Source organism: Maribacter sp. (assembly GCF_039974175.1).
Taxonomy (GTDB): domain Bacteria; phylum Bacteroidota; class Bacteroidia; order Flavobacteriales; family Flavobacteriaceae; genus Maribacter_C.
Window position 1 is genome coordinate 461,372 of the sequence record NZ_JBDWJN010000010.1, and the last position, 57,671, is coordinate 519,042.

The window sequence follows — 57,671 nt, forward strand, 5'->3', positions numbered from 1 at the left end:
CATGTTTTTTTCTTCCATTATATTCACAGCGATATATTGTTATTCCATCTTTTCGATGTTCCACTAAAGTTTGTTTACCTTCTCCGTCATAGTGTGTCCATTTGTCAAACTTTGGAAGATATCTGATTTCGGTCGCTTCGCGCCAAGGTTTACCCGTGTGATAAAGTACTTTTCCAGCTAATTTTTCATTATTTTTCTTATTTCTGAAATAAATATATTGAGTTCTTACCAGTCCTTTATCAAATTCGAATTCGAATGCGATTTGACCATTTTTCTTTCTGCTTTGAAGAATTCCAGTAAAAAGTTCTCCAGTACTTTTTACAAAGGCCATGTCACCAACAGTATTTACTTTCTCAACGCCTAAAGTATCTTGCGCAATTAACCCCCAAGTTCCTGATAATGTTAAAAAGAATAATAAAATAAAAGGGTTCTTCATAATTAATGCCAACGGTTCGGCTATGGCAAGTAGGGCAGGCAAGGAAACTTTTCGTTTCCGTCTGGTCTGCTAGCCAGAGCTTTTTGTTTTGTGATTATCTTTCTTTTTTAATTGCCAAATCCAAAAGATTTGGCGGACTTGGCATACAAGCTCAAGCCATTAAATTTAGCACTTTATGCCCTATTTGTTATAGGTATTGTTGTAGTGCGTTTATTCTTAAAATCTTAATTCTCACGTTTGATAACCATTTCATATACGAGAGTTATGAATTGATCTTTGTCTATTCCACCAACATCTTCACTTATTTTGCTTTTTGTAAAAGCAATAGTTTGTACCAAGTCTTTATCTTTATTTACTGATTCCTCAACATTTGTTAAGATAGAATGAAGTAGTTTGCTAAAAATTATCAATTCCTTTTTAGTGCTAACAGGACCATGTCCTGGAATGAATTTTGAAGTTTCCTTTGAGTTTGATATTAAAAAGTCAATAGTTTCAATCAAGGCATAAATATCGCCGCCTCCATCTGGGTCAATTACAGGTATTCCGTATGTGACAAATACATCACCAGTGTAATAAATATCGGCTTGCTTAAAATGAACGATAACATCACCATCAGTATGAGCATTTGGATAATATTTCAGTTCAATTACCTCCTCTCCATCATAGTATTCAATTTTGTCTATAAAAGTCAAATTAGGCAACACTTCCGCTGGGTAAGGTTTCTGAACAACGCTTCCAAATCCTCTTAATACTTGTCTTTGCGTCATTCTTTGTCGTGCGTTGGCATGAGCAATGATGGGGACACCCTCTTTTCTGAAAAGTACATTGCCGTTTGAATGGTCAAAATGAAAGTGGGTATTGACTATTAGCCCTATAGGCTTATCAGTTATAGAATTGATAATGTCCTTTATTCTAGGCACTAATGCTGACCATTGATTGTCGACCAGATATACATCATTTTCACCAACAAAAACTCCAATATTTCCTGCGACACCTTCACCTGAAATCACATAGTAGTTTTCAGAAATGGTATCCAAATTCAACTTTATATTACCAATTTCTTTGGCAAGGTTAGGTATATAGTTTTCATCTTCCTTTTGAGTTGATGAACTTTGCTGAGCAAGGATTTCAAATGAAACAACACTCAATATGATTAATAAAATGACTTTTTTCATATGCTAATGATTTTTCTTAATGCACTACAACGGTTGGGCTATGATTAGTTGCGGAAATGTCCGAAGGACGTTTCCAGCGCTTGTGTGAAGTTAATAATAATTGCGAAAGATTTTCCGTGAGGAAAATTAGGAGCAATTAATTATAGGTTTTGTTGGCAAAGCGTTTTTTTAATTTTTACGATCGAGTAAAAGCCTGCGTTCTGCTTGCGTTTTGCGTGTGTCGGAGTAAGAAAGTCTTGCGTACTGCTCCGAACCCCTCCGAATCGCGCTAAAATCCATTTGCGTTTGAGTGAGAAGTCCATGCTTCGCAAGAGTTTTGAATCGCAGAACTTTGGATTAAGGACAAACTTAAATAGTTAGACAAAATGTTTGCCAACGGCTGGGCTAAGCGTAGTACGGAGGCAAGGAAACTTTTCGTTTCCGTCTGCGCACGAAGCTAAAGCTTATTGTTTTTCTTTTTCTTTTTTTGTTCTAAAGCTAAATCCATAAGATTTAGCGACTTCATAAATATTTACAGACCTTTCGGTTTTGCCAGAACCTCCGCATTGCGTTTAGGTTGTGTTAGCGGTAGTGTTTTTTTACTCCCAGTACAATCGTCCATTTAACGGAACCATTGTTATAGTCCCAATTTCATGGTCCATCTCGACTTTTTGATGCTTAACTATTGTGTCCGTCGTAACGATATCATCGTATTCTATTGGAATGTTTTCTACCAGTCCAAATAATAGATCGTCGCCGCCTTCACAACTCGTTACGATGTGAATTTTGGAAGGGACAAATTCTAATTCATAGCTCAATGACCCCTCGTCGTCATAATATTTCCAGATTCCACTTTTATAGTGGTAATACTGATTACAAGGTCCAGCAAAACAACATTGAATATAACTTCCGATTTTGTAATTCCCTTCGCGTTTAAGAATTCCATTTGAGTTATACTCTTTCCAATGTCCAGCTTTTAAGTTGCTTAACTCTTTTCCGTCCAAAGCTATTTTACCAATACCGGTTAAAATCTCTTTGTCATTACATTTTGTTACTAAAGTGTCTTTGTCCGGAAGTCCATCGGAAATGTCTCCATACCTCCCGTAGTTATCAGAATTCTCACTAGTCCATTGCCCATAAGTATTATTTACTATGGCTAGGAAAAAGAAAAGTATAATTTTTCTGTTTAGGTGCATTTTAGTAGCATTATCGCTAACGGTTCGGCTATGATTAGTTGTGGAAATGTCCGAAGGACGTTTCCCGCGTTGGTGTGAAGTTACTAATTATTGCGAAAGATTTTCCGTGAGGAAAATCCGGAGCAATTAATTATAGGTTTTGTTAGCGTGTGTGGCGTTGCCCTTACCTGGGCTGGTCGCTTACATACTTTTTCATTCGCAAACCCTTTTTGCCGGTTATTCCACCACGGAGTGGTAAGTCTGCTTATCCCTTGCGAACCCCTCCGAAGAGATTAGAAATCTTTTTACCCGTCCGAGTGAGATTCTATTTGCGTACCCCTCCGTCCAGAGGCAAAAAAGAAAAAGCCCCAAACCAAAATCTATTTTTAAAAAATCAAAGCCAAAATAGGGGAGAACCGACCAAAGGAATAACAATCGATAAATTCCAAAAAAGCCCGAATAAATATATTGGAACGGCATTTACGCTAACGGTTTGGCTATGGTTTCGTTGCGGAATTGTCCGCAAGGACCATTCCGCTAGAACCAAGCGATGGTAGAAAGGTAGGAATTTTCTGTGGAAAATTCCGCCACAATGAATTATAGCCGTTGTTGTATGCTTATTTTAATTAGGTTCACTATTAAGCATGTCAGAATAAGCCTCAAGCATTTTAATCGCTAAATTCCATTTATCTTCAAGCTCTAAAAGCCATTCTATTTGATGCGAACCTTGTAATTGAATTTTACTAATAACCCACAGTAAATATCCAAGCGTAATTGGAATGTCGGAATCACCTAATTCAAACGCATAAACAGTATTAATTGGAGCGTATTTTGGATGCTTTTCATTTTCCTCTAATATTCGTGTTCTTAGTTTTTCGCTTTTATTAAGTAAATTATATTCATTGACCTTTTCAATTTCTTTCCTATGTTTCTCAGCAACTTGTTTAGCTTCTTCTAAATCAGCCTTTAGTTTTGTTAATACGTCTGATTTTTCTTGAATGACAGATTTACTATCTCCTAAACTTCTGAGCAACACGTCTAATTTTTCCGAATATTCAGATTCTTTAGAAAAGTCCCCATAAAATTTACCTTTTAAGAAGCCAGGAAGTTCTATATCTTCAATTATTAATGGAAGCACTAACACTTTCTTTTCTTCAATTTCTCTATTAGACGCAATCTCAACTTCCTTCTGAACCCATGGGCTATCAATTGAGGCTTTCGATAAGACAACTGCAACATAATCAACTAAATCCAGACCTTCTCGAATCTTTCCAATTAAAGAATCGCCTATGTTGATTTCAGCTTCATCTATCCAAACCGTATGTCCAAACCTTCTTAAGTCAGAAGCAAGTTTTCTAACAAATGGTTTGTCAGTATTCGTATGACTTAAGAATATTTTACTCATAAATCAAAATTTATTCGTCCGCTGATGTCCTCAATATTCTTTCTGTGATTTTCTTTATCAGTTTTTTCTTGTTCAAGACGTTGCCTCTTGATTGAATTAATCTTTTCAATCTGTTCATTCGCAACTTCAACAGCAAGTTTTAAGGTATCCTTGTGATATTTTTCTACTTCTTCAATGGAAGTTCCGTCTAAAATTAACTTATTGCCATAAGCAGAGGCAATACCCGGTCTATGCATTGTCGAAAAACTAGGAGGGTGATTCCAAGCATTTACAAACAATTCTTTCCATTCATAACTAGGTGTTCGATTAAGTTCAAAAGGTATTTTATATAAAGCACTTCCCCGAGTTCCATCATTTTTTGGTTGTGTAATCTCATCAATTACAATTCCTTTTATTTTAATAGGTTCTTCTTCCGAAATTACCTTGGTGTTGAATGTTTGATTTACTTTTCGTTTTGAAGTTGATATTTTTCCAAGTTCAGGTGCAACTTCCCTGTCGTTTACAAGAGTCGTTGTTAAATCAGAATAATTATTGTTATAGTGTCTCCCATTTGATAGGTCAACATAATATTTACCCTGAAGCCAAGAAGGTATTGATGTCTCCTTTGTTCCGGACTTTAGTATTGGAATAAATTTTCTATGATTCGAAGTTTGAAGAACTTCTGCTGTCATTATATCTCCTTCATAACCAACTCCACCAATTCTATTCTCTGATTTAGCTTTGTAATTTGGAGTGCAAATGATTAAGACATAGTCATTTTCACGAACTGATTTCTCCATAAAGTGAGGCATTTGGTCACCGGGCAGAACTTCCCATTGGTCAAGTTTTGCATCAATTCCATCGCTCCTTAATTCAGTCGCAAGTTTTTTTACCCAATCCTTGGTTTCGTCACTTTCCCAAGCGTAGGAGATAAATGTTTTTGGATTATTCATTCAGTTCATTTTTCAAATTGCATACAACGTCTCGTATATGAAAAGTAGCGCTGAAAATAAGCGATAATTTTCAGATTAAACACAAGCCGAATTTTTAAATTTTACTATTATTTTTGGGGAATCGTCAAATTTAAAAATTTGGCGACTTTCCAAAAATGCCCGAACCTTAGTGTTAGCAAAGACTCGCGCTATTTTTTATATACGTTGTTACCCACCGTTTTTATCCGTTTAGTAATTCCGTTTCCAATAGTGATAAAGATTGTTCGATTCCGTCATCAACTATTTTTCCTCGTATTTTGACTTTATTCAATTCCTGAATTTTCTGCTCGTCAGATTTGTTTGTAAAATATATAATTATATCTCGATTTTGTCCCTTATAATCAACTTTTGCTAATAAATATGTATGTCCACCATCAGCACCAGTCGATTGAGTTTTGAAGTCAGTTAATTCAGTTTCAAAATCTTCTGTTTTTTCAAATAAACTCCAATAATTTTCAAATGTATCTCTACTAATTTCTGAAGTCTCAAAATGACTTTTAAAATCATCTAATAACAAATTGTTATCAGTCCAATAACCGTAATTTTTTTTAAACGGCATTTTTACAATTATTCGTCCACTTTTATCCATTCCGATTTCACGTTCTGGAATTCCAGTTTCGTTGTCCAACTCAACAACCCATTTTTCAACAAGGTCAATTTTATTTTCAAAGTCAGGATTAGCTTTTGGAATTATTGCGCTTAAAATTCCGACTAACGCTTTTTTTAAATTCCGTTTTGCTATTCCGTCAGCTTGAACTTTTTGCTCGCTTTTCGGTATTTTAAATTGTATGTACGATGTTTTTTTCAAATGGTGGGTAACGGCTGGGCTAAGGTTCGTTGCTGTGATTCGTCCGAAGGACAATCCAGCCGAACCTAAAGATAGCTTTTTGCGTGTGATTTCCGTTTAGGAAATCCGCAAGCAATGAACTTTAGGTATTGTTGTAACACGTTTTTATTCCGCTTTTCTTACGAATTGATATTTCATTCCATTGCTAAATGAAATACTTAAGGTGTCATTAATCAACATTTGCCGAATCTTTTTCTCATTTTTTATATCAACTTTTCGTCCGAAGGTTCTCATTGGTAGCGAGTCCCAATTCGGTAAATCAGGCAATTCCATATGTTTCAGTTCTCCAAGTTTGGAAGAATGGATTTTTACTTTTAAAGCCTGTAAATCCAAATTGGATTTTTTTTCAGTCATTATTTTGGCAACCAATGCTTTTTTCTTCTCTCCAATAAATGAATAATAAAAAAAGCAATCAATTAGAATATCGTTATCCTCGTCCAAGGATAGTTTTTCAAATCTATGTTCCTTTCCCTTTGATTTTTGTCCGGTATATTCATAATCGTAAATATGATGCGGTGGACACCCCATCAAAGTCAAACATGCCAAAAACAGGAAAAATATCTTTGTTTTGTTTTTCATTTCAATAATTGGCAAAATGTGTTACAACGGTTGAGCTATGAACAGTACGGGAGCAAACTAGCGTTTGCTTTCCGCCACGCCCGTAGCGAAATCTTTTGGTTTTGTTTTTTCTTTTTTTGTCCAAAGCGAAATCCCAAAGATTTCGCGACCTCATAAAAATACGCAAACCTTTCGTTTAAGCCCTAAGCCCGTATTGTTTATAAGTTTTGTTGTGTAACGTTTTTTATTCATCACAGATGATTGATAAGAGCTGATAATTACCATGCTTCAGAGTCTTAAATAAGTTTCGTTTTGTATTACCAGCCATATAAACCTTATTGTTCCCTATAATATTAATCTTGCGCTCTGGTAATTTATATACTAGCTCTGTCTCCATTAGAGCTGATGATAAACCAAAACCCCAAACTACTTTTTCAATTCTAACTACGACTTGAATTATGGAATCCGACGGAAAACCGAGAGCATTTTTATATTTTAACTTGGCATTAGATTCCATGTTAAGCTCTTCAATGGATTCTCTGAATGCCTTCTTATAATCGAGTTTAGCTTTACCGAAGCTGATGTAGTCTCCTTTCCATTCTATTTTTGCAAATTTACTTTCTTCGTCGAACACGAAATGAATGGTCTTGTTACAGTTTAATTGAGATGCCATTTTGTTAATTTTCTTATGGGATGCACAACTAAGAAACAAGTAAAAAATTGAAGATAAGAGAAGGTATTTAAAGAAACGGTTGACAGAGTTTTGTGTCATATTTTTTGATTATCCTAAAAAATAAGAATTTGGTTTTTTATGAAATGTTTCACAACGGTTGAGCTATGAACAGTACGAGAGCAAACTAGCGTTTGCTTTCCGCCACGCACATAGCGAAATCTTTTTGTTTTGTTTTTTCTTTTTTTCTGTTAAAGCGAAATCTCAAAGATTTCGTGACCTCATAAAAATACGCAAACCTTGGCGTTTAAAACCTAAGCCCGTGTTGTTTATAGGTTGTGTTGTAAGCAGTTTTTATTTTATTTTCAAGGAATCAATTTGTCGCTGAAAAAAGGTTTCAGTCTGATAATATGCTTTAGTTTTTCTTCCGACTAACATTTTTTTTGCCATTTCCTCTGCCCTGATTATTCCATATTCCGAAAAACTTTTGGCGTAGGGCATATTACCAATCAGTAGGTTTATATCTTTTAAAAGTCTAGCTAACTCTATTTGGTTGTAGATATGGTATTTACCCAAAATTTTATATCTATCGGTCCTTTCTAAATCGTTAGGTTTTATTTTGTCAAAAGGGCTTGGAAAATTTTCGAAGTCAGCATAAAATTTATGTCCATATTTTTCAAAAGCTGTCCAAATTGAATTAATAGATTCGATGTTCCTTTCTTCTTTATTGCTAAAATTCCAATGATAGTCTCCCTCTCCTTTTGGAGAAAGTCTTTGGCGAATAATACAACCCGCATAAGTCATTTTCTCAAAGTCAGGGTAAAAATCAAAATGTATTGCTGTTTCACAACAAACGGAACCTCCCATCCAACTCCCTTGAATTCCAAAAAGATTGACGATATGATTATCATCTATTTTTTTAAAACTAAATCCAGAACCTTTCCACCCTAATTCTCTAATTTTTGGGGAGAAGTGCTTTGTTACAAGTTTTCTAAATTCGGATGCGTTCATTGATTGGTTAAATTGCTTACAACGGTTGAGCTATGAACAGTACGGGGGCAAACCAGCGTTTGCTTTCCGCCACGCACATAGCGAAATCTTTTGGTTTTCTTTTTTTCTTTGTCCCGCTAAAAAGCAAAATCCCAAAGATTTTGCGGACTTCATAAAAATACGCAAACCTTTGGTAAAGCCCGAAGCCCGTATTGTTTATAGGTTTTGTTGTGTGCAGTTTTATTTAATTGCGTTGATACTCTTAAGAATTTCTTCAATAATAGGTTTTGTATACTTTTCTCCAAGATTCACTTCTGGTCCATCTTCTTCGCGTCGATATTCTCCCGCATCAAAAGCCTCGTAACAATCCATGGAAAGTTTTGAAAAACCTTCACTTTCAAAATGGAGAGGATTTAACTGCCAATAAAAATATAGATTGTTCATAATGCAAGTTCCATCTGCGAAATCGATGTCCCCATTCCAATATTTTAAAGCGGTTTCAATTGATATTTTTTCTATTAGTTCAGTTGGGAACTTTCTTGGTTTGTTCAGAATATCTGCGACAACATTTCCGTCTAATTGTTTTTCAGATAATTGGTCTAAAATATTGTCGGTATTTAAGTCCGATTTGGTCATTTAATTTTATTCAATAGGCCTATCGTATCTGCCTTGTATAAATCGAAATCCACTTCAGTTTCAGTTTTGGCTAAAAATTCAACTGTTCTTTTATTTAGTCCGAAATAAGGAGTTGAAGATTCTGGATTTATATCAATGTCAACAACAAACTGTATTCTTGTGGTTAAACCATATTTTTCTTTCAGTCCGTTTATAATCTCCGCTTTGGGTTCAAATATTTTAATGAGTTTTTCAAGGTAAGTTTCCAAATCAATTTCATTTCCAGCATCAATTCGGTATTTCCATGCAGATGATTTTGGAACGGGTTTGTTTTTTATCATAACGGAAGTTGGCTCAATATTTAATTCCTCCGTTATTATTTCAGTATCGAAATATTCGGCATCAAAAGAGAAATACAAATAATTACTGCATTCACTTCCACTATATGTTAGTTTTTTGTAGCTCATTTCTCAAATTGCACACAACGGTCTCGGCTATGAGTAGTTGCGTGGTTTAGCACTAAACTTTGCAAGTACATACCAAACTGAAAATCCGCTAGGATTTTCAGAAGTAGGCGAGAACAAGCAATTACTTATAGCCATTGTTGGCAACTGTATTTTAATTAAACGAATTTCAAATTATACTTTCCGCAAATAGCTGTGACCTTTTCCATGTCAGGTGGTCCTGCAGGTAATTCCGCTAATTCCTTAAACATACCTTCTAAACCAGCGGGAAAAATACTTAACATGGCTCGGGCTTTTTCTTCTCCGATAACTTTCCATGAATGTGGAACTCCTTTAGGGCAGAAAATCAAGTCACCCGCCTGTAAGGTCGTGGTTTTATCACCAACATTCATTTCTACTTGGCCAGACAATACTTGAAAAACTTCATCCTCATTTTCATGAACATGAGGCGGAATTCCGACTCCTGGCTCATTATTCTGCTCAATTAAGGTGTACTGTCCGTTAGTGTCAGCACCAGTCAATTTGATGTTTTGATTATCTCCCAAAACATTCAATTTGTTTCCCTCGTTCTCTTTAACAATTTTGGGTTTTTGTAATTCTGTAACTTCTGATTTTAAAGGTTCGTTGATAACCTCCTTCTTTGATTCGGATTTACAAGCATTAATCATTGGAATAATTGACAATGCTCCAATTCCGATTGCTGATTTTTTTAAGAAATCTTTACGTTCCATATTATTAAGTTTTGATTGGTTAGTCTATATTGTTGCCAACAATTGTATAAACGTACCTAGTTACGTTTATTTCTTTTTTACAAATACTAATCTAGGGGATTTTTAATGGTTTCAAAAGTATTTGTGGCGACATGGGTGTATATTTCGGTTGTCTTGCTCGACCCATGCCCAAGCAACACCTGTATTTGTCTTAAATCGGTACCAGCCTCCAATAAGTGAGTGGCAAAACTATGTCGTAATACATGAGGGGTTACCTGTGTTCGTATTCGCGCTTTTTCAGAAGCGGCCTTCACGATTTTTAAAACACTTGCTGCACTATATTTCATTCCTTTCTTGCCTTCAAATAAAAATAGTTCAGGTTCATATTTGATATAGTACTTCCTTAAATCTTTAAGGGCAGTTTTGGATAATAAAGTTAGCCTATCCTTATTCCCTTTTGAACCTTCGACCCGAACCAGCATTCGTTTGCTGTCGATGTCCTTTATTCTTAAATTCAATAGTTCACTTCTCCTTAAACCTGAACCATATAACAATTGAACAATACATCTATGTTTGAGATTGTTGGTGTTTTCAATTATATCAACGACTTCCTCCTTTGAAATCACCTTAGGTAATTTTGACTCTTTCCTTGGCCTTTCAATCTCATAAAAACGGTTAGGCATTCCCAAGACCACCTCATAATAGAACTTTATGGCATTGATTGCTTGATTTATATATGAATTTGATACCTTTTTCTGTACAAGGCTTTGTAGAAATCGCCGTATATCACTCTCATCTATGGCATGTAAATCCTTGTTTTTATGAAAATTGATAAACATTTCAAAGAAAGACACATAGGTCTTCACGGTACTGTTGGCATAGCGTTTTAATTCGAGCTTCAATAGAAATTCTTCCGGACAAAGCCTATAATCTGGAATTGGTTTTCTTTTCCTGAACCACGCTACATCAACGGTTTCGTTTTTGGTGTTTACTGGTTTGTTGGTTAGAAAACGATTGTAGTTTATCCAAACCACACCCTTGAAAGTATTGAAAACAATTCCAAGATTATCTTTTGTATTAGGTATGTAGGCCATATTGTATCGTTTGCTCCATTTAGGATTTGGAAGCCCCTTGACCAAATTCTGGATTAGTTTATCCGGTGAAAATTTTATACCTATCATCTTTTGATTCTTAATCATAAGATGATATAGCGTTATGGATTTCATTGAATTCATAGAGCAAGTTTAGTTATGTTTTAAATATTAAGCGGTATATTAAGTCTATAATATGCGTTTGTAAATGAGTAATTCCAAGACATGTCCCGTTTGTGACGCTCCTGTAAAGGGTAGATCTGATAAGAAGTTCTGTTCTAAGAAGTGTAAATCCATAGACCAGTATGAACATCGGCAAAAAACCGAAGGGTTCTATATTAAGGTTGATAAACAATTGAAAATAAACCGCAAGATTTTAAAAGGGTATAATAAATCGGGTTACTCGGTAATTCGAAAGAATGAACTAATCGATCAAGGTTTTAACCCGAAGTTTTTCACACATTATTGGAAAAACAAAAAAGGAGATGTTTATCTATTTGTTTATGAGTACGGATTTCTGAGTAGGAAGGATGAGGAAAAAGAAAAATATGTATTGGTTACCTGGCAAGATTATATGGCCAAATAGCTTCAATAACTTTACATCTGTCGTAGTTGAGAATTAAAAAGGGCTTCAAAAATTGAAGCCCTTAATGTACCTGTAGCGAGAGAGGGACTTGAACCCTCGGCCTCCGGGTTATGAATCCGACGCTCTAACCAGCTGAGCTACCTCGCCATACACTGTATCAACAAACCAAAAAAAGACCTTGCTTTAAGAAAAGCAATGATAGGTCGAAGACCTTTTCCTTTTCATGCCAAGAACACCGATGGTGTTTTTTAGCGGCTGCAAATATAAAGTTTAATTATTTCTTCATCAACTTTAGTTTGCCAAAAATATTCTTATCGATTGATTTCTTTTATCATTTATAAATATATATATTGCCAATACATACCTAACTAGAATGAGTAAAAAAATAAAATTTGAAATTGAGTTTGTGATACAGTCCTCACCACAAATGCTATATCAGTATTTGGCAACGCCATCGGGACTTTCCGAGTGGTTTGCCGATAACGTGAATTCAAGGGGAGAGAAGTTTAGTTTCATTTGGGATGGTGCAGAAGAAGATGCGAAGTTGCTCAAAAGAAAGAGCGACGAATTCGTAAAATTCGCTTGGGAAGAAAGTGATGATGATACCTACTTTGAAATGAAAATTATAGTTGACGAAATCACAAAAGATGTTTCGCTTTTCATAACCGATTTTGCCGAGGAAGATGAATTGGAAGAATCTAAAATGTTATGGACGAATCAAGTCTCTGATTTAAAACAAGTACTAGGGTCTACCTAAGAAAATATCTAGAACAAATAATAAGTATCTTTGGCCTTGATTTTTTCAAGGCCTTTTTTATAAGAAACGCACGAGCTTATGTCAGTACCTACACAACCAGTATTTAGCTCTCCAAATTTATGTTCTGCCTCAGGCTTTCAATGGCTGTATTTTGCAAGCTTGCGTGAGCAAACAAAAGCCTCATTTTTTGATCAAACCGTATAACCCAATATGATTACAAGTGTAAATTTTAATGGGAAACTGCTTCCCCAAAGTGAAAACTTTCTTAACCACGAGAATCGTGGTCTGCGTTATGGCGATGCCCTATTCGAAGCCATACGTGTTTCTGGTGATAAAATTTTCTTTTGGGAAGCGCATTACCTCAGGCTGATGGCTTCTATGCGCATTCTACGAATGGAGATTCCGATGGAGTTCACCATGGAATTTCTTGAAAAAGAAATTCTTAAGACCATAGCATCAAATGGCCTGAAAAATTCCAGCGCTAGAATTCGCTTGACTGTTTTTCGAAATAATGGAGGCTTATACCTTCCGGAAACCAACGAAATATCGTATTGTATCGAAGCCAAGGTGTTGCCTTCTCCGTTTTATGTCTTAGAGGAAGCAACCTACGAGGTAGAATTGTTTAAAGATTTCTATGTCAATGCCGATATGTTGTCTACCTTAAAAACCAATAACAAAATCATCAATGTCGTTGGAAGTGTTTTTGCTAGAGAGAATGATTATGATAACTGCATCTTGTTAAATCAAAACAAACAAGTGGTAGAGTTTTTAAACGGGAATATTTTTATGGTGAACGGTACTACCATTACCACCCCGCCTTTACAAGATGGTTGTCTCAATGGAATATTGCGAAAACAGCTCATTGAACTGCTCGCAAAGCTCCCCAACTACGAATTGAAAGAAATTTCCATTTCTCCCTTTGACCTTCAAAAAGCAGATGAACTTCTTTTAACGAATAGCATTCTAGGAATTCGCGCTGTTACAAAGTATAGAAAAAAAGAATTTACCAATGTTGTAGCGAAAGATTTGATAGGAAAGCTAAATGCCGCCGCAAGATTGGGGTAAAAGAGGAGGGGAGTTGTAATGCGTTTATGAATTTGACCGCTGTAACTAGTTCAAACCGGGATTTTCAGGAGCATTGGACCAAATTAAATAGTCGCCACCCAATTCGAGCATTTTCTCTTTCCAAAAGGCATCGGAAGATTTTTGGATGATTTCACTGGCGTACTCATTCTTAACTACAATCCAAGATTTTGATAAGAGTTCTTCATCCAATTGTAGCGAAGCCCAACCCGAATAGCCTAAAAAGAATCGTATATCTTCTTCGGAGATCGATTTCTCGTTGATAAGACTTATGGTTTTATCAAAATCGCCACCCCAATAAATACCGTTTGAAATTTCGACACTGTTGTCGATTAGATGCGGTACTTTGTGAATGAAATATAGGTTGTCTTGTTCAACAGGCCCACCGTTGTAGACCTGAAACGGCAAATGAATTTCGGTGACCAGGTCGCTGATATTATAATCAAGCGGTTTATTTAAAATAAAGCCAACCGAACCTTCCTCATTATGTTCGGCCAAAAGAACGACCGACCTATTGAAAGACACATCACCAGTTAAGGTAGGTTCAGCAATAAGCAGTTTTCCTTTTTTGGGCTTTAAATCAACCATTATTCTACAAAGTAGTTTAATCTAAAATAGGGTATTTCCTTCAAAAACCAAAAGCAAGACAACAAAAAAGCATCCGCCAACTGACGGATGCTTTTTAAGTATTGTGTTCGTATGAACTAGTTTACAGCTTTACCTAAATCAGCACCTGCTTTAAACTTAACTACATTTTTAGCCGCAATTTGGATAGTTTTTCCAGTTGATGGGTTTCTACCTTCTCTTGCATTTCTTCTAGATACAGACCAAGATCCGAAACCTACTAAAGATACACGTCCGCCCTTTTTCAAAGATCCTTCAACGTTTCCTAAGAAAGACTCTAAAGACTTTTTAGCTGCTGCTTTTGTGATGCCAGCATCAGCTGCCATAGCATCGATTAATTCTGTTTTGTTCATAATGTGATTAAATTAATTGTTGTTAAAATAATTTTAAACCTGTAACAAATTTATACGGATTTGCGTTGAACGCAAGTAAAATGGGGCGAAATACCCGTTTTTGTTGATAACTCAGGGTGTTTGTTGATAAAGTGGGGTATTTTTAGACGTTTCGCGCAGCCCAATGGTTATCGGTCTTTACACGACATAGGCCGATTTTAGCAATTTTAATCCGTTTAGTACTTCAGCGGTTTTCATCTTTCGCTTTCCAGGGAGTTGAATTTCTAGCAACTTTATATATCCGCCGTCTACCGCAACTTTGAGTTCAGTTTTATCAAAAAGAAGCGTACCTATACTAAGGTTATGCTTTTCGGCTGCTAAAGAGGCTTGATAGATTTTTAGAAAAATAATAGTGTCTCCATTCTTTAAGGTAGTCCAAGCGGCGGGATACGGACTCAGACCTCTAATATGATTGTAAATCGTATTTATAGGTTGCTTCCAATCAATCTCACAGGTTTCTTTGAATATTTTATAAGCCGACCTTATATGTTTAGCTTCCTTTTGCTTTTGGGTTGCTACAATGCCCTTTTCAATTTGTTGTACTGTAGCCAGTACCAAATCGGCTCCCACCAGCATCAGCTTATCATGTAAGCTGCCCGCAGTATCGTCTGCGGCAATGGCTACTTTTTCTTGAAGGATGATTTCGCCAGTATCAATTTTGTCATCAATAAAAAAGGTAGTAACTCCCGTAACGCTTTCACCATTCATAATAGCCCAATTGATTGGCGCCGCTCCGCGATAGTCAGGAAGGAGGGAAGCATGTAAATTGAAGGTGCCATATTTCGGCATTTGCCAAACCGCTCGAGGTAGCATACGAAAGGCTACGACGATCTGAAGGTTTGCCTGTAGTGCTTCAAGCGCTGATAGAAAGTCTTCGTTTTTTAAATTGGTAGGCTGCAATAGCGTCAACCCCTTTTCTATGGCATACTTCTTTACAGCAGATTCTTGAAGCTTTCGCCCTCTTCCTGCAGGCCTATCGGGTGCAGTAATTACCCCTACTACCTCATAAGCATGCGCCACCAAAGCGTCTAAGGTAGCAACGGCAAAATCTGGAGTACCCATAAAAACAATTCGTAATTTTTCTGATTTACCCAAGTTCGTATTGATTTTTTGTATTGATTCGTATATGGCCATCTTCAAGTAGTTGCTGTATGGCTACTATTATTGTACCCTCTTCGTAAGCCATCAGTTCGATTATTTTTCTCGAACTAAGCGGCCCTTCCCTTAAAAGTAGCCGTATTTTTTCAGAAATAGCCCTAAGTATAGCTTCGTTGGTAACCCCATTACCTGTGCAGATATCACAAATTCCACAGTCTTCAGTAACTTTTTCACCAAAATACTTTAGCAGTAGCCTGCTTCTGCACTGCGTATCATTATGTATATAAGCTAGCATTTGCTCCAAATTATCGGCCTTAATGCGATGGCGTTCCTTTACCTTATTGGCAAATACGTTTATGGTGATGTCATCTTCTCTAGGAACCAGAAAAGTAATATCTAAATCGCTGTGTTGCGCTGTATATGCTATGATTTCATTTTTGTGCAACTGCTCTAATACTTTGATCACTTCAGCTTCAGTTGCATTTGCTTTTTGAGCTATCAGCTTCACATTGATTTTTGTTTCAAAATCAAAAATGCCCCCGTAGGTACGCAATATGGTTTGCGCTATAGCAACCATACCCTGGTTCTTTTCAAAATAATTAAAAAGAGCATCTTTTGAGGTTAAGAATTGTACGGTTGACTTCTTTGAAAACGCTTCGTTCAGTGCTATAACTGAATTCTGATCTAGTATACGCATGGTATTATAGGTCAATAGCTGATTCAAACCATAGGTAGCACAAAACGAATTAAAATTCAATTTGAACTTGTCATCCTTTCCTTCGCCGTATGCAATTTGAAAAAAGTTGTTCAGCTTATTATAGACCAATTTTAAAAAATTGGCATCTGGCAGTACACTTAAAAACTGTTTTCGAACCAATGCTACATCCGTTGGGTTGGTAATAAGAACCGCCTGTGCGGCATTTCCATCCCTTCCGGCCCTACCTGCTTCTTGAAAGTAGTTTTCAATAGAATCTGGAATTTGATAGTGTACTACCAATTGAACGTCAGGCTTGTCAATACCCATTCCGAAGGCATTGGTAGCGACCATCACCTGAATTTCGTTTTTTAACCAATGCTGTAGCTTCTTTTCTTTTTCTTGTTTTGAAATACCGCCGTGATAGTAAACAGCCGTGCTACCGTTGGCGTTGAGATACTGTGCGACTTCTTGTGACAATCTTCGTGTTCGAACATAAACAATGGCGCTTTTATCAAGCCGTGAACAAAGTAGTTTTAGCCGATATCTTTTATCATCTTCTCGAAACAATTTGAAAGCGATGTTTTTTCTAGAGAAGGAATCTTTTACTACCAAAGGTTCGATAAACTTCAAATTGTCGATAATATCGGTGGCAACTTGTTTTGTGGCGGTGGCCGTAAGGGCGATCATGGGCGTTTCGGGTAACAAACCTCTTAATTTTGAGCATTCAAGATATGCCGGCCTGAAATCGTGGCCCCAGTGCGAAATACAATGGGCTTCATCAATGGCGATAAGATTCACGTTCATTTTCTGTATGCGCTCTTGTACCATATCTTGTTGCAAGCGTTCTGGCGAGAGGTATAAAAATTTGTAACCACCGTACATACAATTATCAAGAAGATTGTTGACTTCATCAAAAGGTATTCCCCCTGTGAGGGCAAGGGCCTTAATACCCTTTTCCTTTAGGTTGTCTACTTGATTTTGTATCAATGCAATCAATGGAGAAACAACAACGCAAATTCCATCTTTTGCCAATGCAGGAACTTGAAAACAAACCGATTTTCCACCTCCTGTAGGCAAGAGCGCAAGTACATCTTGCTGCTGTAAAATAGCGGAAATTATTTTTTCCTGTGAGCCTCTAAAATTTGAAAAACCCCAGAACTGCCGTAAGATTTCCTTTGGGCTTTTGCTCACTTCGTCTTTTTTACGCTATCTAATATAAAATCAACTCGATTCAAAATAGTATCCTTAGGAACGCTTTGAACATCATATCCTAAACTGGTATACGAATGCTCAAGGCATGCGTGGACGCGTAGTGATTCTTCAAAACTTTCAAAACGTTCGTTGTCGACCACATGTATTTCTTTCCAAGGAGGCATTAAGAATATAAAGTCGTATCGGTTGGTATTTGAGGCCTCCCTAAACGATAAGTCATAAGTCTGATTGAAGCAATCCATATAGGCCAAAACATCTGGAATTCCTCTATCAAAAAATACAAACTCTTCTTGTGATTTCAAGCTAGACTCGAATTGTGCAATACGAGCATCGAGAATCATTTGATTGAAGGCCATAGGGTCGGAAACAGAAACAATAGGATTGGTTTCAAAAACAAGGTCATTTTCCTCTGCTTTTTTAGCTAAGGTCATGGCGCGAATCACTTCTTCCAAACAATGATATCCCTTCTGCCTTAACGCTTCTATTACGGCTGTTTTTCCTGTGCTCGGACCTCCAGTGATTACTATTCTTTTGGTATTCAAATGTGCTATTTATAGCTGCAAAAGTACGCAAACCATTAGTATTAGAAAATACAGTGCGAACGACTATCTTTGCATAAAACAGGAGGCATGGAAAGTAAAAAATCAGAAGAGTTCTATAAAAAATTAAAAGTTCAGTTGGCAGATACCTCTTCTTGGCCATCGAATTACTTGTACAAGTTTATCGTACCTACCGATGAAAGTAAAATTAAGCAGATTCAAGATATCTTCGATAATACAGGAGCTGTCATTGAATCGAAGCAATCTAAAAAAGGCACCTATACGAGCATTTCGGTGACCGTAAATCTACATAGCCCAGATGCCGTTATCGCAAAATATAAGGAGGTCGGTAAGGTTGAAGGTGTAATATCTTTATAATGTGGTATAATTTTGCTAATTTGCACACGTTATAACAACACTTCCTTTTTTCTTTTTAAGCAAAAACATTTCAATTTGAATTTAGTAGAAAACCTAGAATACAATACTGAGCGCGAAAAGCTCATTATACCCGAATATGGTCGTCATTTTCAAAAGATGGTAGACCATGCCGTATCTATTGCAGATAGGGAAGAACGCAACAAGATTGCTAAATCTATCATTGATGTAATGGGCAATTTACAGCCTCATTTGCGCGATGTGCCTGATTTTCAACATAAACTTTGGGACCAGCTCTTTATCATGTCTGATTTTAAATTGGATGTAGATTCTCCATTTCCAATTACTTCTAAGGAAGTTTTAGAGCAACGCCCAGAACCCTTGGAATATCCTCAGAATCACCCAAAATATCGTTTTTACGGAAACAATATCAAACGTATGATCGATGTAGCGGTAAAATGGGATAAAGGAGATATGCGCGACGGCTTAGAGTACGCCATTGCCAATCATATGAAAAAATGTTATTTGAATTGGAATAAGGATACTGTTGATGACAAGGCAATATTCAAGCATTTGTATGAGTTATCTGATGGTCAAATCAACTTAACCGATGAGACTATTTTAACAGATAGCGGTCAATTCTTGAAAAACAGGGTTGCAAAATCAGTGCGCAGTTCTAACAAGAAAAACCAAAGAAGCAATAACAATCGCGGAAAGAAGCGATACTAATATTCTCCATCTTACATGGGAACATTTAAAATTGAAGGCGGTCACCGACTCTCAGGTGAAATTACGCCCCAAGGTGCAAAAAATGAAGCGCTGCAGATTTTATGCGCTGTACTACTGACACCTGAAGAAGTTACGATAACCAACATTCCTGATATCATTGACATCAACAAATTGATTGCCTTATTGAAGGATCTGGGTGTTAAGGTAGCTAAAACAGGAAAAGGTTCGTATACCTTTAAGGCCGATGATATCAATCTTGACTATCTGCAATCAGATGATTTTAAGCGAGATGGTAGAGGGTTAAGAGGTTCTATCATGCTGGTCGGACCTTTGTTGGCAAGGTTTGGAAAAGGATACATTCCGAAGCCGGGAGGTGATAAAATTGGAAGACGACGCTTAGATACGCATTTTGAAGGTTTTATCAATTTGGGAGCCAAGTTCAGATACAATAAAGAGGAATACTTTTACGGAGTGGAAGCCGATAAATTGAAAGGCACCTATATGTTGCTAGACGAAGCCTCGGTTACCGGAACGGCCAATATCGTGATGGCAGCCGTACTTGCAGAAGGTGAAACGACCATCTATAATGCCGCTTGCGAACCCTATTTGCAACAATTATGTAAGATGTTGAACCGTATGGGGGCCAAGATCTCTGGGGTTGGTTCTAATATGTTGATTATAGAAGGCGTAGCTGCTTTAGGAGGAACCGAGCATAGAATGCTTCCTGATATGATCGAAATCGGAAGTTGGATCGGTCTGGCCGCAATGACCCGAAGTGAATTAACCATCAAGGATGTAAGTTGGGATGACTTAGGTCAAATACCAACGGTGTTTCAAAAACTCGGAATTCGATTAGAACGCAGAGGTGATGATATCTATATTCCAGCCCACAAAGATGGTTACGAAATACAAAACTATATCGACGGCTCTATTATGACCATTGCCGATGCTCCTTGGCCGGGTATGACACCAGACTTGTTGAGTATAATATTGGTAATGGCAACACAGGCCAGAGGCGAAGTGGTCATTCACCAAAAAATGTTCGAAAGTCGTTTGTTCTTTGTCGATAAACTTTTAGATATGGGCGCCAAGATTATTCTGTGCGACCCGCATCGCGCGACAGTTATCGGTCACGATTTTAAATCTACGCTAAAGGCAACTACGATGACATCGCCCGATATTCGTGCAGGCGTATCGCTACTAATTGCGGCCTTGTCGGCTAAAGGTACGTCTACCATACACAATATCGAGCAGATTGATCGTGGTTATGAGAATATTGATGAGCGCTTGAGGGCCATTGGGGCGAAGATTGAGCGCGTATAGTCAAAACAACCAAAATATACCTCGCAATTCGATTGCCTTGGGTATGGAATTTAATTTAGCAAAAGCGATATTGAAGTAAGCTGATCACCTTCGCTACCTGTGTGCAACAGGGTGAACATCACATGGCTATATCTTATTTCTCTACCAAAGTACCGTCAGGATACTTCGCAAATCGGCCTTTTTCTTTTTCATGTACATTATCAGCATGCTGCCAAGGCCAGCCGCCAAATTGGGTCAGGCTGTAATCTTTCATTGTAGCACGTATTTCTTCTTGGGTATTCATAACAAAGGGCCCGTGTTGCACAACAGTCTCGGCAATAGGTTTACCCTGCAATAGCAGAAAGTGCGCTGCCTCGCTTTTTACCCTAATTTCCACGTCTTCGGAAGGATCAAGTTCAATGCCATAATTCGGCGCAATAAGTTGCCCTTCGATTGACACTTCTGAACCTTCATAAAAATATAAAGTTCTACTCACCTCCGTATTGGCCTTGGGAAGCCTATACGAACTGTTTGCATCAATGTGGATGTTCCATATGGCGACTTCGTTTTCCGCCGTTGCTGCCCACGAATTAGGAGCGGGATCGGGGGGCGTCGTACCACCATAATTTCCGGCAATAACTTTGACCTTCGCAGTATCGGTTTGTATCATTGGAATATCTTCGTGCCATAACATGGCGAAATGCGGATCTACAAATTTACTTTCCTTCGGAAGGTTGAGCCATATCTGAAATAATTCTAGCGGATTCTCTTCTTCCGTTTTTAACAGTGGAAACATTTCGGAATGCTGAACACCGCGCCCAGCAGTCATCCATTGTACATCGCCTTCACCAAACCTACCAGCTGCCCCTAAAGAATCTGAATGGTCACAAAAGCCCTTGTTGACAATGGTTATGGTCTCGAACCCGCGATGCGGGTGGGAGGGAAACCCAGGAATGGTTTGCCCGTGGTACATACGCCAGCCATCTTTGATAACGAAGTCGTTTCCTAAGTTTCGGCCTTCCAATGACGCTGCCGGACCCATATCTTCATTGCCCTTGGGGTAGTGGTCTAAATGGTAAACACAAAACAAAAAAGGATCTTGGGTTTGCCATGGAAATCCTAAAGGAAATATACGCTTAACAGAATTGCTCATTTGAATTTTTTCAATTACGAATTAGTAGCTTTCTAGCTTGATACATACAAGCTAAAGAACCTTTTTTAGTATTGCAAACTTTACATTTTCTTTTGTAAAAAATTCTTGGGTCTCGCCCATTCCGAATTTTTTATAGAAGGCAATTTTGTCGGCTCTTGCATTACACCAAAGCGCACGAAAACCTTGTTTCTGAGCAAATTCAATAAGGTGTGATAGCAATTTGGCGCCATATCCTTTGCCCTGTCTGTTTGCTAGCGTGGCAAATTTTCGAAACTGTGCGATACCATCTGCCGTTTGAAACAGTGAAACCACACTCACCAGCTCTTTATCTATAAAGAGTCCAAAATGATAGCCATCGGGGTCCTCCGGAAGTTTTACAAAATCAAATGGCATCTGGGGCCACATTACAGCATGGCGAAGGGGCCAGGTTTCTTTTGCGGTAATCGATTTAATTATCAAAATCGCCTTGTTTTAAGATGCCTTTGGTTATTAAATATTGAGCAGTTGCATAGGTTCCCATAATAAAGATATGCGAAAGCGGAATGGCAACCATAAATTTGTTGATTGCCAGAATACTATCTGATAACACAAAAAAAAGTGCCCCAATGAAGACCAAACCAAAACTTGATTTTGGTACGTATCCTTTTCGGCGAAATGCGCTTATTACCATCGCCAATATTCCCAAAATGTATACGGCAACGGGTACCTTGAGCGCACCCAAGCTATCTTTTAAGATATAAAATAGCAAGGCGCCATACGCAACAAGCACCACTGATATGAGCCAAAAATTCGAGGGTTTTTTTTTGTTCCATTTTTTAATAAACGTCAAGGTGAATAGTAGGTGTGCCACTAAAAATGCGGCAAGACCCAAGGTGAAAAATAAACTTGAGCGGTTTTCAAATAACAAGAAAATATCTCCGAGCAGCGAACAGAACAATGCCCCAAACATTAGATAAAAGGTGGTATTTCGACGGCTTTGGGCTTGGACAACAAAATAAGCCAAGAGCGATAGTAATAATAGGGGTTTGCTGAGAATGCGAAAGCCTGAAAGCTCCTCAAAACCACAGGCTAAGTCAAAAAGGACCAAAAGCATATAGCCCCATAAAAAAGCATACTTTTTGAGTTGCATTTGCTTAAATGAAAATGGGCAAGGGTACTACATCAGCCCGTAAAATTTATTGCATTGTGGTTGCCATCACAATAGGGTTTGTTGTGCGAAGCACCACATCGGCAAAAAGCTGTGGTACGGCGCTTCATTTCTGATGCTCCGTTGATGCCAGTTACTTCCAAATCACCATGAACCAACAAGGGCCCGTTAGCGGATACCTGAACTTTTGTCGCAGCGGTAGTCGCCTCGTCTTCTTTGTCGCCTTTCATCTCATACGTCAAGGCGCCTGACGGACATTTCGAAATCTGGTCTTTTAGTGCTGCCACACTTGCGTTTTCGGCTTTAATCCACGGTTTTTCATTGGGGTTATAAACCTCTGGCAAAGTCTTCACACAGGTTGCTGCATGAATACATAGTTTAGGTTTCCACACTACGGTCAAATCTCCATTCTCGTACCTTTTGATGATTTCTCTTTCAGACATAGCTATTCCATATTAATTCCCTAAAATAGTAATTTTCCTTTCCTATTGTTTTCTTCTTTCACCTCTTATTTTCCAGAAACCGGAATAGGTGGAGGACCGTCGATCATTGGCTTGTAGACTTCGTCACCCTTACGTGTTTTGAATTCTTCCTTTACTTCATTCACCAATTTCGGATTTTCAAATAAGTCAACCGCAGTCATTCCCAATGCCTTTGCGGCATACGCCATTCCTTTATGACCAATTGACATGCCACCACAGGCCACTACGGCCCAGGAATGCCAGGGGGTATCTTTGGGTGCCACGGTTACGCTCAAATTGATATTCGGAACGTTCCAACTCACATCACCCACATCAGTAGAGCCACCACCTGGAGCGTCTAAGGTTTCACGTAACGGATTAATCGAAGCATCCATTCCTACTTCAGCTTTACCCGTAGCCTTTTGAATGGCTTTTCCAAAGGCTTCTTCCTCGGCGGTATACGTTATAGGGCCTAGCAATTCTAAATTCTTTTGCATGATTGCCCCACCCGTGCGATTTACCAGTACTTCATAGATGCCCGATACCAAGGATATCTTATAATCGACGTTGGCCATAATTGCAGCACCTTCTGCCATCGCTTTTACCCGTTCGTAGGTAGGTAGCATTTTAGAACGTTTTGGGTCGCGCACCCGAACCCATAATTTCGCATAGTCGGGTACGACATTTACGACCTGACCCCCATCTTGAATATGATAATGAATACGTGAAGAAGGTAATATATGCTCGCGGTAATAATTGATACCGGTCGTGTAAAGTTCAAGTGCATCAGATGCTGAACGCCCATTCCACGGGTCGGCAGAAGCATGCGCCGCCTGCCCTTCGAATTCGACTATAAAATCGATAAGTGATAGTCCACTTTGCACGTCGGCTTCGATATCGGCCCCTGGATGCCAGCTTAGATTTACATCCACATCCTTCCATAAGCCCGCCTCAACCATCCAAACTTTGGCAAAAAACTTTTCTTCCGCCGGCGTGCCCAAAAATTTGATAGTTCCCTTGAGTTTTCCTGCCTCCATGAGTTCTTTAATGGCAATGGCTGCTCCTAAACTCGATGTTCCAAACATATTGTGACCACAACCGTGACCCGCTGCCCCTTCTTTATAGGCCTCTTTTTCGGGCTGTGCTTTTTGTGATATACCTGGTAGGGCGTCAAACTCGCCCAAAATACTGATCACCGGTTTGCCCGACCCATAGGTAGCCGTAAATGCGGTTGGTATGTCGGCCACCCCTCTTTTGACGGTGAGTCCGTTTTTTTCGGCATAGTCTGCCAATATTTTTGACGATTCCGTTTCTTCAAAGGCGGTTTCCGCAGCTGCCCAAATTGCATCACTGATTTTAATCAATTCTGCCTCGTGTTTCTGAATGGAAGCCACAACAGCATTTTTGTTTTTGGTCATTTTTTGTCCGGATACTGCAGCTGTTAACAGCAATAGTATCCCTAAAAGGGTACATTTCTTCATTCTAAAGTAATTTAATTAAATTTCCGTACTCCATGCCTTAATTATACACCTGGGCGGAAATTCGTTATTTGAGTTAGCTATTATATTTTTTGTTCATATGGTCAAATGCCGTCTTGATAAGTTCGGCTAGAACGTCTACATCTACATCAGCTAATTTATTGATATATAGACATGACTTTCCCGTCTTATACTTCCCAAGTTGCTCCATTAACTTCGGATAGCGCTTAAAACCAGTATTATAAAGGGCGAGGTTTTGTTTTCTAGGAGAAAAACCTGCCATTAACATATCACCTTCACGACCCGAGTCATATTTGTAATGGTAACTGCCATAACCGATTAAACTATTGCCCCATAGCACGGGAGGATGACCGGTAATTTCTTCCATTAACTCGAGCAGAACGAGGCTATCGCTTCGTCTGGTTTCATTTTCTACCGTATCTAAAAAAGTGTGTACGGAATCAGCTGTGGCTCTCGTCTTTTTCTCAGACATTTTTGGGTCGCATTGTGATGTCTTAAATATAGTAAAAAGAGATTATGCCACCGCCTCTTTGTAGACTTTTAAGCAACGTTCGCGCGCCATTTTATGGTCGACCATAGGAGTAGGGTAGGTCAGTTCTTGCAATTCAGGAACCCATTTAGAAATGTAGGTGTGTTGCTTGTCAAATTTTTCTATCTGTGTTGTTGGATTAAAAATACGAAAGTAGGGCGCGGCATCAACCCCGCTTCCAGCGGCCCATTGCCAATTGCCTACATTGGCACTTAGGTCATAATCAAGTAGCTTTTCAGCGAAATAGGTTTCTCCCCAGCGCCAATCAATGAGCAGATGCTTACAGAGAAAACTAGCTACAAGCATGCGTACGCGGTTATGCATATACCCCGTAGTATTGAGTTCCCGCATACCCGCATCTACCAAAGGATAACCCGTTTGACCGTTTTTCCACCGTTCAAATTCGGTTTCATTATTGCGCCATTCGATTCGGTCGTATTTTGGGCGAAACGATTGCTTTACGGTATGCGGATAATGCCATAAGATTTGCATAAAAAACTCTCGCCAAATGAGTTCATTCCAAAACACTTCATTTTCTTCGGCAATAGCTTTTTGCATCACCTGTCGCACCGATACGGTTCCGAAACGCAAATGGGGTCCTAGCCGTGAAGTGCCCTCTTTTTTGGCAGGAAAGTTTCGAGTGGCTTCATAGTTGTTGATCAAATTCGGACTCACTGTATAATCAGGAACCCTTATTTTTGATCGCTCAAACCCCATTTCGGGCAAGCTGATATTGGGTAAGCCAGTTTCTTGAATAAGGTTTTTAAACAAAGGTTTTGTATTGCTTGCCGACAAAAGATCTGCATTGAATTTTGCTTTCCACTTGTTTTTATAGGGGGTATAAACAACATAGGGTTTGCCGTCATCTTTAACAATATCATCTTTTTCAAAAATCACCTGGTCTTTGAACGTATGCAAGGGGGTATTCTGTTGTGCTAAAACTTGGGCTACGGCTTCATCTCTTTCTTGCGCGTAGGGCTCATAGTCATGATTGGTATAAACTGCTTGAATAGCATACGACTGTTGTAAATTCTTGAAGACGGTTTGGGGGTTTCCGTAATAAAACGCTATAGAACTTCCATATTTTTCGTTCAAGGCCGAGCGCATCATTTGCAACCGATCAAATATAAAGCAGAGCCTAGCGTCATTGCTGGGAAGCTTATCTAAAATTTGCTTGTCGAATATAAAAATAGGAAGTACCGCATAAGCTCCTTTAAGTGCCGCTAAAAACCCGACATTATCATCAAGCCGTAAATCACGTCGGAACCAAAAAACAGAAACTTTTTTTTGCATTTTAACTCATATTCAAAGTAGATACACCACCATCGACACCTACAACCTGTCCGGTCATCCAACTGCTCTTATCACTTAACAAGAATACAGCAATATTTGCAATATCGTTCGCTTCTCCCACACGTTTTAATGGATGTCGTTGTGACATTAATTCCCTTTTTCGATCGTTACTTAGCAAACGGGAGGCTAAAGGGGTATCTACCAAAGAGGGTGCCACGACATTCACTCTAATTTTTGGAGCATATTCAGCAGCAAGAGATTTTGCAAAACCTTCAATAGCTCCTTTAGCTGCGGCAACACTCGTATGAAATGGCATGCCCTTACCAGCGGCCACGGTACTAAAAAAAACCATACTCGCGCCTTCAACCATGTTAGGCAACAGGGCTTTGACCACCTTAACCAAACTAAAAAAATTGAGGTGCATGTCTGTCTGAAAGGTCTCTAAACTTAGCATTTTAAATGGTTTCAAGTTGATGCTCCCTGGGCAATAGGCAAGCCCGTGAATCGCTTCAGGTAGGGTAGTGGTGTCTAAATTGTCTTTTGTGGCATCGAAGCGTATGTGGGTAACATTCAGGTCTTCCAAACCCTCCTTAGACCTTGAAGCTACATATACCTTGTGGTCTTGACAAAGTTGTTTTGTTATGGAGCGACCGATACCATGCGAACCTCCAATTAATAGGATGTTTTTCATTCTAGATTGATTTTAAATGGAGTTCGTTAGGAATACGTTCAATTTTTCCAAATAACTCTTGTAATTTTTGCTCTCGGTATTTGAATATTTGTTTGAGCTGTTTTTTTACGATAAGCGGGTGTGCAAGTTGACCTAAAACCCCAAAGGGAATCTTGTAGTCAATAATATCTTCCATTTCAACACCTTCTGCAATAGGTTTTATAAAATGTTTATGATGCCATAACGCATACGGACCAAAGCGTTGTTCATCTACAAAATACTCGCCTTCTTTCATATGGGTGATTTCAGTTACCCATTTGGTTGAATAACCTGGAAAAGGAGAAACTTTGTACTGAATGATCTGCCCCGGAAACATGGGTCTATCACCACCATTAAGAATGTTGAAACCCATATGGTCGGGAGTGATGACTTTTAAGTTCGAAGGACGCGATAAAAAATCCCAAGCCTCTTGTTGCGAAATGGGAATCGCCTGTTTTGAATGTAGCTGGTACAACTTCATAGGTTTATTTTTATCAAAGATAAATCCTTTTTGTTTAATAAAAAATATAAAACGTTAAACAACAATATGACTCACCGGCATGCGGCATTCTAAAAACATGTCCGTCCTTAGTTAAAAGAGCACAGTTGGTCTGATATTTTGCAAGGAAACGCTACAATTTTGTACTTTTCAAGGAGAATCAGGGCAATGCATCTAAAAACACTTCTTTTTCTTTTATTTCTGTGGAGTGCTTCTTTGTTTTCTCAGGAAAATGTTGAAGTATTAAGTGTGCTGCCTGGGGAAGTTTCAGAAACTTCAGGTTTGATCTTTCATAACGGTAAGTTAATCACCCACAACGATTCGGGCAATTCGCCTCAACTTTTTGAAATTGATACCATTACCTACCAAATTACGCGTACTGTTACCATTGAAAATGTAGTAAACGTCGATTGGGAAGACCTGGCTCAAGATGACCAGTATATCTATATTGGAGACTTTGGGAATAATGTGGGTACTCGAACTGACTTAAGTATTCTTCGAATAAGCAAGCAAGACTACGACCAGTTCGATACGGTGGCAGCGGAACAAATCACCTTTAATTATGAAGACCAAACTGATTTCACCAATACGGGCAACAGTGATTGGGATGCGGAAGCATTTTTTGTATTAAACGATCGCCTGATTCTACTTACAAAACAATGGCAAAGTCAAGGCACTGTAGCCTATTCGCTGCCCAAGACCCCAGGAGATTACGAGGCTACAAGAATGGATTCATACGCTATTGATGGATTGGTTACCGGCGCTACCTACAATCCACTTTCCGATGTGCTTTTCCTTATTGGTTATTCTTCAACTCTCGGTGTTTTTACCGCCAGTGTCGAGGGTGCTGATACCACTGCAATTTTTGGTGGTACAGTAACCCGTACAAGTTTGAGTATTGGTTTGGCGCAGGCAGAGGCAATTACATATACAGATGAGGACACTTATTTTTTCTCTTCGGAATATTTTTCAAATACCACACCACCCATTACCTTAGAATCGACATTGTTCAAGTTTGATGTAACCGAAACAACCGAGCCTGAGCCTGAACCTGAACCAGAGCCCGAACCTGAACCAGAGCCTGAACCTGAGCCAGAATTAGGAGCCGATGAAATCATCTTGTACAAAGGTAGATTATACGATTTTTTGGAATATCAATCTGGCATTGTAGACCCCATCGTAAAGCGATCTATTTTTGATGTCTTAGGTCGCGAAATACACTTTGTTCTCGGAGGCGATATCGAAAACAATCGTGTAGATTTGTCTACTTTACAAAATGGTATTTATTATCTAACCTTCTATTTTTCAGATCGTAAGAAATCCATTGCCTTCTATAAGGACTAGGTTTTACACCACTATATTTAAGACTTCCTTAACAATACTGACTAACGTTTATGTATAGCTTTGTGCTACACAAAAAACCATTTTAAAAATGAAAAAAATTACGTTATTCTTATTTGTTGTTTTAGCCTCTTTTTCTCTCGAAGCGCAGATCAACACCCCAGCACCTAGTCCGTCATCTACATTGATGCAGACCGTAGGGCTTACTGATGTTACCGTGGAGTATTCAAGACCATCCATGAGAGGTAGAACTATTTTCGGAGATTTAGTTCCTTATGATAAACTTTGGCGTACTGGTGCCAATGCCAGAACCAAAGTCACTTTTAGCAATGATGTGGTCGTTGATGGCCAAACTTTAAAGGCAGGTTCTTATGCTTTGTACACCAAGCCTGGTGCTTCTAGTTGGGAAGTGATGTTTTACACTGAGGCTGATGGTGGAGGTACTCCTCGTGAATGGGATGATAGCAAAGTAGCGGCGAAAACTTCAGTACCTGCAATCAAGATGCCCGAAGGTATTGTTATTGAAACTTTTACAATTACGATCGACGATATAACTTCAGGCTCTGCAAACCTGGGCTTGATGTGGGCAGACATCTATACTGCTGTGAACTTTCAGGTGCCCACTGATGCTGCTGTTGAAAAGGATATCGCCAAGGCTCTTGGTGGTCCAAGTGCAGGAGATTACTATGCTGCAGCCACTTACTACGCCAGCGAAGGAAAGGATATTAACAAAGCGAAAGAGTGGATGGACAAAGCCATGGCCATGACCGAGAAGCCTCAGTTTTGGCAATTGCGCCAACAATCGCTTATTCAGGCAAAAGCAGGTGATACCAAAGGTGCTATTGCAACAGCTAAAAAATCTTTAGCCGCTGCTAAAGAAGCTGGCAATGATGACTATGTAAAAATGAACACCGATTCATTGAAGGAGTGGGGAGCGATGTAAACCCGATTCTATAACTAACAAACAAAGCCCCAGCCATTTGGTTGGGGTTTTTGTTTTAGGGAATGCTCATTAATTCGCAACTGCCCATTCTGCTATTTTCCAAACATCGTCAGCGACGAGCCCTTTCAAATTTAATTGTTTCAGCTCGGTGCGCTTGGCATTAAAAAGGGCCAAAGCCAACATACTCTTTTTATTTGTTGTAGTAAATGTTTTGTGCTGATCAGATACCAAATCATCTAGTGCTTTGCGATCTTCTCCAATCTTTGCCGCCAGCATTCCATAAAGATGGTTGAAAGAATTTTCATTGATATGATCTCGTGTATAACTAACGATTTCTTCTAAAAGAATTTTGCTTTTTTCTTCATCTCCAATTTTCGAATAGGCCATGGCCAACATATAATCTTGGGCGCGTTCATCTGGTGTATAGGGTTTGCCCACACCAATATTCTCAGGCCATTCTTTTGAGGTACGTAAGAGAGGTATTGCCTTGTTGTACTGCTGCTGCTTCATAAGACGCAAAGCAGCGCCCAAGTGTGCTCTTTCATAAATATTTCGGCTTTCACTGGCATGTTCATAAGGTAGCACTTGTATAGTTTTTAAAACCGCAAGGGTCTTTTCAAATTGATTTAAGTATAGCAATGACTTTGCATGCGCCAGACCTATATTATAGTTGTTCTTAAATGTTCGATAGGCCTTTTTAGATAAATCATTCGCCAGCTCATACTTTTCATTTTCGAGATAGAATTGTATACTTTCTTCCCAGACCTTCCAGTCTTTAGGGCTTAGCGCTAATGCCTTCTTGTAGTCTTTAGCCTTGTTTTCGTAACTCGCCTCGGCATTCATCTTGGCCCTAAACCGATAAAAAACATCTGAATCGGGTGTGGTGCCTAGCTTGTTTAAGATGCCTTTCCCCTTATCCTTTAAGCCCACAGCAATGTAGTTTTGGGCCAGGTAATAGTGCAGCTTCCAACTTGAATTTTGCACAAGCGCCCATTCCAAAGCGGGTATGGTTTCCCTGCGGTATGGGAATACAAAATCTACTACTTCGCTAGTTAATTTGTTTAGTAAACCTATACTTTCTTCTGGTTTTTCTTCTCGAAGTAAATAAGCCTTCCATAAATCGTTTTTAGGGTTTGTAACACCCGCTGATAAGATCATTAATGCCTCTTCGTCAAAACCTAACTCAAGATATCGTAAGGCCACACCTAATATGGTTTCTGCTTTAAACTCATTTTGAATGCTCTTTGTCGCACTGTTTGTATGCCTTTGAATGTTTGCAAAATGATTTAAAGGATCTATTTCCAAGACTTTTAGAAGTTCTCCATTAAAGCTTTCCTGATCTTGTAATGCTTTATGAGTCAATAGGAGTACTTCCCTGGCATTGATGTTATAGGTATTAAAGTCTAATGCCTTCTTTGCATACATTTTGGCACGCTTATAATTTTTATCTGCTAGATATATTTCTGCCATTTGTGTATAGGAGACCGATCTGTATTTGATATCACGGGCTGCCCATCCTAAAGATTCCAAGGCATTTATCATATCGTTTTTGGCTCGATAGGCCATACCGGCTATATAGTTCGCTCCTGCGTGATAGGTGTCTATTTTCAGCACAACATTTGCATATTGCAAGGCTTTGTCATAGTTGGTCCTCCGGAACTCCAACTCAGCTAATTTCACCAACCCGGCTTGATGTGACGGGTCATTTGCAATTAGCTTGGAAAGTTTTTGATGCGCTAATGCGAACTCTCGGTATTCTAGGGCTTCGGTTCCTTCAAAGAGCAGTTGTTCGCTTTCGGAAACACTTAAATCATCATGGGGATAAAAAGGTCTTTTAAGATGATTTGCTTCCGGATCATTAGAATAAGCGAGTTCGGTTCCGTCGATATAAACTTCGATTGTATCTTCAGTATTTGCTGGAAGCTTGGTCATAAAAACCTCCATAGGTTGAAGCGCAAGCGCTTCTGTTGTAGTCTTTCCGTTTATAACTATCCGCAAATCTGCAAATAATTGTTGAAGGGCGTTGATGCCAATTGTGGTTTCTCCATTTACAATTTCCACATTCAACACGCCATGTTGGGAGACATCTTCCATACCACCAATCTCTTTAATGGGAAACCAAATTTCGCTCCAACGATCCATCATATAGGGGTCGAAACCGACCTGACTTATCGGATTCACGGCGCCGGGAAAATATTGATCAAAAAGACGACCAGCCTGAAATTCGATATATTGGCCATCAGTATCTGTCAATAAATCCTCCCAAATACCGCCAGAGCGTGATAATGCCCACAGCCATAATTTTTGACCTGGCATTTCTTCGTAAGGAGCCCATTGGCCAAAACCAAAATTGCTGTCATGGTAGTATCCTCCGAAAAAATCATTGTATGCTCCAACCACATGATATGATTTGGCAGGACCAAAATTATTTTCCTTATACATTGCTAGATTTCTGCCCTGTTCATCAATCGGCCATGGGTGGGCGTTTCCATTATGCTCTACATAGGCATTTCCGGGAATAAAGAACTCAAGATCATCGGTAGCAACTGCAGCTGCAGTCATCCAATTGTAGTATGATTCTGTTAGGGGAGAGGCATTGTACCAAGAAGCATTGGTTTCGAAATAGGCCTTATCTTTTTCAAGGCGCACTTCAACGGTCCAACGTGTATTCGAGTGCAAATCTAAATTACCTACGATACAACTTACACTGCCATCAGCGTTTGTTCTAGTTAAATAATCTACGGGCGTGGCAGTTGAAGGGTGGTGACCAATGATACCAAAGTTGAATTCAATTCCCCCCGATGTCCAGGGTCCGCGCATGGCGATATTTCGAAATTTTATCACTTCGTTCTTATAGAGGAATTCCTCTCCTGTACTTTTTTCAATGGCGCCCCATACTTTGCCCCCAATTTCTGGTAGAACCATGACTTTGATATAGTCATTTTCAAGGGTAACAACCTTCCAATTCTTGCTTTTTGCATCATGTTCGTAGGCTTCGAACTTGAAATAAGGAAAGATTTTAGGATTTTCAGCTAAGATGGGAACAGGATTTCCTTTGCCAAAATCATAGGTAGGTATAGAAACAATTTCTTCACTGAGGGTCACAGATTGCGCGTTCAGCTCAAAAATTGAAAGTAATAGGCCACCAATTAATATCCTGAGAATGGTTTTTTTACTCATGTGTTAGTTTTTTGCATTCATCACATAGGTCTTAACATAATCATTGTTGCGGGCGAAGATTAACAATTGTGAAGCATCTGCCTGCCGCACACTAGTAATATCTCTTACTTCACCATCAATGCTGAGTCCACTTTCTTTGCAGCTGGTCGCAACGAAGTCTCCATTGCCATCTCCGAGAAGTAAAACGCCTTTGTTCGCATCATATCGACCATATTTGACTCTAGTGCCGAAGAAATTCCCGGCCAAAAGAATATCCATATTTCCGTCTGCATTGAAATCTTGAATTAGTATGCCATAGACCGGTGAGAATTGCACGGGAGCCGGTAAGGGTGCCATACGAAACGTATTGTTTCCAAGGTTTTCAATATAACTTGTCGCAAAGGTTTGCGCGTCTAATACAGTGCTCCTAGACAGCTCATCAGCGGAAAAGATATCTGTCATTTTTTGGTCTGCGTAGTCTGCGTAATTAATGTATTTCTTCTTTAAATTTGGCAGTTGCCCAATAAGGTCATCTTTAGAAAATACAGGATAACTTTCGCCCATGATATAGGAGCACAAGATTGGGTCGAGAGACCCATTCCCATCAAAATCACTTACATACAATTGCACCGGTTCTTCCAAAGAGGATTTTAACTGTGAGTTTAAGCCAAAATTACCAGCGATATAATCTAGGTCACCATCATTATCGAAATCACCTTGTTTTATCGTATTCCACCAACCTTTGGAATTTTCCAGTCCTGAAGAATTCGGGAGTTCCGTCAATTTTCCGTTGGTATTTTCGAAGGCACGAATTCCCATAAACTCACCCACAAGAATCAAATCGGCACTGCCGTCGTTCGTAAAGTCGGTCCATAAGGCATCCGTGACCATTCCGATATTTGCGATCAACGTATTGACAGACGCGGTTACCTCTTGGAAATTCCCTTTTCCGTCATTCTCTAGTATGTAGCTTTTTGGGGGTGTTGGATACTTTCCAGGTACAAGTCTTCCGCCCACAAACAAATCCAAATCCCCATCTGAGTCATAATCCCCTGCCGAAACACATGAACCACTTGTAATCATGGGTGGGAGGGAAGCATCACTTTTTTTATAGTTTCCATTCCCTGTATTTAGGTACAATCGATCTTGCAACTCTGGAGCGTCAATTGAAAAATTACTTCCCCCACTGACCACATACAAATCAAGGTCATTATCATTGTCTGCATCAAAAAATAGCGCATCGATCTCTTCTGACGCCTTGTCTTTTTCAAAAATGGTCAGGTTTGAAGATTTAAACGTTCCACCTTTTGTTTGAAGCATCAATACCCCACTAGTTCCCTTAGCTCCCCCAATATAAAGGTCTTCCAACCCATCATTGTTTACATCTCCCTTAGCAATTTTAGGACCCTGTGTAGATAACTTATGTGGTAGCAGCTGTTCGTTTTTAAAATCAATAAAGTTATTTTCACGATGCGCAAATGGAATTAAAGTATCTTCACTAACTTCTGTAAAGTAGGTTTCCGTGTAGCTATTCGAGTCTTTTTTTGCTAGGCGAGCATTTTTTTGATGGAGCACCAAAGTCTGATTAGAGGCTACTTTTTGGATAGATTGCTCTTTAAAATCAGGCCAGACAATAGTCAACCCACTTATCGAATCCTCACCAATACCGAATACCAGGGTATAATCAACCGAAGATTGATAACCTCTAGTTGGCATCATCTCTTGACTAATGATTTTATCACCTACAGCTAATGAAACTTTGGCTCCTATGCCGTACGAATTGCCGCCTTCTCCTTGCAGGCGAATTTTGAGATAATTTTGCCATTGCATCGATTCACTATTGTTTCGATATATAAAAGCCTCTTGTTCAAGGTTATTCACTACCAAATCTAAATCACCGTCATTATCTAAGTCTGCGTAGGCCGCGCCGTTAGAAAGTGATTTTTGACCCAAACCCCAGTCTGAATTTTTCTTGGTAAATGTTAGATTTCCATTGTTCTCATATACATAGTTTTCGACCACCGTGGATGGTATTTCGCTTATTAACTCCATAATAGCGGTTTGTTTACCTGTTTTGTTTTCCTCCAGTTTGGCCTGAACCGCAAAGTTCATAAAGTCCATGTTGGTGTAATCACGTTTGTACCCGTTGGTGACAAAAACGTCTTTTAGGCCATCATTGTTAAAGTCGGCAAACAAGGATGCCCAACTCCAATCTGTATTTGAGATACCGGAAAATTGGCCTATTTCCGAAAAAGAGTTTCCTTGATTATTGATATGCAACATATTTCGCATCGTCTGATTATAAAAACCAGAACTGACCAAACGTTGGTACTTGTCATAGTTGTCTGGCCCAGAAACCATTTTTTGGCGGTAATTTCCCTCGGGAAGCATATCTAGGGTCATTATATCAAGGTATCCGTCGTTGTTGATGTCGGCGATGTCAGATCCCATAGAGAACAGCGAAGTATGGCCAATAAATTTTTCAAGACTTTCGGAAAAAGTACCGTCGGTATTATTGATATACAGGTAATCTTGTTCATTATAGTCATTGGACACATAAATGTCGGGCCAACCATCACCATTTAGATCGGAAATTGCCACTCCAAGACCAAAGCCCAATACATTTGAAGTAAGGCCAGCAGCATCACTTACATCAATGTACTTGCCATTTTCGTTTTTATAGAGTTTATCAGCGTAGGCCGAATTCTTTTTGTTTTTTAATGAGGCCGTGATTTGGCCAAAACCGGCATACTCTTGTGTAGAATGGTTGAGTACATACAAATCTAGGTCTCCATCTTTGTCGTAGTCGAAAAAGGCACCTTGTGTAGAATATCCTTCGTCATCAATACCATACTCTGCTGCTTTTTCGGTAAAAGTCAAATCTCCGTTATTAACGAAGAGAAGATTTTTTCGTTTTGCTGCATTCTTTGCAGCCGATCGACAGATATAAATATCTAAGAAACCATCGGCATTGATATCGACCATGGTTGTTCCGGTATTCCAAAGACCTTCAGCGAAAACGCCGGCCTCCTTTGCAATTTCTTGGAACTTCATGCCACCTTTATTGAGATACAAATGACTGCCCACCATATTACCAGTAAAGTAAATATCAGATAATCCATCATTATTGATGTCACCTATTGACACCCCACCACCGTTGTATAGATACCCGTATTTTAGCACATTGAATTCAGGGGTTTCTTGTACTAAATTTTTGAATTTTATTTTTGTGGTTGAGGGTGAAAGTAGCGTGAATTGCTTGCTATTGTCTTCATTTTTACAAGAACAAACCATCAGGAATACTATTAAATATTGGGCTAGACGCATAGTGTTTTTACAATACTTGGAGGCGGTAATTAAAATTATACTTTTTAAGATTAGTATTACAAAAAAGACCGCCAAAAAAGCGGTCTTTTGCGTTACAAAATTTAAAATATTAGTTCTTTGCGTCCCACCAAAGTTTGGTAGTGCCAAGGTCAGGCCCCCCAAGAAGACTGTTTACTGCTTCCTCTACTGCGGCCGTATTGTCGGCATACTCTGTTGCGGTATAGGTCATTCTTCTTGGAATTTGATCAACCGGAATATTCGGATTCAAACTATTTACACGATTATAGAGTGTTGGGTAGCCCGTTCTTCTTCGCTCCGCATAGGCTTCTCCACTGTCCGGCCAAAGTGCTATCCATTTCTGGGTTATGATTTGTTCCAATTGTTCTTCAGCACTGCCGGCAGCATTGTAAGCTACTGGTACTGCAGATACCGCAGCAGTGGCGCCGTCAATTCCTGCAGGGATTAGCATACTGGTGATGTAATCTTCTCCAGATAAATTAGTTCCGTCGTAGCCATGTTGCAGATGAGATTGTTCAATACCTTGCCCGTATAAAGCCTCAGTTGTACCACCTGCAGCCCATCCTTCTAGTGCGGCTTCAGCTCTCAGAAAGTATGCCTCAGAAGCTGCCATAACAATAACAGTAGGACCAGGGTCACCACCGAGGGTGTAGGGAGCAGCCATATTTGATGCTAACTCATTAAAATTTGTGGTGGCCTTGGCCTCAGCAGTTTGACCATTTTGAAAACCTTCGTAAGGAAACTCTACCCCAGCGGGGTCATCACCTGCATCAGGTTGTACGGCTGGAGCGTAGTAAGTAGCCACTCGAGGATCTTGATACCCCTTAAGAATACTTTCCATATCCGCACTCATACGGAATTCACCCCATTGGGTTATGGTGGTGTAACTGTTGGTGAAATTTAGATCTGTCGATATGGTTGCGTTATCATCGTTAGCTAACATAACCCCATCTGTAATTGCTGCTTCAGCATTTGTTTGAGCAAGAGATGAATTTACGTATTTGACCCGCATAGCCAATCTAAGTCGCAATGTATTGGCAAATTTCAACCAAGAATCGACATCGCCTTGATAGATAACATCGTTGTCTCCCAAAAATGATGTTCCGCCGCTATTTGCTTTTAATACGCCTACCGCCTCTTCAAGGGTAGTGAAAAAGTCATTGTAAATCGCTTCTTGTGAATCGTACGGTACCACTTTCTCACCATTTCCAAACTGTGAATAGGGTATGGGCCCCCAATAATCCGTTACACGGTGATAGGCATATACTCGCCATACTTTCATCATGGCATTTTCAAGTTCAAAACCTAAGTCTTCAGCGGTATCTTCTGCGAATTTGATATTCGTCGCTGCTCTTTGGTAAAAATAGCGGTAACCTCCATTCAACCAACCACCTACCAAGACAAACTGGTCACTGTCGAAATTAGGAGCCGTGGTGGCAAAGTAGTTGGCATAGACATCAGAGAATAACGAATGCCATAATTGGAACGGTCCTCGTGCTTGATCAAACGGCATGAAGTTGGGTGTATACAATGCACGTTTTACAAAAAGTGGATACTCGGCAGATGTAACTGCGTCTTCAGTAAAGTTTTTTGGATCTGTATTCAGTTCAGTAAAATCATCCGTACAACCCACTGCGGTGGCGATGATTATTATCGCTGTACAATATTGTGCTATAATTTTTTTCATTTTTTTTCTTTTAAAATTACAATTTTTTAGAAACCTATATTAATGGAGATCCCTATGGATCGACTTGTGGGCAATGGAAAAGCCTCACGCCCTTCTCCTAAAGACTCCTCGTTGGTTGATGTGGTAGGGTTATTTTGAACTGAGGTAAGGGATTCTGGATCAAAGCTTCCCGCCTTGTTCGAGATAAAGAATAGATTTCTACCTACTAGCGAAATATTGGCCGAAGTCAAAAAGGAATTATCAAACAGGTTTTGCGGCACAGTATAACCAATTACGAGTTCACGTAAACGAATGTTTGACAGATCTCGAACGAATGCTTCACCAACAGGAGTGTTTCTACCTCCTACGCGATTCCAGAACTGTTCTGCACTTACGGCGATTGTATTAGCAGATCCGTCTTCCCTGACTGCAGTCTCTCCGGAGAAGAAATTATCACCAAATATTAAACCTCCTTCACGTCCTTGAAGCGTTGATTCCAGAACACCATCCCTAGCCAAAATAGCTTCGGTAAAAGATGTTGCCGAACCACCTTGACGTATATCGATTAATGCGCTAAAGTTGAAGTTCTTATAGCGTAACGAATTACGTATGCCCCCTATCCAATCTGGATTGAAATTCGCTACCTTTACGGCATCTCTTCCTGGTGTAATAATCGGCAAACCTGTATCATCGACTATAACATTTCCATTGCCATCACGCTCATAACCTCTAGAATAGATATCACCGTATTGCCCGCCAACTTCCAATACATAATCACGTATAAAATCACTATTAACAGTCAAACGATCAAAGCCTTCGGCAATCTCCAAAACCTCGTTCACGTTTCTTCCGAAATTGACATCTAGATCCCATGAGAAATCTGGCGTTTGTAATATAGTAGCTCCCAAGATAATTTCAACCCCACGGTTCTGAATATCGCCCCCGTTTTGGAATACTTGTGCAATTCCCGAGGCCACGGGGGTAGGCGTACTAAAGATTTGATCGAACGAATTGGTTTTGTACCAAGTAAAATCAAAACGAAGTCTATTGTCAAACCATCTCGAGTCAAAACCTAATTCCAAAGACTGGGTAGTAGTCGGTCTTAAATCTGGATTGGGTTGTTGTGGATTGATATCCAAACTACCAAAACGGATATCCGCTCTTCTTGAAAGTTGAAACGGTCTGGTATCAGCACCTACTTCTGCCCAATTGGTTCTGAGCTTCAGAAAGCTTAACGGACTGCTATCCAAATCGACCAAATCGGTCACTACCGCCGTAAGACCAACAGAGGGATAAAAATAAGAACGATTGTTTTCCGGTAAAGTGGAACTCCAATCGTTTCTGGCTGTAAGATTTAAGAATATCGCATTTTTATAAGAAAATTCAGCCAACCCGTACACAGACTGTTGTTCGAAAGTACTAAACGCCTCTGTGGCCAATGGGTTTTGCGTATTGCTCAAGGCAAAGAAGTTTTCAATGGTGAAATTACTGCCTGCTCCACGAACTTGATCTAGTTCAAATTTTCTTAAGTTGGCTCCCAAGTTGAGGTCTATTTTAAAATCCTCGGTCAAATTCTGGTTGTAATTGATTAATACATCGGTATTCCAATCACCTTGGGTAAACTGTGTTTTCTCAAAGGTGCCAAATTGCCCTGTGGTATAGGTGTCATTAAATCTTAAGAATTCTTCGTCTCTGTTGACGCGATCAACGGCGGTTCGCCCCAATATCGAAAGATTATCTAATATTTGGTATTTTAAGGATAACATAGCCAGAACCCGTTCATCGATACGAGGTCGTTGTACATTGTTAATGGTCCAATACGGGTTTCCACCTCCATTGAACTGTGGCAAAAAATAGTGTTGTCTCAGTTTGCCTTCGTCATTTATGAATTGATAGCTTTGAAAATCCTCACTGCGAATATTTCTTGGAGTTTTATATAAATAGCGAACGGGATTGTCGAAACCCTCACCTGTAGACAATACATTTGAGAAGTCATCACGTATATAGTTTAGTTTAGCATCTACTTGTAATTTGTCAGTAATTTGTGTGGTGATTCTAGTGGATATACTGTTCCTTTTTAAATCATTGCCAGGTACAATACCTTCAGCATCAGTATAGGTATATCCTAAAAATATGTTCGACTTTTCCGTATTGACGTTGACACCTAGATTTGTAGCCAAGTTATACCCACCTCTAAAAAAATCCTTGACATTGTCTGGCTGCGCTTGGTATGCGTAGGTTTGTCCGAAAAGCGGATAATTAGTATCGTTTGACCAGTGCGCCACTTGACTACCATCAAAGCGGGGGCCCCAAGAAGTCGTAGCTTGAGGCCCATAGGTACCTCCTGCTCCTTGACCATATTCATTCTGAAGTTCCAATAAGTGAATAGCACTTTCGAAAGTTGATGTAAAGCCTAAGGTTGCAGAAACACCCTCGCGAGCACCCTTACCTGATTTGGTAGTAATCACAATGGCGCCATTAGAGGCCCTAGCTCCATATAGCGCAGCGGCGTTCGCACCTCTCAGTACCGAAATTTCCTGTATATCATCTGGGCTAATATTGTTGATGTCACCATTTAGTAGAATTCCATCAACCACATACAGGGGCTGGCTACTACCGTCAATAGAACGATTACCCCGCATCAATACTTTAGCAGGTGAACCAACACCGGATGTACCCCGGGTAATCGAAATACCTGCCACCTTACCGCTTAACCCTTCTAACACATTCACCGCCCGGGCTTTGGTCAGTTCTTCAGTACCTACCTGTTGGTTGGCGTAAGACAGCGATTTTTCTTGCCTTTCTAAACCCAAAGCCGTTACTACTACCTCATCAAGTTGACTTGCATCTTCTTGCATGGCCACATTGATGGTGTTTGAAGATCCAACAGTAACCGATTGGGTAGCTGTGCCTATATAGGAAAATACCAGTACACCCCCTTCGGCCACTTCAATAGTATAATTGCCATCAAAATCGGTTTGAGTACCGTTAGTTGTTCCTTGTACGAGGACATTTACTCCTGGCAGGGGAGCACCGTCGGTTGCATCGGTAACGTTACCAGATACGGTCTTTGTTTGGGCTAGCAGAGGGTATGTCCCTAAAACCAGCACCAAAAATACGAGCAGTTTTTTCATCATAACATAGTTTTTTGATAATGTTCTTAAGTATAACATTGAGTTAATATTCTATGAATTTAAGCTATTTTTTTTATAAAACATTGGCTTATTGTAAAAATGTGTTCGAGCACATTTAAATTACTATAACGATGTAGTATTGTGCAATACTTGTTGAGTCAGTTGCACAGGTAGTTTTACCTACTGTAAAAAGATTCTGATTGGGTTTGGTGAAGGTATTCTCCTTCGCAGTATAGATTAAAAAGGTTTTCTTTAGGTGAACCCTAGTTAAACTGTTGTTTTCCAGATAATTTAAAGGTTTTTATGCTATCATTATTCGTGCCCACAATGATGAATTGCTCAGAACCTCTAGTAAACTGCTCTATTTTTTTAGCGTCTGCTTTTACAAAAAAGCCGCTTTTTTGACTGGGTAATGCATCAAAGGTACCATTGCCATTACCAAGCATTAAAAGGCCTGTAGCAGCATCATTACGCGGTGTCTCTATTTCAAAATCAAAAAGGTTGCCAATGGCTAGAACATCTAGATCACCATCTGTATTGAAATCACGTATAAGCATGTCGTTTATGTTCGATAGTTGCGCCAAATAGGGAAGATTTGAGCGTTTAAATTCTCCATTTCCAAGATTTTCAATATATATAGAGGCAAAAGTGTCCGCTTTGTAGTACAAGGCCTTGCTGAGATCAAACGCACTATAGGCTTCCTTAAGTTCTAAGGAGGCAAACACATCGTATTTTTTAAAATTAGTTTTAAGTCCCGGAATTTGCTCTGAAGAACACGAAAAGCCTCTTAGCGGATAGTGTTTCCCGTCATTGTAATATCCTAAAACAATATCATGTATGCCATTGTTGTCAAAGTCATCATAGTAAATATCAAAAGGGTTATCCTCTGTTGTTTTGTATTTGCTGTTAAGCCCTAAATTACCGATAACATAATCCTCATCCCCGTCCTTGTCAAAATCACCGCTATCAATACTGAACCACCAACCAGAGGTGTTTTCAAGTCCGGCGATGGATTCTTTAACCAACTTTCCACTCTCATTTTTCAGAAAGCTTAGGGGCATCCATTCGCCCACGACAATAAGATCCTTATCGCCATCCATGTCGTAGTCTGACCAGATGCCATCTGTAACCATTCCGATGTTGCTTAAATCTGGCGCCCATTGTTGGGTTGCATCAACCAATTGGCCATTTTCATTTCTTAAGAGTGAACTAGAAGTGGGAGAGGGGTACTCATGCGGAACATGCCTACCTGCAACAAACAAATCGATATCACCATCCTTGTCATAGTCTTCTGCAGTTACCTTCGCACCACTTACTCGATTCACATTGAGGATGGCCCCCTTTAAGAAGTTTCCTTTTCCATCATTTAAATACAACCGGTCTACATAATGCGGATCGTTCTTAGGATAGGCATTACCACCACTAACCACATATAAATCAGCATGTCCATCACCATTAATGTCTGCAAACACGGCGTCTACATCTTCGTAGTCCTTTTCATTTGACCAAAACGCTTTTCCACTTTCCGAAAACGAGCCGTCGCTATTCTGAAGCAACAGTTGCGGACTAAAGTTGGTAGCCCCACCAACATAAATGTCATCTCGAAGGTCATTGTTAACATCGCCGATCGCAATGGCAGGCCCAAGGGCAGACATTTTGTGAGGGAGTAGCAGTTGTTTTTCATAGTCGTCAAATGCATTTTCCTGATGCGCAATATCAATACCAACTAAAGGGGTATTCGCAAAATGCAATTCGGATGAACTGTTCGATATGCTCGCAATGTTGGTAGATGCGTTGTTCATATCCAATTCTAGAACCTGATTCACCGCAATATTTTTTTGTACTGTAATCAATTCCTTATTGGGCCATTCAATAACTAGACTATCAATCTTTGCGGTAGCACCGAGACCAAAATGTACCCAGGGCTCGCTTGTAGAATAGATGCCCCTTACGTTCGTCGTTTCTTGGGTTTGTACCTGATTTTCAGCATACAAATGAATTCTTGAACCAAAGACCGGTCTATGCAGTTGATCTGTTAATTTTACCCTTAGAAAGTTTGATTTATTTTTTTTCTCTGCATTATTTCTATAAATAAAGGCCATGGCATTGATGTTGCTAACAACGAGGTCAAGATCACCATCGTTATCTAAATCTGCATAAGCCGAGCCATTGGAGAAAGATTCTTTATCAAGACCCCATTCTGTAGCTACTTTTTTGAAGTTTAAGTTACCGTTATTTTTGAAGGCATAATTTTTAAGTGGTTGAGAGGGAATCATGCTTATTGCCTTTTCAAGATCGATAATATCCCAAATGCTTTCAATGTTGCCCCCATCGGGGTGTTTTTTTAACCAATCTAATCTTGTCTTGTTTATGTATTCTGCCACTTTTTTGTCGGCATCTGTATTTCTGATATCTCGGTAAAGTCCATTGGTCACGTAGGTATCTTTAAAGCCATCGTTATCAAAATCTGCAATTAGATTCGACCAACTCCAGTCAGTAGCTGCCATGCCCGAATATTGTGCCACATTGCTAAAAGTAGAATTGCCATTATTCAGTTGAAGCGAATTATACATATATTGATAGCCGCCACCATCTTCCACCACCTGCCAAAAGGCATTCACGTTCATTCCGCTCATATTTGATTTCAGGCGAAAGTTATCCTCGGCCACCATATCAACCACAAAAATATCGAGCAGGGCGTCATTGTTAATATCAGCGACATCTACGCCCATACTGTAGTAGGAGGTTTGGTTTAAAGCTGAGCTTGTTTTGTCTGTAAATGTGCCATCTTGATTGTTGATAAACAAAAAATCAGGTGCTTGAAAATCATTGGCTACATATAAATCCGTCCATCCATCATTATTTAAATCACTGGCCGAAACAGCGTTAGGAAAACCTGTTTTAAAGAGGCCGGCTTTTTCTGTAATGTCGGCAAACGAATCGCCGGTATTTTTATAAAGACGAATACTGAATTCAGGTTTTAATAGCTCGGAACCCGAAAGGGCAGAAAGGCTTCCTGGGTTGGGAGGTTGGGTAAGAAGAAACAGATCTAATCTTCCGTCTTGATCATAATCTAGAAAAGTGGCGTGACGTGTTCTGTCGGTATTCGCTACACCATAACTTTCCGCTTTTTCAGAAAAAGTATGGTCTCCATTGTTTATGTACAATAAATTTCTTCGCCATTCGGGCCGATTATCGTGCAATTCTCTGCTTACATAAATATCAACATAACCGTCGTTATTTACGTCGGCAATAGTAACTCCGGTTGACCAACCACCGTCATCTAGTATTCCGGCAGCAGCAGTTTCATCTTTAAAAACAAAATTACCTTGATTGATATAGAGTTTGTCGGGTACCATATTTCCTGCAAAATAAAGATCTTGCAAACCATCATTGTTAAAGTCGCCTACTCCAACTCCTGCACCCCCATAGAAATTTGCATAAAGAAGAATATTGCTTTCTTTGTTGTCTTTTATTTTGTTATTGAAATCTATTCCTGTCTGAGTTGATTCTAGAAGCGTAAACTGCTTTATATCATCTAATTGAACCTCATCTTTCGCGCAGGAAAGAACTAGGCTTGTTAACCATAGTACAGCCCATATTGAAGGGGTTATTTTTTGATTATACAGTTTCATAATAACAAGATAGTTATACTATTTATACAACAAAAATAAAGGAGGGTTTCCCCTCCTTTATTCAACTAAAATTAACTAAAACTAACTCAACTTTTTATATGCTAGTTTCAATTAGCATCCCACCATACACGAGTGGTTAATTCATCTGGTCCCTGAGCAGCTACAGCAGCCGCATAGTTTTCAGGATTGTTGGTTTGCTCACTGGTAGAGTATGACATTCTCCTTGGAATGGTTCCACCGGTGACATTGCCAGGATAATTCACTGGTACCAATACCGGAAAGCCTGTTCGTCTCCAATTGGAGAACGATTCGTATTCGTTGAAAAAAGTGGCCGCCCAATATTGGGTATTGATTTGCTCTAACGCATTGGCCGCATCATATGGGTTTGCAGCTAAGTAGGTAGTAATATCTGCATCGGCTATGATACCAGCATCACCATAGAGCGATAACATCTTCATGGCCGCAGTGACTCCGTTATTGTAATGCGTTGCGGCATCACCACCAAGACCCCACCGCACATTGGCCTCAGCCAGCATGAATTCTACCTCCGCGTAGGTTTGGAAGAACATAGGAGCATCTAAACCAGTAATGATGTTTCTATTGGGCTCTGCGTATGCATCGGTATTTTCTTCACCAGTCATATCCATAAGCATTTGAGCATCTAATCCATTAGGAAAACCCTGTAAATCTGCCGGATCGGTACTTCCATCACTTCGTCTTGCACCTAGTATTGGTAAACGAGGATCGTTGCGATCTTTCATAAAATCAACGAAAGTTTTGCTGAGACGTGGATTGCCGTCAGCTTGAAATACTTCCCCAATTCCGTTTTGATTGACACCTTCTGGCCCAATGGTATGTGGCACATAAAAAATATCTTCATTACTGGTCATCACACCTCCAGAAATTGCTTTAGTAGCCCATGCCTGTGCAGCAGCCGGATCAACTTTGATAAGTCGAAGTCCCAATCGCAACATCAACGAATTCGCCAACCTTTTCCATTTGGCCTGATCGCCATTGAAGATGATATCAGCGCTTCCATAACCTGAGGTACCGGAACCAAGCGCGGCGGCCGACTCTTCTAACTCCTTTAGTAAATCAGGATAGATTTCACTTTGGGCATCATACTTTGGTGTTAAAATTCCCTCTAGAACGGCTTTGCCTGCTTCACTGTAAGGAATATCACCGTACAAATCAGTTAATCTAGAGAAAACAAATACGCGCATAATTCTGGTAATGGCCTTCATCTCCTCTGGTGAACCTTCTTCATCAAGTTGCACCAACATATCTTCTAAGCTTTTTACCGCATTGCCGTAATACCTATCCATCAATGAAGATGCGTACCCTCTATTCCAAGTATATTTATCACCATCCCAATATCCAGCAGTAGTTGCAATATGCTGCATCATGGTAGATTGATAAATCAAATTCGCCCTCCAGTTGTCGTATCGCTCACTTGAAGCAAACAGCTGTGCGGCTGTAAGCTTGTTAGCTACACTAACTTGGGTGGGTTTCGTAGGATTTACATTGAGGTCTTCAAACCCCTTGTCACATGCACTAAAAATGAGTGCAAACAGTAAAAAATAAATCGATTTTTTCATAACTTTTTTTTAAAACTTAACATTTACACTTAAACCATAACCTTTTGTAGAAGGTACCCCGAAATATTCAAGTCCCTGAGAATTACCTGCATTATATGCACTTTCTGGATCAACGTTCTCTATGGTACGGTTGATAAAGAACAAATTCTGTCCTATCAAATTAAACGTAACACTGTTTAAGAATGTTCTATCTAATATTTTAGATGGCAAGGTGTAGCCAAGACTCAATTGTCTAAATCTAATATAATCAGAATCTTCGACAAAAAATTCTGCAATATCATTCACTCTGCCATAATAGGTAGATAGGTTTTCAGGCGCTACTGTAGCTGTAAAAGCTGAACCGGTTCCTGCATCGGCATCGAAGGATGCACCATCAATACCGCTCACACTTAGTCCGTTCTCTCGCCCTTCTAAAGTTGCTTTATGCAGCCCTGTGCCGTATGCGATTGAATTCGTACCAGAAAACAATTGCCCGCCAAATTTCCCATCGATTAAGAAATTCAAACTCAGATTTTTATAGCGAATCGAATTCGTAAACCCTACCGTTAACGGTGGCACCCCGTTTCCAAGAATCTTTCTGTCTCCTTGACGTGGAATAGGAACACCATCTCCATCGATATCATACACTATATTGCCTGCATTATCGCGAACGAATGAGGTTCCAAAAATAGTACCGTAACGCTCACCCACAATATGTGTGATTCGTGCATTTCTAGTTCTAGGTTCATCAAGGCCAACCGCCGCGTCATCTGCGTTCGTCGCAGTAACGGTACCTTCATTGAAGGCAAAATTAACAGAGGTAGTCCAGTTGAAGTCCTCGGTACGAACTGGTGATCCAGTAAGTAACAACTCAACTCCCTTATTTTCTATTTTACCTAAATTGGCCGAAGCGGCACCAAACCCAGAAGCTACCGAGGTGGTTACATTTACAATGTCATTGGTAGTTTCATTTTTATAAAGCGCTAAGTCTATCGATAATCTATTATTAAACAATCTCGCATCTAAACCTACTTCAACCTCGCTTTTGTTCCAAGGAACTAAGTTGGCGTTTGGTACGGTACCACCAGAAACTCTACCTAGCGGTTGTCCAAGATGCCCTTGTCCGAAAATCTCATAGTTTAATGCCAATTGATAAGCATCTTGCGCACCACCTGCTGTTTCTGCATAACCTCCTCTAAGTTTTAAAAAGTTACCTCCCATGTCAAAAGCCTCCGATAAAATTAAACTGGCATTGACTGAAGGGTAGAAGTCATTGTTAGGTGTAGTTTTTCCTGGAAAAGAAAGAGTTGAAAACCAATCGTTTCGTCCTGTTACCGTTACATAGGCAAAGCTGTTGTAGGATAGTTCAAGAGAACCGTATAGCGATCCAATCTCACGTTCGTTAAAAATTCTACTCCTGTTTTGGTTTTGTAGGTTGGCAATATCTTCCAATCCGGGTACAATGAAATTACCTCCACCAAGATTTAGCTGCTCAAATTCAATTTGGTTGCTATTCGCACCAACAAAGGCATTAATAGCGAACTTATCGGTGATATTTGTGTCAACCCCTAATATAAGGTCAGAGTCGAGTTGGGTATATCTTCGTTCATTTTCACTCATACTACCCAGGGGCTGAAAGGCCGTGCCAAATGGCGTAACATTGGTTGATTTTCGCGTGTAATGATCCACACCAATTCTACCAGTAATATAAAGCCAATCAGTAAAATCATAGCGCAAGGATGTAGAAGCGATTATTCGGTTTCTTTCATCAGCATTTCTAAAATTAAAGGCCGCGAAGTACGGGTTTTGAGAGAAGATATTATTCGAATACTGTCGCTCGGAAAGATCTTCATTAACTCCTGGATTCATAAAACGTACATCTACGTTCGGAGAAAGTAGCCCTACTGTAAAATTGGCATTACCAGGTGCATCTGATAACCGTGGTCTGTTTTGTACTTTTTCAAGAATATATTTTGCGCTTACCGTGGACGTTAACTTTTCGGCAAGAATTGCACTAGCGTTCAGACCAAATGTTTTTCTGTTCAAGCCGGCATTAGGTACGATGTCTTCATTATCAAAGTCAGATACAGAAAATCGATAGCTGCCTTTTTCAGAACCATTCGATAAGGCGATGGTGTTTATAAAGGTTGTACCAGTTCGGTAATAGTGATCTAAATTACTACCGACATACGAATACGGCCTTTCGACACCATCCCATTGCACTACATTCGTACCATCTAAACGAGGCCCCCAAGATGATAATCCGGCTTCCAAGGCGGCTTCTTGATTCGCAGGCTTCGTATTTCTTAGTCCTTGACCATATTCGGTTTGAAAATCTTGAATTGAAGTATCTACCCTATCGAACTGTACTGTACTGGTAAATTCGACCCCAAAACCTTCAGTTTCACTACCATTTTTTGTAGTAATTAAGATAACCCCGTTACCTCCTCTAGAGCCGTAAAGAGCCGTGGCCGAACCACCTTTCAATACCGATATAGATTCAATCTCATCAGGGTTGATACTTGAAATTCCATCACCACCATCACTGCCTCCCCAAAGACTGGCCGCTCCATTATTGTCATTCCCTATCGGTATTCCGTCAACAACGTACAAGGGTTGGTTGTTGCCTGTGAGGGTACTATTACCACGAATAATAACCCTACTAGAACCACCTGCTCCTGTTGCATTCTGGGTTATGTTTACCCCAGCGATTTTACCTTGCAAAGAATTGATGGCGTTTGGTGTTTTGATCGTTGCGATTTCCTCACCACCAACTTCAGTAATGGAATACCCCAAGGCTTTGGTTTCTTTTCGAATACCTAGGGCTGTTACCACCACTTCATCTAGTTGACTTGCATCTTCACTAAGAGAGGCATTGACTGAATTTTGACCACCTACTGCAATTTCTTTAGTTGCGTAACCTAAGGAAGAAAACACCAAAGTGGCACCGTCGGAAACACTGATAGCATAATTTCCATCAAAGTCGGTTGATGTTCCGTTTGAAGTTCCTTTTTCTACAACGTTCACCCCAGGAAGTGGAGATCCATTGTTGTCTGAAACAGTCCCGGAAACTGTTCTGCTTTGTGCCATAACTCCCTGAAGAAGGAGCAACGCCAAAAACGTCAAAAAATAATTGAATTTTTTGTTCATACGAGTTGAGTTTAGTTAGATATTATTTGATTGAAAATTAAAATTTGCAAAATCTGTTTGAATTGTAGACTAAATTCGACCAACGACAATTTTGAAAAGCTAAATGACTTTGTTTTTTTAAGATATTTTCACAGTAGAACCAAAACGGATGTGAAATTCTTAGTGTTTGTTGGTAATTTGTAACAATTTTAAAAAAACCTTGCGCTTTCAAAGGCAATAGATAGCGATAAAACGCATGTCTTTTGCTTGCATCAACTGCTACTCCATATGTTTGTCAAAGTTCCCGATTACCTTCCATTGTTCTTCGGTAATTGCTGGACCATCAAAGAAGGAAACCCCCACAGCTCCATTTTGTTTAGCAAGTAGAATCGCTTGGCTAATATCTTCAGCACTCATCGTTGGCACATAAATTCCCGTATGCAAGGCTGTTTTTTTGCCCTTTAGATCTGCCACACCTTGTTGGGTTGCATAACCAACCCAATCTACCTCTTCATTATAGAAGTTATTATATATCATTGGTAACACCGCATCGACTGTCCATTTATCCCAACGTTGACGAACCATATGGTCTGCCATTTCTGGATAAGGAAATACTGCTGATGTTAAATCTGTATTATGCTTGTGTGCAATGGCGTAGGCATCATCTACAATAGCTTTGATCTTGTTTAGTCTAAAATTTTTCCACTCCATATCGATAGCCGGGGTATCAAAATCCCTGGGATTTTTATGGTGGAGTTTTTCAAATTCTGCTACACACACATCACAATAGCAAAAATCAAATTGCGGTAGTTCTTCGTTTTGCACCAAATCATATTTCGGCAGCAGGCCAATGGGGAGAAAAATATCGGAGTAGCGAATATAGTCTAGATGAACACTAGCAACACCCTCTACCTTGGCAAGATTTTCGACCAAACTTAAAATATGGTTTCGAGATGCCTCCCTTGTAGGGCATAGCCATTTATAATAACCAACATAAGGAGGGTTGTCATAGCATGATTTTCCATCGCGACTTAGTGCGTACCACTCTGGGTGCTGCTCAGCAATAGTATCACCTGGGCGGTTGACTGTGAACATCCAAGCGTGAACCTCTAACTTGTGCTTGGCAGCTATTGGCATCAAACGTTCCAATAATTGCACATCAGTGTTGGTGTTGATTAAGACCGCATCGATTCCGTTTTTACTATACTTTGAGAATTCTTTGTCATAAGAATCATCGGTTCTTTCCGCACTGGCACTGACCCATGTCCAAAATTTGAAGGTGGTCTTTTCTTCAATTATCTCCGTAACTTTTTTCGTTTGACTCTTTTGTTCGAGATTGCAAGAGGCGACAGTAAAAAATATACATATCAGCCAAATATAGTTGCGTACTTTGCTAGTGCGGTTCATTAATTTCAATTTTACCATCTTCATAAATACTTATCTTATTTTGTGTAAAAGGACTTATAGTCCAGATGACCCATCCAAATTGGTGTTTAAACAACTTTGGGGATATCTGTTGGCCCAGAATTTCTTTTTGCTGTTCCACTAATTTACTGTCTGCTGATGTTGCATAGTTTCGATACAGCTCATAAAGGTACCATTTGATATGTTCATCTTTCGGAATTTCGAAGGTAGTCAGACTGCCTACCTCTGCTGTGGAAAAGTAAACATACCCCCAGTGTTCGGGTTCATGCATGTTTATTACCCCTTGCGGTGACCACACCCAATTGTATTCAGCAAAAAACTTACCTTCTTCATCTTTTTTTCTGGTATAGTTTCCGTTGACAAGATCAAAATCCCAATTTACTCTCGAAAAATTAATCCTCCAAAATGTATTCTTTGGAATGCTTGTACGTGCACCTGGTGCGGTATCAAATGACCAGGGAATTGCAATTTCTACAGACCAGCCTTTATCTATATCGGAGGCATCATTGAGGGTGCCATTAATGTGCACTGCTGACCTTAATCCTTTAAAATCCCAGCCGCCTAAAATTTTACCGTGATTGCGATATGGTTTTGATAGAAACAAATCCCAAATGGTATTTAACGCATTCATTTCAAATTCGTAATAATTATGCGTATCACCATCTGGATCTATAAAAATCTCAAAATCATTATTGTAGAAAATTATGGTATCTCTTTGTTTCAAGTTCGCCCAAATGTGTGGCTCGGACAATTCTGCGAATAGGTATAGGTTTTCCTCATCCCACGTCATTTTCATACGGGTATTATGGCGTGGCGTTTTTTTACCTTCTATGTCTATGAATAGATCAGACCACGTTGATTTTGCCCAAGAAACTTCATCTGGTTTGCCATCAATGATAAATTTATCAACAGCTTTATTTGCTATATACACTCTTGGGGTAATTTGACCAAACCCAGTGGTGACCTTTATACCGAGGAGCAGTATCACTAAAACCAATTGCTTTTTTGTAAATGATAAAATCATGGTCATAAGGTCACTTTTTTTTGAGTTACTTCATTCATCAAAATATAGTTTTAAAGTTTTTTATTCTACCTTGGAACCCAAATAAAATTAGACCAATAACGCTTGACTGTCGCTATATACCATAACAAATGAGTTTTGAACAGATGATTGCTGGAAAAAGAATAAACGATTTATTGATAGTAGACACCCCTAAAGATTATAGGATAAGTTACAAATATCATATTGTCTTTTGGAGTATTTATTTTGTATTCAATACTTTACGCTGGAGTAGCATTCACAATGATTTTTTGTATTCCCTAAAAACCAACCTCATTGGTTTTCCTATTCACATGGCCTTGGCATACTTTAATATCTACTATTTAATGCCAAGGTATATTTATGCACGCAAGTACCTATCATTTATATTCTACATTCTAGTGGCTCTTGTACTGATGTTATTGGTGAAATACAATCTAACCTATTATTTGGTTAGCCCAGTGGTAATGCCTGAGATAGCGCCTGACATTAGCCACTTAACACTTGACTATGCCATACAGACCATGTTAGGAGAGTTTTATGTTATTAGCTTTGTAACGGCAATAAAAATTACCGTAGATCGCATACGAGAGAACAATAAGTTGCATGACCTAGAAAAAAGACAATTAACCACAGAACTCCGATTTCTTAGATCTCAAGTTTCACCTCATTTCTTTTTTAACACCCTGAATAATATTTATTCGCTCACCCTTGAAAAATCAAATAAGGCGCCTATAGTCATCTTAAAACTATCCGAATTGATGCGCTATCTGCTGTACTCCACCAACAAACCGAGGCAAGACCTAAAAGATGAACTTGACAGTATTCAGAATTATATCGACCTAGAGCGCATTCGTTTTGATGATTCACTTCAAATTGAGATTGGAATAACTGGAAACCTTGAGAATAAAAAAATTGCTCCAATGTTGCTAATACCTCTTGTAGAAAATTGTTTTAAACATGGTGCCAATAAAAATATAGGAAAAGTAGATATTTGCATAGATGCGAAAGTAGTTGATGACTTTTTGTATTTTAATATATCAAATACGATTCCAACAAGCAGAAAGGTAAATGATGTAGAGGCTGGTAGCAACGGTATTGGCCTATCGAATGTGAAGAAAAGACTCGAACTAGGTTATGACCAGGCCGATTATATGCTTAAAATAGCTGAAAAGGATGAAAAATTTCATGTTGATCTAAAATTGAAGGTGTGATGGTACTAAAGGTTATTGTAATAGATGATGAACCATTAGCGATAAATGTAGTTAAGAATTACATTGAAAAGGTAAAAGAACTGCAACTCATAGCAACATTTTCGAATGCTATTGAAGCACAATCGTACTTGAAAAACCAAGCGGTTGACGTTATTTTCTTAGACATTAATATGCCAATTTTGAACGGTTTGGATTTTCTTAAAAGCACCAAAGTCGAACCCCATGTAGTGATTACCACAGCACATGAAAAATATGCCCTGCAAAGTTACGAACTTGAGGCCATTGATTATTTGGTAAAACCCATACCGTTTCCCAGATTTTTAAAGTCGATTAATCGTATCATCAAATTGAGGCAATCAAAAGACGACCGGTATAACGCCCCCTCCTCAAGGAGACATATTTTTGTTAAGGTCGATAAGAAAAAGCTTCAAAAAATATACCTAGACGAAATTACGGTTATAGAAAGTTTGAAAGATTACATTCGCATCATTACCAGTTCCTCAAAATATATCATTCATAGAACGTTGGGTAGTTTTACAGAAGAATTACCATCCGATAAGTTTATTAGAATTCACCGCTCGTTTACGGTGGCCATTGATAAAGTAGATGTTGTTGAGGGAAACAGTTTGGAAATAGGAGGCATTCGCTACACTATCGGAAGGAGCTATCTCGCCAATACAAAAAGTGTGATCTTAAGCAAGACCTTAGAAGGCTAAGGGCGTTGCATTATCGGATCTCTTTCTATACGCTAGTTGCGCTTACAAAAGAGCGGTTGCGAAGACTAGGAAACATTCTTGCGAAGGTGTTCAGTCTAAATAATACATTACATTTTCTGGGGTAATGATATCAATGGGTAAATTTTGAGAGGGTATTGGTTTTCCAAAAAGGAAATGCTCGGCAAGATACCCAACGCCTAAATAGGCTTGCCGTTTGGGCTTTTGATGTATCAAGAAATCAATATAACCATTTCTCAAAAATTCAATATTTTCCTTTAACAAGTCGTAAGCTACAATAGTAAGGTCTTTGCTTAAATGCTCGATTGCTTTGATAAAGAGGTAGGCTTTGGAATTCGTTATAAAAACTGCAGCTACTTTTGGATTGGATTCTAGCAAATCTGTAGCATTTTTTTTAAGGATTTCTTTGTTGGAGGTTTTTAAACTGTAGGTTTCTATTTTTGGAGCAAACTGTTTCTCTTCGAAATACGCTTTAAACCCATTTTCTTTTAGTTTCATATGAGCTTCTTCATCAAGGTGCAAAACGACGGCAGTGGCAGTTTCATCATGTAGTCTATCAATTAAGCTTGCCGCAACCCGTCCACTTTGATACAGGTCTTGTCCAATAAAATTTTCGGTATTGAAGGCATCAATGAAATTGTTGAATAGGGCTACTAATACGTTCTGCTTTTGGCATTCTCTGAAAATATCTAGCGCCTCCTTCTGAAAAAGGGGCGCCATCAACAGCACATCAGGAGATGATTGTAATGCCTCTTGTGATTTTTCAAGAAAAGAAACACTGTTATATGGATGATAATAGAACCTTTGCACAAGAACGCCAAAAGGTTTAAATTCTTTGGCAGCATCTTTTATTCCTTGCACCGCTGGGTTCCAGTATGCGTCTTCCTTCGGATCTGGCATCAATACGCATATGCTATAAACCTTATTGTTTTTTAGATTTCGAGCAATCGGATTGGGTTGGTAATCTATTTCTTTGAGTACTTTTTCAACACGTAGTTGGGCTTTCTTGGATACTTTCCCACGGCGATGCAAAACCCTATCTACGGTACCTTTTGAGACCCCTGCTAACTCTGCAATATCTTTTATAGTGTATTTTTTATCCATGGGTTATTTCTGCAAATGCCTTCTAAAATCTTAAATGCTTATAGCCTACATTTTGTAAATATAAATAATTCATAAATGTATGTTAAAAATCGTAGGGAATTGAATGCTGACTTTTGGAAATTTGGCCCCGATAGATCAAGATGTAATTTGTTTTGTTCACGGTATAAGAAGTATTTTAGGAGGCAATTACTACAGTGGTAGGTTATCCTTCCATTGTTTTGCCTTTAACCTGCCTGTCAAAGCTCTCTATGACTATGGCAATTGCAATTACCAGCGCACAACCAAATGCATTGAGCCATAGATACGACATCCAATCTTGATAAAAGCCTATAAAAACAATTACCTGAGTAATTAGAGCCGCCACGAAAACCGCATTGCCTTTGACGTACCTAATAAAAAAGGCCAACAGAAATATTCCTAGCACGTTTCCGTAGAAAATTGAACCGATAATATTTACAAGTTGTATTAAATTGTCAAAGAGGTTGGCAATATTCGCAATAAAAATCGCTACAATACCCCAAACCAGGGTAAAGAATTTGGAAGCCCTGACATAATGTTGCTCCGAAGCAGTTTCTTTTTTGTTTCTTTTATACAAGTCCAAGGCCGTAATAGTACCTAAGGCATTAAGTTCAGAAGCGGTGGATGACATTGCAGCTGATAAAATGACTGCCAATAATAGTCCGATAAGACCTTTGGGAAGATTGTTCAAGATAAAGTGAATAAACACGTAATCTTTGTCATTCGTTTCAGCACTATTGTCGGCTTTACTTATTAGAGCTTTGGCGGCAACTCTATTGGTACTGTCTCTTTTGTTAATTTCAATAATGTGTTGCTTGGCTTCGTCAATGGCATTGTATTCTTTTAATTCCAAGGCTGCCGAAAATTGATTTTGGGCCATCTTCTTCTCAATTTCCAAAGAAATCTGGCTTTCCTGTAGCTGTTTGTAGTCATCAGCATAATCAGACTCCATCACTGTTTTTGTGGCTGATGGGTTAAAGTTTAATGGAGCAGCATTGTACTGATAGAAGACAAACACCATAACGCCCACCAGCAGAATAAAAAACTGCATTGGTATCTTTAAAATTCCATTGAAAATAAGGCCCAATTGACTTTCTCTTACTGATTTTCCTGAAAGATAACGCTGTACTTGACTTTGGTCTGTACCGAAATAAGCAAGAGCTAAAAAGAGGCCACCGGTTATTCCACTCCAAAACGTATATCTGCTTTTTGTGTCAAAAGTGAAATCAAGTATATTCAATTTATCACTGGCCCCCGCTATTTTGAGCGCTTTACCAAACGAAATGTCTGTTGGCAAATATCCCAGAATGAAGAAAAAGGCAATAAACATACCTGTCATAATGATAAACATCTGTTGCTTCTGGGTAACGCTAACAGCTTTCGTACCACCTGAAACGGTGTAAATAATGACCAACACACCAATGATAACGTTTAAAGTACGTAAATCCCACCCAAGAACCGCTGACAAAATAATCGAAGGGGCAAAAATGGTAATACCTGCTGCAAGACCACGCTGAATTAAAAATAGAATGGCAGCAAGCGATCTGGTTTTTAAGTCAAACCGATCTTCAAGAAATTCGTAAGCTGTGTATACTTTAAGCTTGTGGTAAATAGGCACGAATACCATACAAATGATAATCATGGCCAGCGGTAGGCCAAAATAGAATTGAACAAAGCCCATACCATCATGAAAGGCCTGACCAGGCGTTGATAGGAATGTAATGGCACTGGCTTGAGTAGCCATTACCGATAGTCCTATAGTCCACCACTTCGAATCTCTTCCGCCACCTACATAGTCCTCTACATTTTGGCTTCCTTTGGTTTTCCAAACCCCATAGCCTACAATAAACAATAGCGTTCCGGCAAGTACAATCCAATCTATTGTCTCCATATCAGGTGAAAGAAGTCATTAGATATGAAAAAATCAAAACGTAAAGAATATTCAGAATGAGCACTATAGAATATTCTTTTTTCCAAATGAATTTGTCGTGCATATTTATCCTTTAACAGCGGGTGTTTTCTTTACATTTTCTTTTCCGATAGACAACATATTCGCAAAGAGTTTGTAGGCGCCAGAAACTCCTGCAGGCAATTCCCTAAAAAAGCTTAGTCCGGTATAGATGTAATTTCCTTGTCCATAAGGAGCGACCAAAAGACTACCTTCTGTAGCCGATTCACCTTGGTCTTTCATCGATAAAATAGGGGTAAAGGCATCATCCCATTCACTGGGAAAATACAATCCTCTTTCTTGTACCCACCCATCAAAATCTTTTTCTGTTATTGGATTTGGGAAGTTCATTAAGGCGTGGTCTTTTGCCACAATTTTCACGCCAGAATTCTCATCGGTAACACGGTCTCTAGATAGTTTAAGATCGTAAGGAGCAATATTGCTAAACTGTTTGTCCCATCTGCCGGCCGTATTGTATTGTACGATTAGA

General features: G+C 39.3%; 49 protein-coding genes and 1 tRNA gene (2 of these 50 running past the window's edge). 10 read left to right on the forward strand and 40 right to left on the reverse strand.

The annotated features are described in order from the left end of the window. The 13 genes from ABJN95_RS11130 to xerA form a co-directional block, all read right to left on the reverse strand. Positions 1-478: the 5' portion of a hypothetical protein gene (locus ABJN95_RS11130; protein ID WP_348370475.1), read on the reverse strand. 110 nt of this gene lie to the left of the window's left edge; the window shows 478 of its 588 coding nt (coding positions 1-478); the start codon lies at positions 476-478; its stop codon lies beyond the left edge, outside the window. 182 nt (positions 479-660) lie between these two features. Further along, complete coding sequence (locus tag ABJN95_RS11135) at positions 661-1,611, reverse strand: MBL fold metallo-hydrolase (RefSeq protein WP_348370476.1); 951 nt, start codon at positions 1,609-1,611, stop codon at positions 661-663. Between the two features lie 578 nt (positions 1,612-2,189). Beyond that, positions 2,190-2,786: a hypothetical protein gene (locus ABJN95_RS11140; RefSeq protein WP_348370477.1), complete on the reverse strand. Its 597-nt coding sequence runs from the start codon at positions 2,784-2,786 to the stop codon at positions 2,190-2,192. Between the two features lie 601 nt (positions 2,787-3,387). Further along, a complete protein-coding gene (locus tag ABJN95_RS11145) occupies positions 3,388-4,170 on the reverse strand; it encodes a toll/interleukin-1 receptor domain-containing protein (protein WP_348370478.1) in 783 nt (260 codons plus the stop codon). Further along, positions 4,167-5,102 (reverse strand): toll/interleukin-1 receptor domain-containing protein, encoded by a 936-nt coding sequence (locus tag ABJN95_RS11150; RefSeq protein ID WP_348370479.1) that lies wholly within the window; start codon positions 5,100-5,102, stop codon positions 4,167-4,169. The genes ABJN95_RS11145 and ABJN95_RS11150 overlap by 4 nt, the downstream gene beginning before the upstream one ends. A gap of 220 nt (positions 5,103-5,322) precedes the next feature. Further along, entirely contained in the window at positions 5,323-5,949 is a 627-nt protein-coding gene (locus ABJN95_RS11155) for a hypothetical protein (RefSeq protein WP_348370480.1), read from the reverse strand. Positions 5,950-6,093: 144 nt separating this feature from the next. After that, entirely contained in the window at positions 6,094-6,567 is a 474-nt protein-coding gene (locus ABJN95_RS11160) for a hypothetical protein (RefSeq protein ID WP_348370481.1), read from the reverse strand. Positions 6,568-6,790: 223 nt separating this feature from the next. Beyond that, entirely contained in the window at positions 6,791-7,219 is a 429-nt protein-coding gene (locus tag ABJN95_RS11165) for a hypothetical protein (protein ID WP_348370482.1), read from the reverse strand. Between the two features lie 351 nt (positions 7,220-7,570). Beyond that, entirely contained in the window at positions 7,571-8,227 is a 657-nt protein-coding gene (locus tag ABJN95_RS11170) for a DUF4304 domain-containing protein (RefSeq protein ID WP_348370483.1), read from the reverse strand. Between the two features lie 219 nt (positions 8,228-8,446). Continuing rightward, entirely contained in the window at positions 8,447-8,842 is a 396-nt protein-coding gene (locus ABJN95_RS11175) for a hypothetical protein (protein ID WP_348370484.1), read from the reverse strand. Then, positions 8,839-9,288 (reverse strand): DUF4279 domain-containing protein, encoded by a 450-nt coding sequence (locus ABJN95_RS11180; RefSeq protein WP_348370485.1) that lies wholly within the window; start codon positions 9,286-9,288, stop codon positions 8,839-8,841. Before ABJN95_RS11180 ends, ABJN95_RS11175 begins: the two co-directional genes overlap by 4 nt. A 155-nt stretch (positions 9,289-9,443) precedes the next feature. Continuing rightward, positions 9,444-10,016, reverse strand: coding sequence for a cupin domain-containing protein (locus ABJN95_RS11185; RefSeq protein ID WP_348370486.1), 573 nt, complete (start codon positions 10,014-10,016; stop codon positions 9,444-9,446). 86 nt (positions 10,017-10,102) lie between these two features. Further along, positions 10,103-11,230 carry a site-specific tyrosine recombinase/integron integrase gene (xerA, locus tag ABJN95_RS11190; protein ID WP_348370487.1) on the reverse strand — a complete coding sequence of 376 codons (1,128 nt, stop codon included), beginning with the start codon at positions 11,228-11,230 and terminating at the stop codon, positions 10,103-10,105. A 64-nt stretch (positions 11,231-11,294) separates the two neighbouring features. On the opposite strand from xerA, the gene ABJN95_RS11195 reads away from it, so the two are divergent. Beyond that, on the forward strand, positions 11,295-11,672 hold the full coding sequence (locus ABJN95_RS11195; RefSeq protein ID WP_348370488.1) for a hypothetical protein: 378 nt from the start codon (positions 11,295-11,297) through the stop codon (positions 11,670-11,672). A gap of 73 nt (positions 11,673-11,745) precedes the next feature. On the opposite strand, the gene ABJN95_RS11200 is transcribed toward ABJN95_RS11195, so the two are convergent. Then, a tRNA-Met gene (locus ABJN95_RS11200) sits at positions 11,746-11,819 on the reverse strand. Positions 11,820-12,045: 226 nt separating this feature from the next. On the opposite strand from ABJN95_RS11200, the gene ABJN95_RS11205 reads away from it, so the two are divergent. Next, on the forward strand, positions 12,046-12,429 hold the full coding sequence (locus ABJN95_RS11205; RefSeq protein WP_348370489.1) for an START-like domain-containing protein: 384 nt from the start codon (positions 12,046-12,048) through the stop codon (positions 12,427-12,429). A 210-nt stretch (positions 12,430-12,639) separates the two neighbouring features. Further along, the gene (locus ABJN95_RS11210) at positions 12,640-13,494 is read left to right on the forward strand and encodes an aminotransferase class IV (RefSeq protein WP_348370490.1); all 855 of its coding nucleotides are present in this window, start codon (positions 12,640-12,642) and stop codon (positions 13,492-13,494) included. A 45-nt stretch (positions 13,495-13,539) separates the two neighbouring features. On the opposite strand, the gene ABJN95_RS11215 is transcribed toward ABJN95_RS11210, so the two are convergent. The 5 genes from ABJN95_RS11215 to ABJN95_RS11235 form a co-directional block, all read right to left on the reverse strand. After that, positions 13,540-14,100, reverse strand: a complete 561-nt coding sequence (locus ABJN95_RS11215; protein WP_348370491.1) for a YqgE/AlgH family protein — start codon at positions 14,098-14,100, stop codon at positions 13,540-13,542. A 116-nt stretch (positions 14,101-14,216) separates the two neighbouring features. Continuing rightward, the gene (locus ABJN95_RS11220; protein ID WP_138658570.1) at positions 14,217-14,489 is read right to left on the reverse strand and encodes an HU family DNA-binding protein; all 273 of its coding nucleotides are present in this window, start codon (positions 14,487-14,489) and stop codon (positions 14,217-14,219) included. Positions 14,490-14,666: 177 nt separating this feature from the next. After that, positions 14,667-15,662: a methionyl-tRNA formyltransferase gene (fmt, locus tag ABJN95_RS11225; protein ID WP_348370492.1), complete on the reverse strand. Its 996-nt coding sequence runs from the start codon at positions 15,660-15,662 to the stop codon at positions 14,667-14,669. Beyond that, complete coding sequence (locus tag ABJN95_RS11230; protein WP_348370493.1) at positions 15,616-17,514, reverse strand: RecQ family ATP-dependent DNA helicase; 1,899 nt, start codon at positions 17,512-17,514, stop codon at positions 15,616-15,618. The genes fmt and ABJN95_RS11230 overlap by 47 nt, the downstream gene beginning before the upstream one ends. Beyond that, positions 17,511-18,077: an ATP-binding protein gene (locus ABJN95_RS11235; protein WP_348370494.1), complete on the reverse strand. Its 567-nt coding sequence runs from the start codon at positions 18,075-18,077 to the stop codon at positions 17,511-17,513. Before ABJN95_RS11235 ends, ABJN95_RS11230 begins: the two co-directional genes overlap by 4 nt. 87 nt (positions 18,078-18,164) lie before the next feature. Between ABJN95_RS11235 and ABJN95_RS11240 the strand changes: the two genes are divergently transcribed. From ABJN95_RS11240 to murA, 3 genes are all read left to right on the forward strand, one after another. Further along, complete coding sequence (locus tag ABJN95_RS11240; RefSeq protein ID WP_348370495.1) at positions 18,165-18,452, forward strand: DUF493 family protein; 288 nt, start codon at positions 18,165-18,167, stop codon at positions 18,450-18,452. Between the two features lie 75 nt (positions 18,453-18,527). Beyond that, the gene (locus ABJN95_RS11245; RefSeq protein WP_348370496.1) at positions 18,528-19,178 is read left to right on the forward strand and encodes a DUF4290 domain-containing protein; all 651 of its coding nucleotides are present in this window, start codon (positions 18,528-18,530) and stop codon (positions 19,176-19,178) included. 15 nt (positions 19,179-19,193) lie between these two features. Then, on the forward strand, positions 19,194-20,501 hold the full coding sequence (gene murA / locus ABJN95_RS11250) for a UDP-N-acetylglucosamine 1-carboxyvinyltransferase (RefSeq protein ID WP_348370497.1): 1,308 nt from the start codon (positions 19,194-19,196) through the stop codon (positions 20,499-20,501). Positions 20,502-20,634: 133 nt separating this feature from the next. Here murA and ABJN95_RS11255 read toward each other — a convergent pair whose 3' ends face one another. From ABJN95_RS11255 to ABJN95_RS11295, 9 genes are all read right to left on the reverse strand, one after another. Beyond that, positions 20,635-21,633: a pirin family protein gene (locus tag ABJN95_RS11255; protein ID WP_348370498.1), complete on the reverse strand. Its 999-nt coding sequence runs from the start codon at positions 21,631-21,633 to the stop codon at positions 20,635-20,637. Positions 21,634-21,684: 51 nt separating this feature from the next. Next, on the reverse strand, positions 21,685-22,092 hold the full coding sequence (locus ABJN95_RS11260; RefSeq protein WP_348370499.1) for a GNAT family N-acetyltransferase: 408 nt from the start codon (positions 22,090-22,092) through the stop codon (positions 21,685-21,687). Continuing rightward, positions 22,082-22,762 carry a lysoplasmalogenase gene (locus tag ABJN95_RS11265; protein ID WP_348370500.1) on the reverse strand — a complete coding sequence of 227 codons (681 nt, stop codon included), beginning with the start codon at positions 22,760-22,762 and terminating at the stop codon, positions 22,082-22,084. Before ABJN95_RS11265 ends, ABJN95_RS11260 begins: the two co-directional genes overlap by 11 nt. Before the next feature lie 32 nt (positions 22,763-22,794). Next, complete coding sequence (locus tag ABJN95_RS11270) at positions 22,795-23,223, reverse strand: (4Fe-4S)-binding protein (protein WP_348370501.1); 429 nt, start codon at positions 23,221-23,223, stop codon at positions 22,795-22,797. 65 nt (positions 23,224-23,288) lie between these two features. Further along, positions 23,289-24,722, reverse strand: a complete 1,434-nt coding sequence (locus tag ABJN95_RS11275; RefSeq protein WP_348370502.1) for an amidohydrolase — start codon at positions 24,720-24,722, stop codon at positions 23,289-23,291. Positions 24,723-24,795: 73 nt separating this feature from the next. Beyond that, a complete protein-coding gene (locus tag ABJN95_RS11280; protein ID WP_348370503.1) occupies positions 24,796-25,212 on the reverse strand; it encodes a DUF1801 domain-containing protein in 417 nt (138 codons plus the stop codon). 42 nt (positions 25,213-25,254) lie between these two features. After that, on the reverse strand, positions 25,255-26,562 hold the full coding sequence (locus tag ABJN95_RS11285) for a deoxyribodipyrimidine photo-lyase (RefSeq protein ID WP_348370504.1): 1,308 nt from the start codon (positions 26,560-26,562) through the stop codon (positions 25,255-25,257). Position 26,563: 1 nt separating this feature from the next. Beyond that, entirely contained in the window at positions 26,564-27,253 is a 690-nt protein-coding gene (locus tag ABJN95_RS11290; RefSeq protein WP_348370505.1) for an SDR family oxidoreductase, read from the reverse strand. Between the two features lies 1 nt (position 27,254). Then, a complete protein-coding gene (locus ABJN95_RS11295; RefSeq protein ID WP_348370506.1) occupies positions 27,255-27,752 on the reverse strand; it encodes an SRPBCC family protein in 498 nt (165 codons plus the stop codon). Between the two features lie 186 nt (positions 27,753-27,938). Between ABJN95_RS11295 and ABJN95_RS11300 the strand changes: the two genes are divergently transcribed. Together ABJN95_RS11300 and ABJN95_RS11305 are read left to right on the forward strand one after the other, a co-directional pair. After that, positions 27,939-29,114: a hypothetical protein gene (locus ABJN95_RS11300; RefSeq protein WP_348370507.1), complete on the forward strand. Its 1,176-nt coding sequence runs from the start codon at positions 27,939-27,941 to the stop codon at positions 29,112-29,114. A gap of 88 nt (positions 29,115-29,202) precedes the next feature. Continuing rightward, positions 29,203-30,054, forward strand: coding sequence for a DUF2911 domain-containing protein (locus ABJN95_RS11305; RefSeq protein WP_348370508.1), 852 nt, complete (start codon positions 29,203-29,205; stop codon positions 30,052-30,054). A 69-nt stretch (positions 30,055-30,123) separates the two neighbouring features. Here the strand turns inward: ABJN95_RS11305 and ABJN95_RS11310 are convergent, their stop codons facing one another. From ABJN95_RS11310 to ABJN95_RS11350, 9 genes are all read right to left on the reverse strand, one after another. Continuing rightward, complete coding sequence (locus ABJN95_RS11310; protein WP_348370509.1) at positions 30,124-33,234, reverse strand: DUF5107 domain-containing protein; 3,111 nt, start codon at positions 33,232-33,234, stop codon at positions 30,124-30,126. A gap of 3 nt (positions 33,235-33,237) precedes the next feature. Beyond that, positions 33,238-36,540: a VCBS repeat-containing protein gene (locus ABJN95_RS11315; protein WP_348370510.1), complete on the reverse strand. Its 3,303-nt coding sequence runs from the start codon at positions 36,538-36,540 to the stop codon at positions 33,238-33,240. 109 nt (positions 36,541-36,649) lie between these two features. Continuing rightward, on the reverse strand, positions 36,650-38,245 hold the full coding sequence (locus ABJN95_RS11320) for a SusD/RagB family nutrient-binding outer membrane lipoprotein (RefSeq protein ID WP_348370511.1): 1,596 nt from the start codon (positions 38,243-38,245) through the stop codon (positions 36,650-36,652). 26 nt (positions 38,246-38,271) lie between these two features. Next, positions 38,272-41,361 (reverse strand): SusC/RagA family TonB-linked outer membrane protein, encoded by a 3,090-nt coding sequence (locus tag ABJN95_RS11325; protein ID WP_348370512.1) that lies wholly within the window; start codon positions 41,359-41,361, stop codon positions 38,272-38,274. A 260-nt stretch (positions 41,362-41,621) separates the two neighbouring features. Further along, the gene (locus ABJN95_RS11330) at positions 41,622-44,993 is read right to left on the reverse strand and encodes a VCBS repeat-containing protein (protein WP_348370513.1); all 3,372 of its coding nucleotides are present in this window, start codon (positions 44,991-44,993) and stop codon (positions 41,622-41,624) included. A 107-nt stretch (positions 44,994-45,100) separates the two neighbouring features. Then, positions 45,101-46,591 (reverse strand): SusD/RagB family nutrient-binding outer membrane lipoprotein, encoded by a 1,491-nt coding sequence (locus ABJN95_RS11335; protein WP_348370514.1) that lies wholly within the window; start codon positions 46,589-46,591, stop codon positions 45,101-45,103. Between the two features lie 9 nt (positions 46,592-46,600). Further along, complete coding sequence (locus tag ABJN95_RS11340; RefSeq protein ID WP_348370515.1) at positions 46,601-49,720, reverse strand: SusC/RagA family TonB-linked outer membrane protein; 3,120 nt, start codon at positions 49,718-49,720, stop codon at positions 46,601-46,603. Between the two features lie 258 nt (positions 49,721-49,978). Further along, the gene (locus ABJN95_RS11345; RefSeq protein WP_348370516.1) at positions 49,979-51,106 is read right to left on the reverse strand and encodes a hypothetical protein; all 1,128 of its coding nucleotides are present in this window, start codon (positions 51,104-51,106) and stop codon (positions 49,979-49,981) included. Next, positions 51,093-52,154 carry a carbohydrate-binding family 9-like protein gene (locus ABJN95_RS11350; RefSeq protein WP_348370517.1) on the reverse strand — a complete coding sequence of 354 codons (1,062 nt, stop codon included), beginning with the start codon at positions 52,152-52,154 and terminating at the stop codon, positions 51,093-51,095. Before ABJN95_RS11350 ends, ABJN95_RS11345 begins: the two co-directional genes overlap by 14 nt. A 122-nt stretch (positions 52,155-52,276) precedes the next feature. On the opposite strand from ABJN95_RS11350, the gene ABJN95_RS11355 reads away from it, so the two are divergent. Then, positions 52,277-53,377 carry a histidine kinase gene (locus ABJN95_RS11355; protein ID WP_348370518.1) on the forward strand — a complete coding sequence of 367 codons (1,101 nt, stop codon included), beginning with the start codon at positions 52,277-52,279 and terminating at the stop codon, positions 53,375-53,377. Next, entirely contained in the window at positions 53,377-54,093 is a 717-nt protein-coding gene (locus tag ABJN95_RS11360) for a response regulator transcription factor (RefSeq protein WP_348371728.1), read from the forward strand. The genes ABJN95_RS11355 and ABJN95_RS11360 overlap by 1 nt, the downstream gene beginning before the upstream one ends. A 90-nt stretch (positions 54,094-54,183) precedes the next feature. Here the strand turns inward: ABJN95_RS11360 and ABJN95_RS11365 are convergent, their stop codons facing one another. The 3 genes from ABJN95_RS11365 to ABJN95_RS11375 all read right to left on the reverse strand — a co-directional run. Beyond that, positions 54,184-55,215, reverse strand: coding sequence for a LacI family DNA-binding transcriptional regulator (locus tag ABJN95_RS11365; RefSeq protein WP_348370519.1), 1,032 nt, complete (start codon positions 55,213-55,215; stop codon positions 54,184-54,186). 202 nt (positions 55,216-55,417) lie between these two features. Further along, on the reverse strand, positions 55,418-57,124 hold the full coding sequence (locus tag ABJN95_RS11370) for a sodium:solute symporter (RefSeq protein ID WP_348370520.1): 1,707 nt from the start codon (positions 57,122-57,124) through the stop codon (positions 55,418-55,420). Positions 57,125-57,229: 105 nt separating this feature from the next. Next, positions 57,230-57,671, reverse strand: the end of a protein-coding gene (locus ABJN95_RS11375; protein ID WP_348371730.1) for a PIG-L family deacetylase. Its footprint extends 2,093 nt past the window's final position; 442 of the gene's 2,535 nt are visible here — the last part of the coding sequence; the start codon falls outside the window, past its right edge; it ends in the stop codon at positions 57,230-57,232.

Bases quoted from the DNA above. Each gene is read 5' to 3' on its own strand.
- ABJN95_RS11135 (WP_348370476.1), bottom strand. From the start codon at position 1,611: ATGAAAAAAGTCATTTTATTAATCATATTGAGTGTTGTTTCATTTGAA.
- ABJN95_RS11140 (WP_348370477.1), bottom strand. From the start codon at position 2,786: ATGCACCTAAACAGAAAAATTATACTTTTCTTTTTCCTAGCCATAGTA.
- ABJN95_RS11145 (WP_348370478.1), bottom strand. From the start codon at position 4,170: ATGAGTAAAATATTCTTAAGTCATACGAATACTGACAAACCATTTGTT.
- ABJN95_RS11150 (WP_348370479.1), bottom strand. From the start codon at position 5,102: ATGAATAATCCAAAAACATTTATCTCCTACGCTTGGGAAAGTGACGAA.
- ABJN95_RS11160 (WP_348370481.1), bottom strand. From the start codon at position 6,567: ATGAAAAACAAAACAAAGATATTTTTCCTGTTTTTGGCATGTTTGACT.
- ABJN95_RS11165 (WP_348370482.1), bottom strand. From the start codon at position 7,219: ATGGCATCTCAATTAAACTGTAACAAGACCATTCATTTCGTGTTCGAC.
- ABJN95_RS11170 (WP_348370483.1), bottom strand. From the start codon at position 8,227: ATGAACGCATCCGAATTTAGAAAACTTGTAACAAAGCACTTCTCCCCA.
- ABJN95_RS11175 (WP_348370484.1), bottom strand. From the start codon at position 8,842: ATGACCAAATCGGACTTAAATACCGACAATATTTTAGACCAATTATCT.
- ABJN95_RS11180 (WP_348370485.1), bottom strand. From the start codon at position 9,288: ATGAGCTACAAAAAACTAACATATAGTGGAAGTGAATGCAGTAATTAT.
- ABJN95_RS11185 (WP_348370486.1), bottom strand. From the start codon at position 10,016: ATGGAACGTAAAGATTTCTTAAAAAAATCAGCAATCGGAATTGGAGCA.
- xerA (WP_348370487.1), bottom strand. From the start codon at position 11,230: ATGAATTCAATGAAATCCATAACGCTATATCATCTTATGATTAAGAAT.
- ABJN95_RS11195 (WP_348370488.1), top strand. From the start codon at position 11,295: ATGAGTAATTCCAAGACATGTCCCGTTTGTGACGCTCCTGTAAAGGGT.
- ABJN95_RS11205 (WP_348370489.1), top strand. From the start codon at position 12,046: ATGAGTAAAAAAATAAAATTTGAAATTGAGTTTGTGATACAGTCCTCA.
- ABJN95_RS11210 (WP_348370490.1), top strand. From the start codon at position 12,640: ATGATTACAAGTGTAAATTTTAATGGGAAACTGCTTCCCCAAAGTGAA.
- ABJN95_RS11215 (WP_348370491.1), bottom strand. From the start codon at position 14,100: ATGGTTGATTTAAAGCCCAAAAAAGGAAAACTGCTTATTGCTGAACCT.
- ABJN95_RS11220 (WP_138658570.1), bottom strand. From the start codon at position 14,489: ATGAACAAAACAGAATTAATCGATGCTATGGCAGCTGATGCTGGCATC.
- fmt (WP_348370492.1), bottom strand. From the start codon at position 15,662: ATGGCCATATACGAATCAATACAAAAAATCAATACGAACTTGGGTAAA.
- ABJN95_RS11240 (WP_348370495.1), top strand. From the start codon at position 18,165: ATGGAAAGTAAAAAATCAGAAGAGTTCTATAAAAAATTAAAAGTTCAG.
- murA (WP_348370497.1), top strand. From the start codon at position 19,194: ATGGGAACATTTAAAATTGAAGGCGGTCACCGACTCTCAGGTGAAATT.
- ABJN95_RS11255 (WP_348370498.1), bottom strand. From the start codon at position 21,633: ATGAGCAATTCTGTTAAGCGTATATTTCCTTTAGGATTTCCATGGCAA.
- ABJN95_RS11265 (WP_348370500.1), bottom strand. From the start codon at position 22,762: ATGCAACTCAAAAAGTATGCTTTTTTATGGGGCTATATGCTTTTGGTC.
- ABJN95_RS11270 (WP_348370501.1), bottom strand. From the start codon at position 23,223: ATGTCTGAAAGAGAAATCATCAAAAGGTACGAGAATGGAGATTTGACC.
- ABJN95_RS11275 (WP_348370502.1), bottom strand. From the start codon at position 24,722: ATGAAGAAATGTACCCTTTTAGGGATACTATTGCTGTTAACAGCTGCA.
- ABJN95_RS11280 (WP_348370503.1), bottom strand. From the start codon at position 25,212: ATGTCTGAGAAAAAGACGAGAGCCACAGCTGATTCCGTACACACTTTT.
- ABJN95_RS11285 (WP_348370504.1), bottom strand. From the start codon at position 26,562: ATGCAAAAAAAAGTTTCTGTTTTTTGGTTCCGACGTGATTTACGGCTT.
- ABJN95_RS11290 (WP_348370505.1), bottom strand. From the start codon at position 27,253: ATGAAAAACATCCTATTAATTGGAGGTTCGCATGGTATCGGTCGCTCC.
- ABJN95_RS11295 (WP_348370506.1), bottom strand. From the start codon at position 27,752: ATGAAGTTGTACCAGCTACATTCAAAACAGGCGATTCCCATTTCGCAA.
- ABJN95_RS11300 (WP_348370507.1), top strand. From the start codon at position 27,939: ATGCATCTAAAAACACTTCTTTTTCTTTTATTTCTGTGGAGTGCTTCT.
- ABJN95_RS11305 (WP_348370508.1), top strand. From the start codon at position 29,203: ATGAAAAAAATTACGTTATTCTTATTTGTTGTTTTAGCCTCTTTTTCT.
- ABJN95_RS11310 (WP_348370509.1), bottom strand. From the start codon at position 33,234: ATGAGTAAAAAAACCATTCTCAGGATATTAATTGGTGGCCTATTACTT.
- ABJN95_RS11315 (WP_348370510.1), bottom strand. From the start codon at position 36,540: ATGCGTCTAGCCCAATATTTAATAGTATTCCTGATGGTTTGTTCTTGT.
- ABJN95_RS11320 (WP_348370511.1), bottom strand. From the start codon at position 38,245: ATGAAAAAAATTATAGCACAATATTGTACAGCGATAATAATCATCGCC.
- ABJN95_RS11325 (WP_348370512.1), bottom strand. From the start codon at position 41,361: ATGATGAAAAAACTGCTCGTATTTTTGGTGCTGGTTTTAGGGACATAC.
- ABJN95_RS11330 (WP_348370513.1), bottom strand. From the start codon at position 44,993: ATGAAACTGTATAATCAAAAAATAACCCCTTCAATATGGGCTGTACTA.
- ABJN95_RS11335 (WP_348370514.1), bottom strand. From the start codon at position 46,591: ATGAAAAAATCGATTTATTTTTTACTGTTTGCACTCATTTTTAGTGCA.
- ABJN95_RS11340 (WP_348370515.1), bottom strand. From the start codon at position 49,720: ATGAACAAAAAATTCAATTATTTTTTGACGTTTTTGGCGTTGCTCCTT.
- ABJN95_RS11345 (WP_348370516.1), bottom strand. From the start codon at position 51,106: ATGAACCGCACTAGCAAAGTACGCAACTATATTTGGCTGATATGTATA.
- ABJN95_RS11350 (WP_348370517.1), bottom strand. From the start codon at position 52,154: ATGACCATGATTTTATCATTTACAAAAAAGCAATTGGTTTTAGTGATA.
- ABJN95_RS11355 (WP_348370518.1), top strand. From the start codon at position 52,277: ATGAGTTTTGAACAGATGATTGCTGGAAAAAGAATAAACGATTTATTG.
- ABJN95_RS11360 (WP_348371728.1), top strand. From the start codon at position 53,377: ATGGTACTAAAGGTTATTGTAATAGATGATGAACCATTAGCGATAAAT.
- ABJN95_RS11365 (WP_348370519.1), bottom strand. From the start codon at position 55,215: ATGGATAAAAAATACACTATAAAAGATATTGCAGAGTTAGCAGGGGTC.
- ABJN95_RS11370 (WP_348370520.1), bottom strand. From the start codon at position 57,124: ATGGAGACAATAGATTGGATTGTACTTGCCGGAACGCTATTGTTTATT.